Genomic DNA, 56056 nt, shown 5'->3' with positions numbered 1-56056 from the left:
AGGCCGCGGCCATCGACAACCCCGGCACGCCGAAGGAAGCCAGGTCCAGGTCATAACGCAACTGCCAGGAGCGCTCGTTGGGCGCATTGAAGTCCGACAGCTGCACCGCATTGGTGAGGAAGATCGCCCCGCGCGTCACGTAATCGAACGGCGTGTCGCCATCGACCTGCTGGTAACCGATGCTCAGCCGCTGCGCGCCGAAGCCGTAGCCGCCGAGCAGGCTCCAGGTGATGTTGTCGATGCGCCCGGAGAGCGCCTGCCCAGTATCGCGGGTGCGATAGAGGTTGAGGTTCAGCGACAGCTCCTGCCCGTCATCCAGCGGCTGGCTGAGAGTGCCGCCGAGGTAGTCCTGGCGCCAGCTGTCCTCGTAGCGCGAAGTGAACAGGCTCAGGCTCGCCGCCTTGGTCGGTGCATAGGCGACACCCGCCAGGTCGAACGCATTCCCCTGGCGGCCGTTGGAGTAGTTCACCACGAAGCCGCGATCATGGCTGGAGGCATTGCGGTCAGTGCTTTCGGTGAAGTGCCCGCCCACCAGCCGCAGCCCGGCGAACTCCTCGCTGGAGAGGAAAAAGCCGGTGGCCGTTTCCGGCAGCAGGCGGCTGTCGGAGGAGCTGAACACCGGCGTCTTCACCCGCTGCTCGCCCCACCACAGGGTCGTCGAGGAGACGCGCGCCTTCAGCGCCGCGCCGCCGCGGGCGAAGCTGTCCTTGGGCTGGCCATCGTTGTCCAGGCCGACCAGCCGCGCCTTGCCGGCGCGCCCGCCGCCGCTGTCCAGCAGCACGCCCTGGTAAAGGTGCGCGTCCAGCCCGAGCCCGACGCTGCCCTGGGTGAAGCCGGACTGCAGGCTGCCCATCAGCCCGTAGGCCCATTCCTGGGCATAACCGTTGCGCTCGCCTCTCGGCTTGTAGGCGTTGCGCGCACCGCTGTTACGGTCGCCGTGGCGGTACTCACGCTGGTCGAACACCGTGCGGTTGAGCAGGCTCCAGCGGCTGTCCTCGACGAAGCCGGCGGATTCCCCCTGCGCACCGGCTCCCAGTGCCGGGCTGGACAGCGCCAGCAGCACGGCAGAACTGCGCAGCCTCACAGGTACTTCAGCCAGGCGATGTCACGGCGGCGGGCCTTGAGACGGGCAAACCAGTGAACTGGCGGATACAGCGCGGCGATCAGCAGCAGCGCCCCCAGCCAGACGGCCCACACCGCATCGAAGCCGAAGTACTGCCCGTGGTTCAGGCCGAAAACAGCCACGGCGGCCAGGTAGAGCAGCTTCAGCACGTACAGGTGCAGCAGGTAGAAGAACATCGGCGCGGCGCCGAACACCGCCAGCCAGCGGGCCAGGGCGCCCTGCCCGCGGCGCTCGAAGAACACCAGCAGGAGCAGGCCGATGCCCAGGGTCAGGGCGAGGAACAGCAGCGACGGCGGGTACTTGGTGATGTTGAAGAAGCTCATCAGCAGTTGCAGGTCGCTGTCGCCGGCGCCCCAGGGCTTTTCGCCGTAACCGTTGTTCAGGCGCAGGACGATGAAGCCGCCCAGGGCGATGGCCGCGCCGAGCAGCAGGTTGCGCGTGCGCCGGCCGGCATCGGCGCCACGACCGAACCAGGGCCCGGCGGCGTAGCCCAGGGCGATCACGCCGATCCACGGCAGCAGCGGGTAGGACGTGCGCAGGCGCAGGGCCTCGCCCACCTCGATCCAGCCGCGATCATGCAGCACCGCCCAGGGTACATGGGCCCAATGGCCGGGCGCGAAATGCACGCCATCGAGCAGGTTGTGCCCAGCCACCAGTGCAACGCCCAGCACCACCAGCGCCGCGCGCGGCAGCCAGACCAGCGCGGAGAGCGCCAGCATGCTCAGGCCGATGGCCCAGATCACCTGCAGGTAGATGACTTGCGGCGGCAGTTGGAAGGTCCAGGCGAAATTCACCAGGGTGACTTCCAGTAGCACGAGGAACAGCCCGCGCTTGAACAGGAAGGCCGAGACCGCTGCGCGGCCCTGGTATTTCTCGCCATAGAGGAAGGCGGAAAGCCCGGTGAGGAAGACGAATACCGGCGCACACAGGTGCGCCAGGGTGCGGCTGAAGAACAGCGCCGGGTCGGTCTGGGTCACATCCATCGGGTCGCCCACCTGCATATGCAGGTAGAACGTCTCGCGGACATGGTCCAGCAACATGAACAGGATCACCAGCCCGCGCAGGGCATCGATGGAGTGCAGACGGGTGGCAGTGTTGGCGACAAGCGGAATGGCAGGTGTGGCGGCGGAAGTCATAGGGGGAATCGATGGCGAGTGAATTGTAATATTATTACATTCCACTCAAGCAACCTGCCAACCCTTTGCAACATGCGGACACGTCTGGACCGGGCCTTCACGGCCCTTCCGTCAATCCATGGCGCGCTGCATCGCCGTGGAAAGCTCCCCATTGCCCAACTGCTCCAGGCGCTCGGCGGCGCCCAGGCGGTCGCGCTCTTCCTTGTTCTGGCTGAGCTTGGACTTGCCGATGATCTCGGTGATCTCCACCTCGATACCGACGATATTCGCCAGCATGCCGCTGATGAATTCCGGGGCGGAGTCGCTCATCTTCCACGGCTTTGCCTCGCCGGCTTCATGGGTGCGAGTCAGGCGGCCGACCACACCGCGGACGAAGCGCTCCTCGTCCATCACCTTCAGGCGGCCACGCACATGCACCACCTGGTAGTTCCAGGTCGGCACCTGGCGGTGCGCCTCGTGCTTGCTCGGGTACCAGTTGGGCGAGACGTAGGCGTGCTCGCCACGGAAGATCACCAGCACCTCTTCCCCGTCGGCCTCCTGCCACACCGGGTTGTTCCGGGCAACGTGGGCGCGCAGCAGCGGCTTGGCGCCGGCGAGCTCCAGTTCGAACGGCAGGTGGTTGGCGTCCAGCAGCCCGTCGTGAGCGGTGACCAGGATGCCCAGGGGATGCTCGCGGATCAGCCGGTGCAGCTCGTCCGGGCGGTTTTCCTCGAAGTGTGTGGGTACGTACATGGAAGCCTCGAAAGCAGGAAGTGCGGTCATCATGCCGCCGCATTGGCACCCTATAAAGATCCATTACAACCCCTGGCTACAGAGCCAATCCCGGGTGACCGACGATTTGGTACACCGTATGCATTGCCCTGCTGGACGGCAACGGTGCCGCCACCCTACTCTAGCCCTTGGCCAGCATTCGCCCCGGATGGCAGACACAGGCTCCCACTTTCGATGACCGCACCCGAATTCCCCCGCCCCTCTCCCCGGCAGCACCGCGGGAGAATCGCGCCGCGCCAGCACGACGCCTATAAGGCCTACGTGATCCAGCATTACCGGCGCTTCCTGCTGGCGATCAACTTCATCGCCATGGCCGCCTACGACTCCTACGTGCTCGCCGATGCCCTGCTGATCCCGGACATGGCCCGCGAATCGCTGTTCCTGCGCACCGGCCTGAGCCTGGTCGGCCTGCTCAACATCTTCCTGGTGTTCCGCTTCAGCCGCAGCGTGCTGGTCATGGACATGCTGATGCCGGTGCACGACATCATTTCCACTATCGCCTGGTTCGAACTGCTCAAGCGCAGCGCCTCGCCCGACGTGCAATTCTTCCTCTACGCCTCGGTGGTCTTCGTGCTGCTGGGCAACCTCGGCGTGCGCTATTCCTTCAAGGGCATCGCGCTGGTTTCGGCGATCATCTCGGCGATCATTCTCTACAACGTCTGGCTGATCCACGACGGCGCCGCCAAGCCGCTGCTGATCTTCACCCTGGTCTACCTGCCGATCGCGCTGTTCAGCCTGTTCATCAGCTGGACCAACATCCAGGGCGTGCGCCAGGCCTTCCTCGCCGACCTGGAAGAACGGCGCCAGCGCAGCGAACTGGCCTCGCTCAACCTGCGCCTGCAGGAGCTGGCCGCCACCGACGGCCTCACCGGGGTCGGCAACCGTCGCGCACTGGACCTGCAGCTCAACGAGTGCTGGCATGGCATGCGCGCCCATGGCCGGCCCTTCGCCCTGCTGATGGCCGATATCGACTACTTCAAGCCCTACAACGACCACTACGGCCACCAGGCCGGCGACCGCTGCCTGTGTCAGGTCGCCGAGTGCCTGGTCAGCACCCTGCGCGGTGGCGGCGCCAACGTCTATCGTTATGGCGGCGAGGAGTTCGCCATCCTGCTCGAGGCGGGCAATGCCGAAGACCTGCGCTGCGTCGCCGAACGCCTGCGCGAACAGGTGGCGAGCCTGGGCATCGAGCACTGCTACCGGCCTGACCGCCTGCGCCATCTGACCATCAGCCTGGGCGCGGCGATGGCCAACGACAGCGGGCTGGACGAGCCGCGCGAACTGCTCGCCCGTTGCGACCGGCGCCTGTACCGCGCCAAGCAGGCCGGGCGCAACCGCGTGCAACTCGACGGCCAGGAAGGCGTCTGAGGAACGACACCCACCCCGGCGCGCGCCGCCGGCGTCGCCCTGCTCCGTCGCCGGGCGATGCCATAGCCACAGGGAACGACCCATCGAGGCCAGTGTGAAACGCGATATCCGCCTAGCCATCCTCCTGCTGTCGATCATCAGCCTCACTGTGGCCATCGCCACGGCCTGGGAGCTGTGGTCGGCCCGCGAGCGGACGCTGGAGGAGACCACCACGCACAACCTCAACCTGACCCAGGCGCTGGACACCTACGTCGAAGGCATCGTCACCCAGAGCTCCATGCTGCTGCTCGGCCTGGCCGAGCGCCTGGAACACGAAGGCCGCGACGCACCGCAGCTGCAGCGGCTCAACGAACTGGTGCAGCGCCAGCAGCACCTGCTCGCCCAGCTCAACGGCGTCGGCATCTACGACGCCCAGGGCAACTGGCTGATGACCTCCAACGGGCGTTTCCCGCCGGGCGCCAACAGCGCCGACCGCGCCTTCTTCATCCATCACCGCGACAACCCGTCCCTGGACGCCTACATCGGCGAGCCGATCCACAGCCGCGCCACCGGCGTCTGGGTGATCACCGTCAGCCGCCGCTACAACGACGCCCAGGGCAACTTCGCCGGGGTGATAGTCGCCACCCTCGGCGTGCAGGATTTCCTGCGCCTGTTCGGCAAGATCGACATCGGCCGCAGCGGCGCCATCGGCGTGGCCACCCGCAGTGGCCAGGTGCTGGTGCGCTACCCCTTCCGCGAGAGCGACATGGGCCGCGTGCTGTCGCGCTCGCCGATCTTCACCCAGTACCTGGAGAACGCCACGGTGGGCAGCGCCACCTTCCCCTCGTCGCTGGACGGCATCGAGCGCATCTACGCCTTCCGCAAGAACGAGCGCTACCCGCTGGTGACCTCGGTCGCCCTGGGCAAGGACGAAGCCCTCGCCGCCTGGCGCGCCGACGCCCTGCGCACGGTGGCCATCGCCTTCGGCCTGCTGATGGTCGTGGTGGTCATCGGCAGCCTGCTGATCCTCGCCATCCAGCGCCGCATCGGCACCGAACGCCTGCTGCGCGACGCCCGCGAGGAGCTGCTCAAGGCCAACCAGCAACTGGAAGTGCTCGCCTCGCGCGACCCGCTGACCGGGCTGGACAACCGCCGCAGCTTCGACGACCACCTGATTGCCGAGTTGCGCCGCGCCCACCGCGAACGCGCGCCACTGGGTCTGCTGCTGATCGACGTCGACCACTTCAAGCGCTTCAACGACACCTACGGCCACCCGGCCGGCGACGACTGCCTGCGGCGCATCGGCCGCGTGCTGGCCGACAGTGTGCGGCGCCCCGGCGACCTGGCGGCGCGCTATGGCGGCGAGGAGCTGGCCGTGATCCTGCCCAACACCGGCGCCGACGGCGCGCTGGCCGTGGCCCAGCAGTTCATGCAACGCCTGCAGCAGGCCAACCTGACCCACGCCGGCAGCCCGCTGGGCCGCATCACCGCGAGCATCGGCATCACCACCCTGCCCGGTGGCAGCGACAGCAGCCCGCAATCCCTCATCGAAGCCGCCGACCGCGCGCTGTACCGCGCCAAGGCCGGCGGGCGCAATCGCCTGGAGATCGCACCGCCCCCGCAGGAAAGCCGACAGTGACCTTCGCTTCAGACCTGCTCGAAGCCCTGCGCAGTGCTCGCCACATCGTGGTATTCACCGGCGCCGGAGTTTCCGCCGAGAGCGGCATCCCGACCTTCCGCGACGCTCTGACCGGACTCTGGGAACGCTTCGATGCCGCCTCCCTGGCCACCGCCCAGGCCTTTCGCGCCGACCCGGCGCTGGTCTGGGGCTGGTACGAATGGCGGCGCAGCGTGGTCCACCGCGCCCAGCCCAATCCCGCGCACCTGGCCATCGCCGAGCTGGCGGGCAAGGTGCCGAAACTCAGCCTGATCACGCAGAACGTCGACGATCTGCACGAGCGTGCCGGCAGCCAGAACGTCACCCACCTGCATGGCCAGCTGGAGCGCCCGCGCTGCTTCACCTGCCAGCGCGAGCCGGAGACGCCGCTGCCGATACCGGACGAACCCGAAGCCGGCCGCCGCGTCCCGCCGCCGGCCTGCGCCCATTGCGGCGGCCCGCTGCGCCCCGGCGTGGTGTGGTTCGGCGAGAGCCTGCCGATGGAAGCCCTCACCTACGCCTTCCAGGCCGCCGAACAGTGCGACCTGCTGATCTCCATCGGCACCTCCGGCGTGGTCTACCCAGCCGCGGAAATCCCCGAGATCGCCTGGCGCCGGCGCGCCACCGTCCTGCACATCAACCCCGCTCCCGCTCCGTTGCACGGCGAACGCGACTTCGCCATCGCCAGCGCCGCTGGCGTGGCCCTGCCAGCGCTGATCGAAGCGGCGTTTCCGGCAGCGTAGAACGGCGGATAACGCTTTGGGCGTTATCCGCCCTACGGCCAGGCTGGACTGCTCAACGCAGGGTGGCGTGGAGCGCAGCGATGCCCATCTCCCGCCACGCCGACAGCCTGGCTAGCGCTTCGCTCCGCACCATCCTAGGGTCGAGGTTCTCCACTTATCACGCAGCGCTGTGAAGGATTCGCGGACAAGGTCCGCTCCTACAGACCGAGCGTGCGGCGCAACTGCCTTTCCGGCTGGTTTGTGCCAGGGACTCCCCTCACCCCAACCCTCTCCCTGGGGGAGAGGGAGCCGTCCGTGCCGACTGACACCATGGTTTCGTCCTGCACCGAATAGTCCCCTCTCCCTCTGGGAGAGGGTTAGGGTGAGGGCCGCCCCACACGCAGAAACATCACATGGAAGCGAGCTTGCCCACGAACCGCTACACCGCCGGCATCTGCAAGGTCACGCAATGAATACCCCCGCCCCCGGCGGCAATCGGGTCGATGTTCAGCTGGACGATCTCGCGGTCCGGATACAGCTCGCCGAGCAACGCATGGCAATGCTCGTCCGCCGCCGCATCGCCGAACTTCGGCGCGATTACCGCGCCGTTCACCGGCAGGTAATTGATGTATCCGGCGGCGAAGTCGGGATTGTCGCGGTTGTAGGCGCTGGGCTTGGGCTTCAGCGGCGGTGGCAGCGTGTGCAGCTTCAGCCGGCGTCCGTCGGCGTCGGTGGCGGTCTTGAGGATCTCCAGGTGCCGCCGGGTCACCGCGTGGTCGTAGGACTGCGGGTCGTTGTCCAGGTTGACCAGCACCACGCCCGGTTCGACGAAGCGCGCATAGAAGTCGACGTGGGCGTCGGTGATGTCCTTGCCACGGATGCCCGGCAGCCAGATGACCTTGCGCAGCCCCAGCACGCGCTTGAGTTCGGCCTCGATACGCGAGCGGTCCCAACCCGGATTGCGGTTGCCGTTGACCCAGCAGCTTTCGGTGAAGATCGCCGTGCCGTGGCCATCCACCTCGATGCCACCGCCCTCGCCGCACAGCTCGCTGACGATGGCCTTCGCCTCCAGCTCCTCCGCCAGCGCGGCGGCCACCTGGCCATCGCGCTTGGCAGTCTGCTTGCCGCCCCAGCCGTTGAAGTTGAAGTCGGCCAGCGCCAGGCCGCCCGGCGAATCGTTGACCAGGAAGCAGCCGCCGTAGTCGCGCACCCAGATGTCATCCACCGGCAGCGGCAGGAAGTCGATGCTCTGCCCTCCGCAAGCGCGCTTGGCCTCGGCCTGCTGCTCCGGCCGGCAGAGCACCGTCACCGGCTGGAACTCGGCGATGGCGCGGGCCAGCCGCGCCACCGTGGCGTTCACGTCGGGCGCGATGTCTTCCCAGATGTCGGCGCTCGCCGCATAGGCGACGAACACCCGCTCCTGCTTGCGGTGCTCGTCGGGCATGTACCAGCGTTCGGCCGCCAGGGCCACGCGGCCCAGGCCGAGCCCGAGGCCCGTCGCCAGCGTCATGCCGGCGCCGAGCAGGTTCCTGCGTGTCATCATCCTCGCCTCCTCAGCCGCCGGTGCCGGTCTTGAAGCTGGTCCAGGTGCGCATCCGCGCGCGCATGTCGCGCTGGGGGATGTCCTTGCCGGGGAACAGTCGCGCGTAGGCCTGTTCATCAAGATAGATGTCCGGGTTGTTGCGCATGCTCGCCTCGACCATCGGCCGCGCCTTGGCGTTGGAGGTCGGGTAGCCGGTGGCGGTGCTGATCGCCGCCATCACCTCGGGGCGCATCAGGTAGTTGATCAGCGCGTAGGCGTACTCGGGGTGCGGCGCGTCTGCAGGGATAGCCATGGTGTCCATCCACACCGAAGTGCCTTCGCGCGGCACGCGGTATTCGAAGCGCTCGGGTTTCTTCGCTTCGTCGGCGGCACGCTGGGACTGGATCACGTCGCCGCTGTAGCCCAGCGACAGGCACAGGTCGCCGTTGACCAGCTGGGTCACCGGCTGCGACTGGAACTTGCGGATGTACGGGCGGATGCCGTTCAGCGTCGCCAGCGCGTCGGCCAGGTCCTGCGGCTTGCCGCTGCGCGGGTCGCGGCCCAGGTAGTTGAGCACCACGGCCAGCACCTCGTCCGGCGAGTCGATCATCGAGATGCCGCAGTCGGCGAAGCGCTTGGCCAGCTCCGGCTTGAACAGCATGTCCAGGCTGTTCACCGGCGCGCCGGGCATGCGCTGCTCGATCTTCGCCTGGTTGAAGGTCAGGCCGATGCTGCCCCAGGTGTAGGGCACCACGGCATGGCGCGAGTACGGGTATTGGGTCTGCAGGTTCTGCAGGCCCTCTTCGATCTCGCCCAGGTGTTCCAGCTTGCTCTCGTCGAGCTTCTGCAGGGCGCCGGCACGCATCAGCCGCTCGGCGACGGTGTTGCCGGGGAAGATCAGGTCGTAGCCACTGTGCCCGGCCATCATCTTGGCCTCCAGCGTCTCGCTGCTGTCCATCACGTCGTAGATGACGCGGATGCCGGTCTCCTGGGTGAAATTCGCCAGGGTGTCGGGGGCGAAGTAATCCGCCCAGTTGAACAGGCGCAGAACCTTCTCCTCCGCCACGGCCGGTTGCAGGGCGCACGCCAGGGAAAACCCCAGCGCGCCGATCAGCAGGTGCTTGTGCATGGTCAGACTCCTTGCCAGCGCGGATGCAGGTGGCGGCCGTCGAGGCCGAGCAGCGGGCCGTACATTTCCGGGCGGCGGTCGCGGTAGACGCCCCAGGTCAGGCGCTCTTCGCGGGCCAGGTCGAGGTCCAGCTCGCGCACCAGTACGGCGGCCTCATTACGCCCAGCCTCGGCCAGCAGCGCGCCCTTGTGGTCGGTGATGAAGGAAGAGCCGTAGAAGCGCATGCGCAGGGCGTCATCGCTGGGCGCCACTTCCTCGCCGATGCGGTTGGCCGCCAGCACCGGCAGCAGGTTGGCGGCGGCGTGACCGCGCTGGGCGGTCTGCCAGTGGTCGCGGGAATCCAGCTGCTCGGCGCCCGGTTCCGAGCCGATGGCGGTGGGGAACAGCAGCATTTCCGCGCCCTGCAACGCCAGGCAGCGAGCGGACTCGGGGAACCACTGGTCCCAGCAGATGCCCACGCCAAGGCGGCCGACTGCGGTGTCCCAGACGCGGAAGCCGGTATCACCGGGGCTGAAGTATTCCTTCTCCTGGTAGCCGATGGCGTTGGGGATATGGGTCTTGCGGTACACCCCGAGCAGGCGGCCGTCGGCGTCGGCCACGCTCAGCGAGTTGAAATAGGCGTTACCGGCACGCTCGAACCAGCTGATCGGCAGCACCACTTCCAGCTCCGCCGCCAACCGGGCGAAGCGTTGCAGGATGGAGCTGTCCTCGTAGGGCTGGGCCAGGGCGAGGTGGCGGTGGTCCTGCTCGATGCAGAAGTACGGCGTGGCGAACAGCTCGGGCAGGAGGATCAGCTTCGCCCCGGCGGCCGCCGCCGCGCGCACATGGCGCTCGGCTTCGGCGAGGTTGCGCGGCAGGTCCCAGCTGCAGGAGAACTGCAGGACCGCGACGGTCAGCTTGCCCATCACAGACCTCCCAGCGGCCAGGCCGGCTGCTGCTGGGTGATGCAGTGCACGCCGCCGCCGCCGTGGGCCAGGTTGTTGATGCGCACCGGCACCACTTCGCGGCCGGGGAAGGCGCGGGCCAGAACCGCGGCGGCTTCGTCGTCGGCGGCGATGCCGTAGGCCGGCATGATCACCGCGCCGTTGGCCAGGTAGAAGTTGGTGTAGGACGCGCAGAACACCTCGGCCTCCGGGTCCACCGCCGCGCTGGCTTCGAACAGCTCGATCAGCTCGAAGGAACGGCCCTGGGCATCGGTGGCCAGCTCCAGCGCACGGCGGTTTTCCCGCGCCACTTCGGCGTAGGTGCTGGAAGCGTCATGGGTCGCATCCACCAATAGCACGCCGGGACGGGCGAAGGCGCATACGCCGTCGACGTGGCCGTCGGTCATGTCGCCGGTGACGTACTGCGGGTCGCCCGGCAGCCAGATGGTCTTGGTCACGCCCAGCAGGCGGCTGAAGATTTCCTCCATCTCGCGCTTGCTGACGCCAGGGTTGCGGTTGGGGTTGAGCAGCACCGACTCAGTGGTGATCAGCGTACCCTCGCCGTCCACATGGATCGCCCCGCCCTCGTTGGCCAGCGGCGTGCCGAAGCAGTCCAGGCCCAGGTGGTTGAGGACGCGCCGTCCCAGGCCTTCATCCAGGGTATGCACCGACTTGCCACCCCAGGCGTTGAAGCGCCAGCTGACGCCGGCCACGCCGTGCTGCGGATGGCAGACGAAGGTCGGGCCGGAATCGCGGCACCAGCTGTCGTCGATCGGCAGCGGCACCAGCTCCACGTTCGGCCCGCAAAGCTCGGCGGCGCGGGCCATGGCGGACGGGTCCACCACCAGCTTCACCGGCTCGAAGCGGGCAATGGCATTGGCGACCCCGGCAAAGTCCTCCTGCACCTGCTCCAGGGTTACGCGCCAGCCACTCTCCCAAAGTGGGCGGTTGTGCGGGAAGGCCATCCAGGTCGCCGCGTGGTTGACCCATTCGGCGGGCATGCGCCAGCCGTTCTGCCTATCGTCGTTGCGATGCATATTCGAACCTTTGGTAAGGAATTTTTATCGGAAGGAAAGGGTTAAGCGGCGCCTGATAACCATGCTAGGCCTGTAAAAACGCGACAACAAACGATAGATTTTGCGTAAATCTGATTAGACAGACTTATCGATCATGCTCAAGCACTGGCCACCCCTGAATGCCCTGCGCGGCTTCGAAGCCGCCGCCCGCCTGGGCAGCTTCCACAAGGCTGCCGAAGAGCTGCACCTCACCCAGTCGGCCATCAGCCAGCAGATCCGCAGCCTGGAAAGCTTCATCGAGCAGCCGCTGTTCTACCGCTCCGGACGCAAGGTGGCGCTGACCGACGCCGGCGCCGATCTGCTCAGCACCACGCAATCGATGCTGCAGCAATTGGCCGTCGGCATCCGCCGCCTGGACCAGTACCGCAAGCCCAACCAGTTGGTGGTCAACACCACCCCGGCCTTCGCCCGCCACTGGCTGGTGCCGCGCCTGGGCGACTTCCACGCGCGCCACCCGCAGATCGACCTCTGGCTGCTGACCACCGACGAAACCCCGGACATGGCCACCCAGACCATCGACATCGCCGTGCGTGACGACCTCACCGCCCAGGCCGACTGCCGTTTCCGCGTGCTGCTGGAAGATCGCCTCTACCCGGCTTGCCATCCGTCCGTGCTGAAGCAGGCGGAGCCGACGCGCACCACCCTGCACGGCGAACGGGAAATGGACTGGGCGCACTGGCAAGTGCAAGGCGGCGCCGACGTCGGCCAGCGCAGCGAGGGGCTGAATTTCTCCGACCCCGGTCTGCTGCTGGACGCGGCCAGCCAGGGGCTGGGCGTGGCTCTGGTGAGCCAGCTGCTGGCCGGGGATGCGCGGCAGAATGGCCTGCTGACGCCACTCAGCGAACAGACCGTGCGCGGGCCGAACTGGTCGCTGCTGGTGCACCAGCAGAGCGAGCGCAATGCCCAGGCGGTGGGGTTCTGCGAGTGGCTATCCACCGCGCTGGAGCCTTACATGTAGGAGCGAGGGGGACGCCCAGTTCTTGCTCGCGAACAAGGCTAGCCGGCCACTCCACAACCTGGAGGCGGTTCGCGAGCAAGCTCGCTCCTACAGAAAGCCCATTCGCCGAGCTTTCAAGACCGTAGGGCGCATAACGCCTACGGCGTTATCCGCCAAACCGGCGGATAACCCGTTCCGGGTTATTCGCCCTACGAAACTGATGCCGTGGTTTCACCCAACACCGGGCAGTCCCCTCTCCCTCCGGGAGAGGGTTAGGGTGAGGGCCGCCCCCGCGCCGAATTTTCACTACCGTAGGGCGCATAACGCCAACAGCGTTATCAGCCAAACCGGCTGATAACCCGCTCCGAGTTATTCACCCGACGAAAGCCCGGCTGATCCGGCTTTTCCCTGCTTCAACTTCCCGCGCTCCTTCTTCCCTTCCAGCGCACTCTCCCCAGCTGCCTTCACCAACCGCTGGAAAGTCGGACACTGCGCGTGACTAGGCGCCGGACACGCCGCCGCATGCCGCAGCCCGCGGCTCATCGCCCGCAGGCGCCGGATGGTGGCGTCCAGCTCGTCGGCCTTGGCCGCGAGCATCTGCCGGTCGATGTTCGTGCCGCCGTCGCCGGCGAACATCGAGCGGATTTCCTCCAGGCTGAAACCCGCCGACTGCCCCAGGCTGATCAGCGCCAACTGGTCGAGAATCTGCGGTGCGAACTGACGGCGCGCACCAGGCTTGGCCAGCGAGACGATCAGTCCCTTTTCCTCGTAGAAACGCAGGGTCGATGCCGGTACGCCGGAGCGTCTGGCCACGTCAGCGATATCCATGGAGCACCTCTTGACTTCAAGTTCGCTTGAACTTGTAGGTTCACGCCAAAGCCCCTCGCGGTCAATCCGCTCGGCGCTTCGACCTTGCGTGACCCCACTGGAGAATCCCATGAAAAGCATCGCCATCGTCTACCACAGCGCCAGCGGCCGCACCGAGCGCATCGCCCGGACCATCGCCAGCGGCGCCAGCCTGGTACCGGGCTGCGACGTCCACCTGCTCAGGGCGCAGGAGCTGATCGAGCGCCCGCAAGCCCTGCTCGCCTACCACGGCCTGATCCTTGGCTCGCCCACTTACCTGGGCGGCGTCTCGGCGCCGCTAAAGGCCCTGATGGACGCCACCGGGCCGCTCTGGCGTCAGCAGAAGCTGCGCGGCCGCCTCGCCGCCGGCTTCACCGTCTCGGCGCTGCCGGCGGGCGACAAGCAATCCACGCTGATCTCGCTGTTCACCTTCTGCATGCAGCACGGGATGCTCTGGGCCGGCAATCCGATCCTCCCCGAACAGCACCTGGGCGTGCCCGTCGAGGACGCGGCCAACCGCCTGGGCTCCTGGTCCGGCCTGATGGCCCAAGCCGACAAGACCGCCGCGGACTTCTGTCCCGGCGACCTGAAGACCGCGCGGATGTTCGGCCAGCACTTCGCCGAAACCCTGAGCCACCTGCATCAGCCGCAGTTCGAAAGTGCACAGGAGACCCACGCATGATCGCCCGCCGCTACGCACCGCTACTGTTCGCGCTGATCCTGTCCGGCGTGATGACCTTGCTGATCTCCGGCCTCGCCACCTGGCGCGCCATCGGCACGACGCCAGCCTTCGCCCAACTCTGGCTGGGCGCGTGGCTCACCAGCTGGAGCATCGCTTTCCCGCTGGTGCTGGTCATCGCCCCACTCACCCGCCGCCTGGTCGAGAAGCTGGTCCGCGCGTAGGAGCGCGGCGGGCGTCGGCTCCTGCGAAACATCAGGGAACCTCGAACGTAGGATGGTGTGGAGCGCAGCGATACCCATCGCCCCGGAGCACCCGCAGCATGGGTATCGCTCCGCTCCACCCATCCTACAAAGCCATGCCCTTGCCCCGGTGCGGCGTGAGAACATCGCGGACAGAGTCCGCTCCTACGCACGCTATCGAACCCGTAGGAGCGGACTCCGTCCGCGATGGGCATCCGCCCGCAGCAGAGCTTCGGCGAGACCTGGAGGAGCCGCTGGCGAGGGCCTTACTGCCGGATTCCGTCGGTGAACCGGCAGAAGCCGTCGCGCACCGCGCCCTCGGTGGTGTACATGCCACCCAGGGTGACGAAGACGTAGCTGACCTTCGAACCCGAGCCCGACTTTTCCACCACGACGTTCAACGGTGCGTTCCGGCTGCTGAGGATCACGCCCTGGTAGGCGGAGATGGTGCCGCTCTTCTCGTCGGCGTTCTGGATGGTGAAACCTTCCTTCACCAGCGTCTTCTGCGCGCGGTCGAAGACCTTGGCGACCGGCATGTCCAGCTGGACGTTGGAGGTGAAGGTCTTGCCGGCAATGAAGCCCCCTTCGGTGTTGAAGTTGTCTTCGCACTGGTTGCCGGTCTTCTGGTGCGCACAACCCTGCAGCAGGGCGGCAGCGAGCAGAATCATCGTGACTCGTCGCATCATCGTTCCTTGATCTCGTGGGGCCGCCATCCCTGCGGGTCTACAGCGGCGAAGGGGTTTTATAAGCCGAGGCCGCCAGCCCTGGCCAGACTTTTCCTCACCTGATGAGACAGCCAGCACGCAGGAAATTCCCTCGCATTCGCTCAAGAACGCGCTTTCGTGCCGTTCGTCCCGGAATTTTCCTGCCAGCCGTTACATGCTCGCCTAGGCTTTGTCCGGCCCACCCCACAAGGAAAAGACATGTCGCAGCATTTCGATAACAGCCGTCGCGACCTGATGCGACTGGCTGCGGTAGCCCTGGCCGCCACGCAGTTGCCCGCCATAGCGCTGGCCGCCAGTGAAAAGAGCAGAACAGTGCCCGCACTGAAAGCCGGCGCCCATACGCAGTTCAAGGCGATCCGCCAGATCGATGCCGGCCTGCTCAGCGTCGGTTATGCCGAGGACGGCCCGGCGGATGGCCCGGTGGTGATCCTGCTGCACGGCTGGCCGTATGACATCTACAGCTTCGTCGACGTGGCACCGGCCCTGGCCGCCCAGGGCTTTCGAGTGATAGTTCCATGGTTGCGCGGCTACGGCAGCACGCGCTTTCTTTCCGAGCAGACGATGCGCAACGGCCAGCCCGCCGCCGTCGCCAGTGACATCATCGCGCTGATGGACGCCCTGAAGATCGAGCGGGCCGTGCTCGCCGGCTTCGACTGGGGCGCACGCACCGCCGACATCATCGCCGCCCTCTGGCCAGAGCGCTGCAAGGCGCTGGTGGCGGTCAGCGGCTACCTGATAGGCAATCAGGCCGCCGGCCGGCAGCCGCTGCCGCCGGAGGCCGAATTCCTCTGGTGGTACCAGTTCTACTTCGCCACCGAACGCGGTGCGGCGGGCTACGCGAAGAACACCCGCGACTTCACCCGGCTGATCTGGAGGCAGGCCTCGCCAAAGTGGAACTTCGACGAAGCCACCTTCGAACGCAGCGCCAGGGCCTTCGAGAATCCCGACCACGTGGCCATCACGCTCCACAACTACCGCTGGCGTCAGGACCTGGCGGAAGGTGAGGCTCGCTACGCCGAGCTCGAAAGGAAACTGGCCGGCGCCCCGCCCATCACGGTGCCCAGCATTACCCTGGAAGGCGACGCCAATGGCGCGTTCCACCCGCCACCCCAGGCCTACGCGGCGAAATTCACCGGCCGCTACGAGCACCGCACGCTCACCGGCGGCATCGGCCACAACCTGCCGCAGGAAGCGCCCCAGGCGTTCGCGCAGGCGGTGATCGACGTCAGCAGGTTCTGAACGAACTTTTTCGCGCCCATGAAAAAGCCCCGCCGAAGCGGGGCTTTTCAGTCAGCGATGTCGATTAGACAGCGCGAACTTGTTCAGCTTGCGGGCCTTTCTGGCCGGCAGTCACAACGAAGCTGACCTTCTGGCCTTCGTCGAGGGACTTGTAGCCGTTGCCTTCGATCTGACGGAAGTGAACGAATACGTCCGGGCCGCTTTCCGGGGTGATGAAGCCGAAGCCCTTCTCAGCGTTGAACCACTTGACGATGCCGTTTTGACGATCGGACATGATGTTGTCTCCTAAAAGAATGCTAAAGGCCGGCCGAAAGCCGACCGGCGATGAGCTGAATGCGTAGTGAAGAGGTGCCGAGGAGATGGAGCATCTTGTAGAAGAACATCAAGTCGCGGAACTCGTTACTGGGCAGGCAGCCCATGCAGAATACAAGGTTTGGCGCCGATTCATAGCTTTTTTTCACGACCAGTGGTGATTTTGACAAATGGTCGACCTATCCAGGCACGATCCGGCAAACCCGTGTAGGCTGGCCGGGCCGGTTTGGCGCCCAACGCAAAGGTGACTTCATGACTGATTCACAGCTGATTCGCGAACGTTCGGAGCTTGATGAAAAGATTGCCGCTTTCCTCTCCCAGGGCGGCGAAATCCAGGAGATTCCCGTTGGCCAGCTGGCAGTGAAGGTCGAGCGGAAGTCGCAATGGGCGAAGTCCGAGGGCAAGAAACCGGCCCCCTAGCCTTGCAAGGCCCGAAGAAAACCCCGCCATCGCGGGGTTTTTCGTTTCAGTGGCTGAGGTAATGGTTCGACAGCCAGTTCAGCGCCCTCCCCGGTCGCGTCAGCGCGTCGATGAAGCTCGGGCCCCAGTAGCGGATGTCGTTGGCCTCCAGCACCGCGTACATGTCGCGGTGGCGCGCCTGACGTTCCCTGAGCGGCATGCGCAGGGCCTGGAGCATGGCATCGGCCAGCGCATCGCGGTCGTGGGGGTTGATGATCAGCGCGCCGCCCAGCTCGGCGGCGGCGCCGGCGAACTGGGAGAGGATCAGCACGCCAGGATCGTCCGGGTCCTGGGCGGCGACGAATTCCTTGGCCACCAGGTTCATGCCATCGCGCAGCGGCGTCACCAGGCCGATCCGCGCATGGCGCATGACCATGGCGATGTCGGCGCGCTGGTGGTTGCGCGCCACGTAGCGCAGCGGTACCCAGGACACTGCGCCGAAACGTCCGTTGATATGCCCGACCCGCGCGCTGACCGCAGCGTCGATATCGGCGTACTCGGGAATGTCCTGGCGGCTGCCCGGTGAGATCTGCAGACAGGTCACGCGGTTGTGCCAGTCCGTGTTGCGTTCCAGGAAGCGCTCGTAGCCATCCAGCCGGTTGACGATGCCCTTGGAGTAGTCGAGACGATCGACCCCGACCATCAGTGCGCGGCCGCCCAGGCTTTCCCGCAGGTCCTCGGCGGCCTGGCTCTGCGAGGCTTCCTCGGCGAGCTGGCGGAAGCCGGCGGCATCCACCCCCACCGGGAATACGCCGACGCGGAAGTGCTGGTCCTCCAGGTGATAACGCCGGCCATCGGGCGTCGCCGCGCCGACCACGCGGGTCAGGTAGCGGGCGAAGTTGCTGGCGTCGTTCTCGGTCTGGAAGCCGATGAGGTTGTATTCGGTGAGCGCGCGGATCAGTTCGTCGTGGTGCGGCAGCGCGGTGATGAGGTCGGCCGGCGGCATCGGGATGTGCAGGAAGAAGCCGATGCGGTTGGCGTGCCCACGCTGCCTCAGGGCGGCGGCCAGGGGGATCAGGTGGTAGTCGTGGACCCAGAGCACGTCGTCGTCTTCCAGTAGCGGGCTCAGGCGCTCGGCGAAGAATTCGTTGACCCGCTGGTAGCCGCCGAACTCGGCCTCGTTGAACTCGGCAAGGTCGACCCGGTAATGCAGGATCGGCCAGAGCACGCGGTTGGCGAAGCCGTTGTAGTACTCGTCGAAATCCTGCGGGGGCAGGTCGGTGAGGATGTACTGCAGGTTGTCGCGCTGCACCCTGGTCGGCGGCCCCGGCTCCTCGGCCTTCGCGCCGCTCCAGCCGAACCAGAGGCCCTCGCGATTGCGCATGGCGGCGTCCACCGCCACCGCCAGACCGCCCGGTGCCGGGCCGTTCTCGTCGGGGATCGCGACCCGGTTGGAAATCACCACGAGGCGCGACATAGGCCTTCCTCCCAACCGATGGACAGGCGCATGGCGGAGTTGATCAGCCCGGCCATGGAATAGGTCTGCGGGATGTTGCCCCACAGTTCGTAGGTGTGCGGGTGCAGGTCCTCGGACAGCAGCCCGTAGCGGTTGCGCGCGGCGACCAGTTGTTCGAACAGCTCGCGCGCCTCGTCGGTGCGGCCGATGGCGGCCAGGGCGTCGAGGTACCAGAACTTGACCACCAGGAAGGCAGTTTCCGGCACGCCGAAATCGTCCGCCGCGGCGTAGCGCAGCATCTGCCCGTTGACGTTGAGTTCACGGCCGATGCAGTCGACGGTGGCGATGAAGCGCGGATCGTCCGCCTCGATGATGCCCAGCTCGTTCATCAGCAACACGCTGGCATCGAGGTCGTCGTGGCCGAAGGCGCCGGTGAAGCACTGCTTCTTCTCGCTCCAGGCTTCGGCGAGGATGTGGGCGCGCAGATTGGCCGCCTTCTCCGTCCAGCCGCTGGCCTCTTCGCTGCGGCCCAGGCGCTTGGCGATGCGCGCCACGCGATCACAGGCCACCCAGCAGAGCAGCGCGGAGTGCGTGTGGACGCGCTGGCGGCCGCGGTACTCCCAGATGCCGGCGTCCGGCTCGAAGGCGGCGTGCAGCGCCCGGCCGGCGAGACTCTCCAGCAGTTGCAGCATGCCTTCGCTGCTGGGGTTGGGCAGGCGTTCGTCGACGAAGCTCTGCAGCACCGCCAGCGCCACCGAGCCGAACACATCGTGCTGGTTCTGCTCCACGGCCTGGTTGCCGACCCGCACCGGGGCATGATTGAGAAAGCCGGCGAGGTCCGGCTCGATGCGTTCGGTGAGGTCCTGATTGGGGATGATGCCGTACAGCGGCTTGAGTTCGGCGCCGCCGCTGGCCACGGTGGTGATGAAGTCGATGTAGCCCTCCATGGTCCGCGTGGCGCCCAGGCGATTGAGGGCGAGGATCACGAAGTAGGCGTCGCGCAGCCAGCAGTAGCGGTAGTCCCAGTTGCGCTGGGAGTCCGGCGCCTCGGGGATCGAAGTGGTAACGGCGGCGATGACCGCGCCGGTGTCCTCGAAGTTGCACAGCTTGAGGGTGATCGCCGAACGGATCACCACCTGCTGCCATTCGAAGCAGATGGCCAGGCCGCGCACCCAATCGTGCCAATGGTTCTGGGTGCGTTTGAGATAATCGCGGACCACTTCGTCCGGCGCGTTGCCCAGCGGCTCGTCTAGGCCAAGCACCAGGCTCACCGGATGGCGCAGGGCAAACGGCGTCTCGTGCTGGATGTAGGCCAGCGGCGCGTCGGTGGTCAGCCGCAGTGGCTCGTCGCCCTCCAGGTAGCGGATGTGGCTGGAGCCACTGGCACCCTGGCTGGGCTTGCCATAGCCATGGGTGGGACGCACGCGCAGGGTGATCTTCGGTACGCCTGCGATGGGTTCGATCAGCCGACACAGCTGCGCCGGACGATACAGGTGGCCGTGTTGCAGGAAGCGCGGAGCGAAGTCGGTGATGCGCACCGCCGCGCCCTTGTCGTCGCGCAGCACGGTGGTGATGATCGCCGTGTTGCGCTGGTAATCCGAGCTGCTGCTGACCTGGTTCTCCAGCACCACGTCGGCGAAGCCCTTCTCGTCGTCGCCGGCCAGCAGGCGGGAGAACACCGGATCACTGTCGAAATTGGGGTAGCACCACCAGACCAGTCGTGCCTGCGGGTCGACCAGGGCGGCCACCCGGCAGTTGCCGATCAGGCCCAGTTCCAGAGCACCTTCGTGCCGATTCGTCATCGATGGTTTCCTCCTGCTGCTTGCATGAGTGCGCCACGGACCTGCCCCGCGTCGCTGAATACCGCGCTGGCGCCGGGCAAGGCGCGCCCGACCGACAGGCCGAGGCCGCCCAGGGCAGGCATCAGCGCGATGGCAGGCTCATCGGTGACGTCGTCACCGATGTACAGCGGCAGGCGCCCGGCGAAGCCCGGCACGGCCAGCAGCCGCTGGATCGCCTGGGCCTTGTCGACGCCCGCGCTGACGACTTCGTAGACCTGCTTGCCACTGAGCAGGCGCAGCCCGGCGCCTTCGGGCGCCTGCAGCAGTGCCTGCAGTTCGGCGCGCAGCCCGGCGGCCAGAGAGGGCGCGGAGCGGTAGTGCAGCGCGTAGCTGCTGCCCTTGTCCTCGGCAAGGATTCCGACCTGCCGGTTCGCCAGGGCGTTCAGTTGCACCCGCACACAGGCGGGCAGGTCTTTGGTGGTGCGGCGCAAGGGGCTGTCGCCGGTTTCGCGCCAGTGGGCGCCGTGGCCGCCGCTGGCGGCGAGGCGCAAGGGTTGCAATAGCCGGTCGAGTTCTTCGACCGGGCGGCCGCTGATGAGGGCCAGGGCACCGTCGAGTCTGCGATGCAGTTGCGTGAGCGCATCGAGCAACCCGCGCGGTACGACCACTGCGTCGGGCGATTCGGCGATGTCCAGGAGGGTTCCGTCGACATCCAGGAACAGGGCGGTCTGCTGAGGTCGGCTGAGCCAGAGGTTCAGCAGCGCCGTGGCTGAGGCCTCGCTGGGCGGGACCATGGCGGTGTCGACAGGTCCCCGTGGTGCGGGACGTGACATATGCCATTTCTCCATGTTCAGGGCGTGCCGCATGGCCGTGGGTAGCCGGTGCGGACGTGAAAGGGAGCTCAAGGACCCTAACATGTGAGACCCCGATGGTCGACCGCGGGTTTCATCGAAGATCTCTTCAAAGCCGCAGGCCAGAGCGGGCGGGAGCTGAGAAAAAGTACTCGGCTGGATGCCGATAAGATTTTCCTGACAGCAGAACTGGAATCCTCCGCATCACAGGAAGGACGCCGTTCCTGAGAATGCGCCTGGCCAATCTCCCACGGGAAAAACCATGTCTCCGCTCTCCGCACTGGTGCTCCAAGCCTCCGGCCTGCACCGTTCCACCGCCATTACCGCCCTGCACCACCTGGGCTACAGCATGCTTTCGGAGGTTTCCAGCAACGCCTTCGCGCTGGACCGGTTGCGCAATCAGGGCGGCGTCCACCTGCTGATCTGCGATGCGCGCCTGGACCCAGTGGCGCGCCTGGAGTTTCTCCAGACCGTGGCACGCGAGCGCCTGGCCCAGGGCGTCGTGGTCAGCGGGGAGATGGCGCCGGGCACCTGGAGCGCCCTCTCCCATCTGCTGCAGATCCAGGGCATGCGGGTGTTCTGGCTGGGCAACGACGCTGCGACCCTGGAGCGACTGCGGGCCCTGCTCAGCGATTTCCAGCCGGCGAGCCTGCTGCCGGGGCCTGCCCAGGGAAACGATGCCGATGAGGCCGCAGAAGGCGCCAGCCTGCCCGCCGCAGGGAAGCTGCGTGCCTTCCTGCAGCCCAAGGTGCAGGTGAGCACCGCCCAGATCTACGGCTTCGAGGTACTCGCGCGCTGGCAGCAGGAAGATGGCAGCGTGCTGCTGCCGCAGGACTTCCTCCCGGCCCTGCGTCGCTCGGGCAAGCTCGACGGCATGCTGTTCGAGCTGATGGCCCAGGCGGTGGAGGCACTGCAGGCCCAGGGCAGCAGCGAGCTGAAACTGTCGTTCAACCTCGAGGCCGAGCAGATCGCCCAGACCGATTTCGCCGCCAGCGTCGAGCGCACCCTGCGCGCACTGGAGATCGAGCCGCAGCGCATCACCTTCGAACTGACCGAATCCTCGCCGCTGCACGCGCCCACCCTGAGCCTGGAGAACGTGCTGCGTCTACGCCTGCTCGGTTGCGGCCTGGCGATCGACGATTTCGGCTGCGGCCACTCCACCCTGCAACGACTGATGCAGCTGCCGTTCACCGAGATGAAGCTTGATCGCCACCTGCTCGCCAACGTCAACGCCGGCGACCCGCGTCGTCTGGTCGTGCTGCGCAATGCCCTGATGCTCGGCCGCGAACTGGGCCTGAAGGTCATTGCCGAAGGCGTGGAAAACGCCGCCCAGCTGCGCCAGTTGCAGCAACTGGAGTGCGACTGCGCCCAGGGCTATCTGTTCGGCAAGCCGATGGACGCCAGCCAGATCGGCACCTACCTGCGCGGTGCTCCGCTGCGTCTGCAGAAACTGGAAGCGGTCCCGGCGATTCGTCCGGCGCAATGACGGACAGAAAAGAAAACGGCTGTCGCGGACTTCCTGTCCGCAACAGCCGTTTGGATTGTCCTCAGCAAAGGACGTAGGAGGCGCACTGACGCGCCGCCTGGGCGGCCAGCCGGGCCGCCCTAGCCCGTCGTACCGGGCACCAGTCCGGGAATCGCCTCGATCAGCGCATCGATGGCCAGACGTACCTTGCGCGGCAACTGGCTGGTCTGCAGCCAGGTCGCGTAGACGTCGTAGGGGAATCCCGACTGCTGCGCCAGCAGCTCCTCCAGCTCGCCGGCGTGGATGGCGTCGCCCACCAGCCAGGAGGGCAGCCAGGCGATGCCCAGGCCCTGCTTTGCCGCATCGGCAATGGCCGCCAGGTCGTCGAAGCGCAGCCGCGAATTCGGCGCGAACTCCGTCGGCGGCTGTCCTTCGCGCGGGAACAGCCAGGGGTTGATCCTTCCGGAGCGGTGGTAGACCAGCAGCCGATGCCCCGCCAGCTCGTCGATGCCTGGCGGTCGCCCCTGCTCCTCCAGATACGCTGGCGCGGCACACAGCATCATGCGTTGCCGGCCGATGCGGCGGGCGATGACGCCGGCCCTGGGTTCCGGTTCGCCGGTGCGGATGGCCAGGTCGATCTGCTCTTCCGCCAGGTCGGTCAGGCGATCGCTGAAGCGCAGGTCCAGCTCCAGGTGCGTGAAGCGCTGCGCCAGTTGCAGCAACACCGGGGCCACGCAGTGACGGCCGAAATGCACCGGCATCGCCACCCGCAATCGCCCCCGCGGCTCGGCCACCTCACCGGCGGCAAGGATGTCCGCCGCCTCGGCGTCGGCCAGCAGCGCGCGGCAGCGTTCGTAGTAGATCCGCCCGGCCTCGGTCAGGCTCTGTCGGCGCGTGCTGCGCACCAGCAGCTGGGCGCCCAGGCGCTCTTCGAGGAAACGCACGTGCTTGCCGACCATGGGCGCGGACATTTCCAGGTCCTGGGCAGCCGCCGCGAACGATCCGAGGTCCACCGCGCGGACGAACACGGCCATGCTGGTCAGACGATCCATTCGAAACTCCTGATTTCGACTCAATGCCTCTATACGCCATTTATCCGCGAAATCCCATCGAAGATAGTGGGTTTACATCGAATCACTTTCTTTTTGGAGTATCCCATGGAAACAATCACCAGCCGCGCCGTGCGCTTTCACCAGATCGGCGGTCCCGAAGTCCTGCGCATCGAACCGGTGGACGTCCGCGCCCCCGGCCCGGAGGAAGTCCGCATCCGGGTCAAGGCCCTGGGCTTGAACCGCGCCGAGGCGTTGTTGCGCACTGACCGCTACATCGAAAGCCCGCGATTCCCTTCCGGCCTCGGACTGGAAGCGACCGGCTTGATCGAAGCCGTGGGCAGCCAGGTGCGCGGGTTTGCCGTGGGGGACGCGGTGAGCGTGCTGCCGCCGACTTCCATGGGCCAGCATCCGACCCATGCCGAGCACCTGGTCGTACCGCAGGCGCGGCTGGTGAAGAATCCGCCCGGGCAGTCCTGGGACGCAGCCGCAGCCACCTGGATGCAGTACCTGACGGCCTATGGCGCCCTGATCCAGGTGGCCGGCCTGCGCGCGGGGGATTTCGTGGTGATCACCGCGGCGTCGAGCAGCGTCGGCCTTGCCGCCATCCAGATCGCCCGGCGGGTCGGCGCACTGCCGATCGCCGTGACACGCACTGCGGCCAAGCGCGAAGCGCTGCTGCTGGCCGGTGCTGCCGAGGTGATCGCCAGCGAAGAAGAGAACCTGCGGGCACGCCTGCTGGACATCACCGGCAAGACCGGCGCGCGGGTGGTGTTCGACCCGGTGGGCGGGCCGATCTTCGAACCGCTGACCGCGGCCATGGCCGAGGGCGGCGTGCTCATCGAATACGGCGGGCTGAGCCCGGAGGCGACACCCTTCCCGCTGTTCGAGGTGCTCAGCCGCTCGCTGGTGCTGCGCGGCTACCGGGTCTACGAGGTACTGGAGGACCCGGTTCGCCTGCAGCAAGCCCAGGACTTCATTTTCGCCGGGCTTGCCGACGGCTCGCTGCGTCCGCTGATCGCCCGCCGCTTCGCCTTCGACGACGTGGTCGAAGCTTACCGCTACCTGGAGTCGAACCAGCAGATGGGCAAGGTCGTTGTTACCCTCTAAGGCCCTGACAGGCCCGGCGCCCCGCAGGCTCCGGGCAGTTGCCATCAGCCTTCGAAAGTCACCGGGCGCAACGGCGCGGTGTTGACCTTGAGCTCGAACACATCCGGCCGCGCATAGTGGCCGCAGACGTCGAAGTCGAGATTGCCCTGGTCAAGCTGGCCCATGTCGAGGTCGGCGTAGAGCTCGGTCTCGCAGTCGAACACCGGCCCGGCCAGCACCTCGCCCAGCGGGCTGACGATCATGCTGCCGCCGCGCATCACGTAGTCATCCTCCTGATGGCTGAGGCCGAACGCCTCGCGATGCTGTTGCGGGTACTCACCCAGGCGGATCGCCTGGCAGGCCGACAGCACGAAGACGCGGCCTTCCAGGGCGATGTGCTGCATGGAGCTGGCCCAGCTCGGGCGATCGTCCGCCGTTGGTGCGCAGTACAGTTGCACGCCTTGCGCATACATGGCCTGGCGCAGTGCCGGCATGTAGTTCTCCCAGCAGATCACGCTGCCCAGCACGCCGAACGCGGTCTGCACCGGCTCGAGGGTCGACCCATCGCCGAAGCCCCAGATCAGCCGCTCCTGCCCGGTGGGCATCAGCTTGCGGTGGTAGCCGGCGATACCCTTGCCGGGCACCAGGGTGACCGCCGTGCAATAGAGGGTGCGACCAAAGCGCTCGATGATGCCGACCACGGTGGTCACACCGGTCTGCTCGACGCTTTCGGCCAGCACCGCCAGCTCCGGGCCGTCCAGCGCCACGGCGCCCTCGACGTAGCGCTGGTAGAGCTCGCGGCCGGCGGCGCTACGGTTGCCCACCACGCTGCCGAACGCCGCGCCCTTGGGGTAGCCGCCGATGTAGGCCTCGGGGAATACCGCCAGCCTGGCGCCCTGCTCCGCCACCCGGCGCAGAATGCCGGCGGCCTTCTCGACGCTGGCCATGGGTTCGTAGGGAACGGCGGCGGCCTGGATGATTGCTACACGGGTCATGGGAACTCCTGAATTTCCTGGATTGAAGGCCTAGAAGCGGCTGATGTCGTTGTCACGGGTTTCCGGCAGGGTCTTCCAGAGCACCACCAGGCACACCAGGGAAACCGCCGCCAGGTAGGCCGCCGGCAGGTTCGCATCGCCGGTCTGGCGGATCAGCGCGGCAGCGATGAAGGGACCGGGGCCGGCAAGGATTGCCAGGGCCAGGTTGTGGCCCAGGGCCGCACCGGTGGAGCGGATCGAGGCCGGGAAGACTTCCACCAGCAGCACCACGTCCATCACCGCGGTAATCGCCACCAGCACGCCCATGACGGTCAGCCCGGCAAGGATCGCCACCGGGTTGCCGGTGTTGAGCAGCAGGAAGATCGGATAGGCCAGCAGCGTCAGTGCGGCGGCCGCGCTCAGCAACAGCTTGCGCCGGCCGATGCTGTCGCTCAGGCGACCGATCAGCGGGTTGACGATGACGTAGACCACCAGCGCGATGCTGCACAGCCACAGCGCGCTGCTGCGCGGCAGGCCAACGGTGCTGACCAGGTGGTTGTTGGCGTAGGTGATGAAGTAGTAGAGCGACACGCCGAACAGCGCGGAGAAGGCGAAAGTGGTGACGAAGGCGCGGCGGCGCACGGCCCTGCTCGGCGCCTGGGCCTTGAGCCCATCGCGCTGGCGCACCATTTCCTCGTACACCGGCGTGTCGCCCAGCTTGCGGCGGATGAACACGGCGATGCCGGTCATCACGATGGACGCCACGAACGGCAGGCGCCAGCCCCAGGCCGCCAGCTGCGCGTCGTCCAGCGCCGAGGAAATGCTCGCCGCGGTGAAGGTACCGAACAGGAAAGCCAGCCCGGCAGTGCCGGTGATCACGCTGGCGGCGGTGGCGCGGCGGTTCGATGGCGCGCTCTCGACGATGTAGATGCCGGCGCTGGACCATTCGCCGCCGACCATCATGCCCTGGATGAAGCGCATGGCGATCAGCAGGATCGGTGCGGCGATGCCGATCGCCTCATAGGAGGGCAGCAGGCCGATGATGGTGGTGCACACGCCCATGCCGAACACCGTGATGATCAGCACCGCGCGGCGGCCGAAGCGATCACCGATGGGCCCGAGGATCAGCGCGCCGAAGGGCCGCGAGAGAAAGCCCACGGCGAACACCGCCAGCGAGGAAAGCAGCGACACACCCGGTGCGCTGGAGGGGAAGAAGAGCATGCCGATCACCGCGGCGAAATAGCCGTAGATGGCGAAGTCGAACCACTCCATGAAGTTGCCGATACCCACCGCGACCGCCCGCTTGCGGATGTCCGACTGCCCGCCCCTGGTATGGATACTGCTTGCACTCAAGCCTTGCGAAATCGCGTCCACAGGATTCTCCATCCCTTGTTATGGTTGTGTGGACGCCAGACTAGGAATCCCCGCGGTCGCAGGGCAAACGATTAGGAAATATGAGCCGGATTAACGTACGTAATATCGCGAGGATCGACCTCAACCTGCTGCTCACCTTCCACTGCCTGATGACCGAGCGCAGCGCCACCCGCGCCTCGGCCGTGCTGCACGTGACCCAGGGCGCAGTGAGCGCGGCGTTGCGCCGGCTGCGCGAGCATTTCGCCGACGAGCTGTTCATCCGCACCGCCTCCGGCATGCAACCCACGCGCAAGGCCATGGAGCTGGCGCCGAAGATCGCCGAGACGCTCACCTCGATTTCCGGCGTGCTGGGCAGCGAGCCGGACTTCTCCGCCCATGAGTCGAGCTACGTGTTCAATATCGGCCTCTCCGACGACATCGAGGCCTGCCTCGCGCCGCGCATCGTCAACGCGGCGGCCGCGCAGGGACTGGGCGTGAGCTTCGCCTTCCACCAGAGCAACAGCTCGCTGTGGAAGCAGTCCCTGCAGGACCCGGACATGGACCTGGTGATCTGCAGCGAGCCCAAGGACTTCAACACCAGCTACTCGTCCCAGGTGCTGTTCTCCTCGTCCTATTCCTGCCTGTTCCACCCACGCGGCCGCGCCCCGGAACAGCCGATCGACCTGCAGGACTACTTCGCAGCGAACCATGTGCGGGTGTCCTACGATGGCCGCCGCGGCTTCATCGACGACATGTTCGAAGCGGCCGGCTACGCCCGGCGCGTCACCGCCTCCTTCACCCACTTCAGCGGCGCGCTGACGACGCTGATGAGCAGCGACGTGATCGCCACCATCCCGACCTTCGCCGCCGAGAGCTACGCGGCGATGACCGATCTTTGCGTCAGCCCGGTGCCCTTCCCGGTGCCGTCGTTCCGCTGCTTCATGGTCTGGGATATCGCCCGCCACAACAAAGCGCACCACGAGTGGCTGCGCCAGTTCATCGGCGAGCTGGGGCAGAAGCTGGGCTGAGGCGCCGGCCGGCACGCGACGGCGGTCCCGACCGCTGCCGCGCAGAGACCGGCAATCGGCTCAGCGGACGCTGTCGATCAGGTGGCACAGCGCGGTCTTCAGCTTCATCGGTCGCACCGGCTTGTGCATCAGCGTGTGCCCCAGCTCGCGCACCTGCTGTTTCAGCTCGTTGCTGTAGTTGGCGGTGATCATCAGCGCCGGCAGCGGTGTGCCACGGCGGGCGTTGATCGAAGCGACGGCATCGATGCCGTTCAGCCCATCGTCCAGGTGATAGTCGACGATCAGCAGGTCGGACTCGGCGTGGAAGTTGTCCACCTGCCGCGCCAGGTCCTCCTCCGACAGCGCCGTCACCACCCGGCAGCCCCAGGTTTCCAGCAGCGTGCGCATGCCGGCGCAGATCGCCGCGTCGTTATCCAGCACCCAGACGCGGGAGCCGCGCAGGCGCTCCAGCAGGTCATCAGTGGTGCGTTCCGGCTCTGGTGCAGTGCGCGCCACGCGGCGCGCCAGGGGGACCTCGATGGCGAAGCGCGAGCCCTTGCCCGGCACCGACTCCACCTGGATGCGATGGCCGAGCATGCGCGCGATCTTCTCGACGATGGCCAGGCCCAGGCCCAGCCCGCGATCCTGGTGGAAGCGCTGCACATCGCCGCGCTTGAACTCCTGGAATATCTCGCCGAGCTTGTCGGCAGCGATGCCCACGCCAGAGTCCCAGACCTCGATCCACAGGCTGTGGCGACGCCGCCGGCAGCCCAGCAGCACGCGGCCCGAAGGCGTGTAGCGGATGGCGTTGGTCAGCAGGTTGCGGAGGATTCGTGCGAGCAGCTGGATATCGCTGCGCACCTGGGCGCCACAGGGTACGAAGTCCAGCGCCAGGCCCTCGCTGGCCGCCACCTGGCGGTACTCGGCGGCGAGGTTGCCGAGCAGCTCGCTGACCTCGAAGGCGGCAATGTCCGGCTTGATCACCCCGGCGTCCAGCTTGGAGATGTCCACCAGGGTTCCCAGCAGGGTCTCGACGTCCTCCAGTGACTGACTGATGTTGCGCACCAGCGCTTCGCCGCTGCGCTCCTGCAGCGCGCTGGTGAACAGCCGCGCGGCGTTCAGCGGCTGCAGCAGGTCGTGGCTGACGGCGGCGAGGAACTTGGTCTTCGACAGGTTGGCCTGCTCCGCCTCGCGCTTGGCTTCGCGCAGGCGCCCTTCCACCTGGCTGCGCTCGTCGATCTCGCGCTTGAGCTGGTCGTTCAGGCTGGTCAGCTCGGCAGTACGTGCGCGCACCCGCTGCTCGAGGTTCTGGTAGGCCTGGTGCAGCGCCTCGGCGGTGCGCCGGCGTTCGGTGATGTCGCGGATCAGCACGAACAGCCCGCTCACCGTGCCATCGGCCTGGCGGTTGGGCACGTAGGAGCGCTGCATGTAGCGCTCCTGGCCGGCAAGGTTGGTCTCGGCGATCTCGAAGGTGACGCTTTCGCCCGACAGTGCGCGCTCGAAGTACGGCTCCAGGCGCTGGCAGTGCTCGGCGCTGTGCACCTCGCGCAGGTTGCGCCCGAGCATCGAGCCGCTGGGCCAGCGGTACCATTCCTCGTAGACCTTGTTGGTGAAGTCGTAGTCCAGGTCGGCGGTCAGGTAGGCGATCAGCGCCGGCACCTGGTCGGTGATCAGGCGGATCCAGCGCTCGCTTTCGCGCAGCGCCTCGGCATGCCGGTAGCGCTCGGTGATGTCGGTGAAGGTGTTGACGAAACCGCCGGTGGGCAGCGCGTGGGTGCGGATTTCCAGCATGCGCCCGTCGAACAGGCGCTGCTCGATCACCCCTTCCGCCTCGCCCTTGCGCGGGCGGCTGCGCGGGGTCAGCAGCGGCAGTTCGCTGTCCGCCATGACCTCGGCGAAGGGTCGGTGCGCCTCGATCGGCGCCAGTCCGCAGAGTTCCAGGAAGCGCCGGTTCCACAGCTCCAGCGCACCATCGGCGCCGACCATCGCCACGCCCTGGGACAGGTTGTCCACGGCGCGCTGCAACAGGTGCGACTTCTGCGCCACCGCCTGTTCGCGGCGGGCCATCTCGTTCTGCTTGATCTCGGTAATGTCGCTGTAGAGCACCACCAGGCCGCCGTCGCGGGTCGGCCGCTCGGTGACGCGTACCCAGCGGTCGTTGCGCAGGCGATAGAGGGTGTGTTCGTCGTCACTGCTGCGCTGCTCCTCGACGATCAGTCCGCTGCTCTGCGCCAGCCGCCGGACTTCACTGAGCCGCGTGCCCGCGCCGACGCGGGCGCGGGTCTGCGCCCAGAAGGCGCGGAAGCGTTCGTTGTAGAGGACGATGCGCTGCTGTGGGTCGAACAGCACGAAGGCGTCGGAGATACTTTCGACGGCGTCGAGCAGGTGCTGGTGCGCGGTCTCGGCGCGCAGGCGGGCGTCGCTGAGCAGCTGGTTGCTGGATTTCAGCTCGACCATCGCCTCGCTCAGCGCATCGGTGCGCTCGCGCACCTGTTCGGCCAGCACCACCGAATGCTGGAAGGCGCCGTAGGCGTTGTCGCCGCGGGAGGTGGCCGACTCGACCCGCTCGATCAGCGCCGCGTTGATCCGCTGCAGCTTGTGGTTGTCGCGCTCCAGCTCGTCGATGCGCGCGCGCAGCTCAGCGTCCGGCGTTGCCCCGAGGACGGCCAATGGCGACACCGGTGAAGGTCTGGTTGATATGCATGCCATTGAATTGTTCCCCGTAGGTGTTGAAGCCGATCACCTGCTGGCTGCGGAGAAACTCGGCGGTGGGTTCGGTATCGCCGGCCACTTCCAGCTCCAGGCGCCGCAGGAAGCAGTCGCAGCCGATGGTCAGCAATGGCGGGCCGAGGCGTTCGTGCAGGCGCTGGAACTGCGCCTGCAGCCCCGGCAGCAGCGGGCCGGTACTCATGGCGGTGAGGACGATGCCGTTCTCCACCGCGCAATAGAAGGTCAGGCTGAGGTCATCGTTGATCTGCTGGATCGAGCGCACGTAGTACTGGTCACGCACGCGCACCGCCAGCGGATGGGCCGGGAACAGCGAAAAATCCAGCTGCTCCAGCGGCACCCCGACCAGCCGGGCGAATTCCAGCGCCGCCGGCTCGGCGTTGAGTTCCAGCACGCGACGGCTGTCGCTGTCGGCGCGGGTGACCACCAGCTTCTCTTCGCTGGGCAGCACGTGGTGGGTGGTGAACACCTCGAAATCCAGCCAGGTATTGAACAGCACCACCACCGCCGCGCCGGTATGGAACTGGCCCTGGTAATACACGTGGGTGTGGGTCAGGTGGTTGTCGTCGCCGGCCGATCCGCCGAAATGCGGAATGGCGCCCAGCGCGGCGCTGAGCGCGGCGAGTACCACTTCCTCGCGGCTGGAGAGGCCGTCCAGCAGGGTCAGGGCGAAACTGTGGTCCTTGATCGGCGCCAGCCCGGCGCTGCGGCAGTCGGCCACCAGGGATTCGACCATCTGCTGGGCGTCGATCAGGCTGAAACGCTCCATCTCGTCCACCAGCGCGCAGGAGATGGCGAAACTGCGCAGGTCGAAACCCACGGCGGTGACGCAGCCACGCCCGTAACCCTGCGGCGTGATTTCCCCGGCGGTGGTGCAGCCGGCCAGGTCGATGCCGCCGAAGTACTGCTCCAGCGCGGCGGCCAGCGCCGGCAGGTCGTACTCGGCGGAACAGAAGAACAGCACGAAGCCCAGGTTCGGATGGATCAGCTGGCGCGCCAGGTCCTGGGCCACCGCCTCGACGTCGCGGGCGCTGGACATGCCGCGAACGACCCCTTGTGTTTCGTGCATGGCGTACGCCCGGTGGAAACTATCGACGCTGGCATTCTACGAAGCGCTCGCAGGGCGCCCCATGCTACTTGGGTCGCGGCGGGTCTATCCGAAAGTAGCGGAGCCGGTTTGTCGCAGGTTGGGCAGTTCGCGAGCAAGCTCGCTCCTACAGCCTTTATCCCCGCCGCCGCTGCCACTACGGCGGATAACGCTGGCGCGTTATGCGCCCTACGGTCGAGCACCCGGGTAGTGCGGCTTGTCGTAGGAGCGGACCTTGTCCGCGAAATCCTCCGCGGCGGAAGCGGGAGTCGCAGGAAGATTGAGTTGCACGCCGCCCGACGGCGATTCGCGGACAACGCCCGCTCCCACAAGAACCCTCCACCCCGCCTACGAAATCCACCCGGCATCCGGTAGGCTGTGGAGGCGTCCCACCCAGAGCCCTGAAACATGCCCGCCCTCACCTGCCCCCACCTGATCGGCCAGCACGTCGAACTCCTGCCGCTGCGCGCGGAACATGCGCAGGCCCTGCTGGAGGCAGCTTCCGATGGCGAATTGTGGAACCTGAAAGTCACGGTGGTACCCGGCCCGGATACGGTTGCGGGTTATATCGCCAAGGCGGAAAAGGGCCTGGAGGAAGGCAGCGTCCTGCCCTTCGCCATCCTCGACCGACGTACGGGGAAGATCGTCGGCAGCACCCGTTTCTGGAAGGTCGACCGCGCCAACCGCAAGCTGGAGATCGGCCACACCTGGCTGGCCCTGTCGGCGCAACGCACGCCGATCAACAGCGAGGCCAAGCTCCTGCTGCTGACCTACGCCTTCGAGGAACTCGACTGCGTGCGCGTGCAATTCACCACCGATGAGCTGAACGAAAAATCCCGCGCCGCCATCCTGCGCCTGGGCGCGGTGCAGGAAGGCATCGTCCGCCATGAGCGCATCATGCCGGACGGGCGCAAGCGCAACTCGGTGCGCTTCAGCATCATCGACAGCGAATGGCCGGAGGTGAAGGCGCGGCTGCTGCAACGGCTCAGCCGCGCCTGATGCCTGATCTCATTGAGGGGCAGGTCAGCCCTGGTAGAACACCTCGTCGCTGTACGGGTACCACCAGGAATGGATCTGCGGCTGGTGGTCGATGATCACCATCTTCGAGCGGCGGAACGCATCCAGGCCCTGGCGGCCCAGTTCGCGGCCCATGCCGGACATCTTCCAGCCGCCGAACGGCAGCGCATCGTTGTCGATCAGCGGGTTGTTCACCCAGACCATCCCCGCTTCCAGGCGGTCCGCCGCTTCCATGGCTTCGGCCAGGTCAGTGGAGAACAGCGAGGCGCCCAGGCCGAAGGGTGAGTCGTTGGCCAGCCGCACCGCCTCGTCGAAATCCTTCACCTTGCAGATCGCCGCCACCGGACCGAAGCATTCCTCATGGAAGATCGCCATGGCCGGGGTGACGTCGGTGAGGATGGTCGGCTCGTAGTACCAGCCCACCGGGAATTGCGGCGGAATGCGCCCGCCGCACACCAGCGTGGCGCCCTTGGCGATGGCGTCGTCCACCAGGCGGATGACCTTGGCACGGGCCGCCTCGCTGACCATCGGGCCGATCTCGGAGCGCTCCAGCCCGTGACCGATGCGCAGCGCGCGGGTGCGTTCGGCGAAGCGCGCAACGAATTCGTCGTGCACCTCATCGACCACATAGAAGCGCTCGGCCGAGGTGCAGATCTGCCCGCTCAGGTGGAAGGCGGCGGTCACCGCGCCGGCCGCCGCCACTTCCAGCGGCGCGTGGCGGGAAATGATCATCGGGTCGCTACCACCGGCCTCGATCACCGCCGGCTTCATCCGCTCGGCACAGGCCACCGCCACTGCCTTGCCAGCAGCCACGCTGCCGGTGAAGGCCACGGCGTGGGTGCGCTCGGACTGCACCAGGCGCTGGGCGGTGCTGGCATCGCCCGGCACGCAGCTGACCATACCCGCAGGCAGTACCTTGAAGTGCTGCATGAATTTCAGCGTGCACAGCGTGGTGCTTTCCGCCGGCTTGACGATGCAGGCGTTGCCGGCGGCCAGCGAGGCGGCCAGGGTCCAGCACATCAGCAGGATGGGGAAGTTGAACGGCATGATGTGCACGCTGACGCCGTAAGGCTCGTAGCGCACATGCTGGAACGAGCCGAGCTGCGTGGTGCCGGCCACCTTGCCGGCCTCGTCGCGGGCCATCTCGGCGTAGTAGCGGAAGATCGGCGCGCAGTTGGCCAGCTCGCCCATGGCTTCGGGGAACGGCTTGCCCATTTCCAGGGTCATCAGCCGCGCCACTTCGCACTGGGTGGCCTGGTCGGTCTCGATGGTGTTGGCCAACTGGTGCAGGATCGCCGCGCGGGACTTCGCGTCCACCCGCTTCCACTCGCGCTGGGCGGCGTTGGCCGCGTCGATGACAGCGTCCACGTCTTCTGCATCGCACAGGGCGATGCGCCCGACCTGGGTCAGATCAGCGGGATTGATGATGTCTCGCAGGCGCTGCGTCGCTACGCCCTGGTAATCCGGGCCGATGAAACGCAGGGGCAGATCAACGTGAAAGTCGGTCATGTAAGGCTCCGCAGGGATTCGGAAGAGGCCAGGCGCTGGGCGATCACGTCGCTCTCCAGTGGCTGGCGCCAGTTCGGCAGGTTCGTGTCGAGCAGCGCCGCCAAGGGCCGCAGTTGCTCGTTGTCGAGCGCGCGCTGGAACAGCCGCAGCACGCGCGGCAGATGCCGGAGGTAACCGTGCTTGCCGTCGCGCCTGGCCAGGCGCACGAAGATGCCGAGCACCTTGGCGTGGCGCTGCGCGGCCAGTACCTGGAAGTCGGCAAGAAAACGCCGGCCGTCCACTTCCGGGCGCTGGCTGAGGTAATGGGTGAGCAGGGTCACCCGCAGGGTTTCGGGAATGTCGCGGCGCGCGTCTTCGAGCAGGGACATGAGGTCGTAGGCCGGCGCACCGAACAGCGCGTCCTGGAAGTCCAGCAGCCCGCACGCCGCCACACCTGCCCGGCCCTCCAGCAGCATCAGGTTGTCGACGTGGTAGTCGCGCAGCACCAGCACTTCGCGGCGCAGGGAGACATCGCGCCAGAGCGCGGCGAACTCCGCCAGGTAGCGTTCGCGCAACTGTGCGGCTGCCTGCTCGCCCACCAGCAACGGCGCGTACCAGTCGATGAACAGCGCTGCCTCCTCAGCCAGCTTCTGCCCGTCATAGGCCGGCACGCCTTCGGCCGCTTGCGGGCCGGCGCGATGCAGGCGCACCAGGGCATCCACGGCGAGGCGGTACAGCTCCGTCTCGTCATGCCCGGCCGCGAGCAGCCGGGTGTAGGTGGCGTCGCCGAAGTCCTCGATAAGCGCCAGGCCCAGCTCGCGGTCGGCGGCCAGCACGCTGGGGGCCGACAGCCCGCCGTCGCGCAGCAGCTGCGCGACCCGCAGGTACGGTGCCAGCGGCTCGGCGCCGGGGGGCGAGTCCATCAGCAGCAGGCCCTTGCCATCGACGCGGAAGTAGCGCCGCGCCGAGGCGTCGGCCGGCAACGCCGTGAGGGTCGCGTCGGCCAGGCCGCTGCCGGCGAGAAAGGTCTCGCGGGCGGCGGCGCGGGTGGTATCGCAGGACAGGTTCATGGCATCACCGGATCATGTAGACCTTCTTGATGGTCTCGTGCACGGTGCACACGCCCTTCCAGTCCTTGGGGAAGAAGGCGGCGGTGTCCGGCTCGATCTCGATCACCTCGCCGGACTCGTGCACGTAGGTGCAGCGGCCTTCGAGGAAGTGGCAGAACTCGTCGCTGGTGACGTGGCAGAACCACTTGCCCGGCGTGCAGTGCCAGATGCCGCATTCGGACTGGCCTTCAGGCCCCTTGTGCAGGACCACGCCGCTGACATGGGATTCGCCTTCGAGCATGGTCGGGATCACGCCCCAGTCCTTGAGTTCGGTGACTTGCAGGGGGCGGTAGATAACGGGGGTCTTCATCGTTCACTCCTGGAATTTCGAATCATCTGGGCGAGTCACCGTTTCCGGCTTCGCCGATGGCATTGGGTGGAATTCGGCTGCGGATAACGCCGGTGGCGTTATTCGCCCTACGGGTGTGAGCTCACACCATGGCGGCCGGGCTCCTGTAGGGCGAATAACCGCTTGCGGTTATCCGCCATTGCGTTCGGGTTCGAGTTCGGGTTCAGGCCAGCATGTAGAGGTTGCGCAGGGTGCTGTGCACCGTGCACTCGCCAGTCCAGCCAGCCGGGAACAGCACCAGGGTGTCGGGCTCGACCTCGATCACTTCGCCGTCGTCCGAGCGGTAGGTGGCGTGGCCGGCGACGAAATGGCACAGCTCGTCGCGCGGGATCGACAGCCGCCAGCGGCCCGGCGTACAGACCCACAGGCCGGTCTCGGGGCTGTTGTTCGGGCCCTTGAACAGCAGGCGGCCGCTGGAGTGCGAGACGCCTTCCAGCGCGTCGGACTGCACGCCCCAGTCCGCCAGGTCGTCGTAGTCGCGGGCGCCGCGGATGTGCGGCGCCGAAGAGGTGCCGTTGAACTCAGGCATGGTTCACCGCCTTGCCCTGGATCAGCTGGTCGAGGATGTGCGCGGCATCTTCCGGGCCCTTGCGCGAACGCATGTAGTCGCTGGTGCGGGCCAGGCGGCCCTGCATCAGCTCGTCACCGAGCAGTTGGGCGATGTTGCGCGCCAGGTCCGCCTCGCTCCAGTCGTAGCGGTCCATGCGCAGGCCGTGGCCGCTTTCCTGGGCGCGCATGGCGTTGTCGTGGCCGTCCCAGACGTAGGGCATGACGATGGCCGGCTTACCGAAGAACAGGCACTCGGTGAAGCTGTTATTGCCGCCGTGGTGGATCACCCCGTCGACCTGGGCGATCACCGAGGGCTGCGGGTACCAGTTGGAGACGATCACGTTGTCCGGCAGGTTGTCGTACTTCTCCACGTGCTCGCCGACGTTGAACAGCGCGCGGTACGGCAGCTTGCCGATGGCGGTGACCAGGCGCTTGAGCAGATCGACATCGCCAGAGCCCAGGCTGCCGAAGCTGACATAGAGCAGCGGTTTGTCGTTGTGCGCCTTGAACTGCGGAATCTCGTAGGGCTTGTCGCTGCGCACGCAGCCCTGCAGGTAGTGGAACTGCCGCGCCGGCAGGGGATGGCGGCGCTCGAACTTCACCGGGTCCGGGTACAGCAGCAGGTTCATGTAGGGCGACTCTTCGAAGAAGGTGCCCAGCGGGTACGGCCGCTCGCCGCACTCGGCGAGGAAGTCGTTGAAGTCGGCGTGGATCGGCGCGATCACTTCCTCGAAGCGCTTCTGGAAGCGTGCGTGGCCGTCCTTGTCGTCCACGCTCATGCCCGACAGGTAAGGCGGGATGTCCGGGTCGTGCACTTCGTTTTCCGAGCAGGAGATGATTCGCACCCAGGGCTTGCCGTAGTGCTTGATGGCCGGGAAGAGGATCACGTTGTCCACGCAGATCAGGTCCGGTTTGATCCGTTCGAGGATCGCCGGCAGCTCCTTCTGCGCCCACTTGGAGGTGGAGACGATGGCCTCCCAGCACTCCTTCACGTAGTTGTCGAGCTGGTCGATCGGCGCCTTGCGGAAGTTGGGGATATGGCCGTTGATGAAGTCCGACCAGTAGCGCGCCATCTCCTCGGCCGGCATCGGCTCGGACATGTTCACGTAGTGCTCCTCGAAGCCGTAGGCCGAATACACCCCGGTCATCCCCGGGTCGGTGAGGAACACCGCCTTGTGGCCCAGCGCCTCGCAGGCCTGGGCAATGCCGACGGAGTTGAGGGCCGGGCCGTAGGCGGCCTCGGGGAAGAAGGCGATGACCTTGCGTTCACTACTCATGGTGCTCTCCCATTAGTCTTGTTCTTAGGCGATCAGTGAGTCAGCACGCGGCCATGCCGCGCATCCCAGCCCAGGCGCACCGGCATGCCGGCGGCAAGGCGCAAGAAGTCGTAGTCCGAAGACGGCACGCGGACAATCAGCGGCTTGCTGGAAAGCGCCGTGTTCACGTGCAGGTTGGTATCCAGGCCGTGGTAGGCGACTTCCGCCACCTGGCCCTGGATCTGGTTATCGGTGGCCGGCGTGGCGTCGGTGAGCACGCGCAGCCGCTCGGGACGCAGCGCCAGGGTGACGCTCTCCGGGCTGGACTCGGCGGTGGTCTCGATGCTCAGCACCTGGCCGCCGGCCTGCAGACGGTTGGTGCCCACGCGCTGGCCCTCGATCAGGTTGCTGACGCCGATGAAGTCGGCGACGAAGCGGCTGCCCGGGTTCTCGTACAGCTCGCTGGGGCTGCCGCACTGGCAGACCTTGCCGTCGCGCAGCACGGCCATGCGGTCGGACATGACCAGGGCTTCTTCCTGGTCGTGGGTGACCATGATGAAAGTGATGCCGCTCTCGTGCTGCAGGCGCTTGAGTTCCAGCTGCATCTTTTCGCGCAGCTTCTTGTCCAGCGCACCGAGGGGTTCGTCCAGCAGCAGCACGCGCGGGCGCTTGACCAGTGCGCGGGCCAGGGCGACGCGCTGGCGCTGGCCGCCGGAGAGCTGGTCCGGCCGGCGGTTGGCCAGCGGGCCGAGCTGCGCGGTTTCCAACACCGCGTCGACGCGCTGGCGGATTTCAGCGGCGGGCAGCTTCTCCATCTCCAGGCCGTAGGCGATGTTGCCGCGCACGGTCATGTTGGGGAACAGCGCATAGGACTGGAACATCAGGTTCAGCGGGCGCTTGTTCGGCGGCAGCGGCGAGATGTCCTGGCCGTTGAGATAGATGGCGCCGGAGGTCGGCGTTTCGAAACCGGCGATCATCCGCATCAGGGTGGTCTTGCCGCAGCCCGACGGGCCGAGCAGCGCGAAGAACTCGTTCTCGCGGATGCTCAGCGACACCTGGTCCACCGCCGTCAGGCCCTCGCCATAGGATTTGCTCACCTGCTCCAGCACGAGCAGGTCGGATGACTTAGTCATGGGCTTTGGGCACCTTGTTCAGACGTTGGGAGGCGAACAGCGCGGTGAAGCTGACCAGCATCACCAGGGTGGCGAGGGCGTTGATTTCCGGGGTCACGCCGAAGCGGATCATCGAGTAGATCTGCATCGGCAGCGTGGTGGAGGCGCTGCCGGAGCCGGAGTTGAAGAAGGCGATGATGAATTCGTCCACCGACAGGGTGAACGCCAGCAAGCCGCCGGCCAGCACGCCGGGGAAGATCGCCGGCAGCAGCACGCGGCGCGCGGTGGTGAACCAGCCGGCGCCCAGGTCGATGCTGGCTTCGAGGATCGAGTAGTCGAAGTGTTTGAGTCGCGTACGCACCACCGCGCAGACGAAGGCGATGTTGAACACCACGTGGCTGAGGATGATCGAGTGCAGCCCCAGGCTCATCTTCAGCAGGTTGAAGAAGCTCAGCAGCGCGATGGCCAGGACGATGTCGGGGATGATCATCGGCGCCATCAGCAGGGTGTCGGCAAGGTTGCTGCCCTTCTTGCCGCTGTTGCGCGAGCGCATCTCCACGCCGAGGGCGAGCAGCGTGCCGAGCACGCAGGCGATGAAGGTGGAAGTCAACGCGACGATCAGGGTGTTCAGCGCCGCATGCTGGATCGAAGCGTTGGCCAGCAGCTTGGCGTACCACTTCAGCGAGGCGCCACCCCAGGCGGTGGGCAGACCGCTGGCGTTGAACGACAGCAGGATCAGCACCAGGATCGGTACATAGAGGAAGGCGTACACCAGCCACAGGTGCGCGCCGAGGGCGATACCGGACGCGTTACGCAGAGAGCTACGCATGGCGTTCGCCCTCCGCGCCCTGGGCCCGGCGCGAGACCATGGCCTGGATGAACAGCAGCAACAGCATGATACCGATCAGGAAGAAACTCAGCGCCGCGCCGAACGGCCAGTCGCGCGCGGTGAGGAACTGCGCGTAGATCAGGTTGCCGACCATCTGCACCTGCTTGCCGCCCAGCAGGTCGGCGGTGATGAAGTTGCCGATCGACAGCACGAAGACGAACACCGCGCCGGCGGCCACGCCCGGCACCGAGAGCGGCAGGATCACCCGGCGGAAGGTGGTCCAGCCGGACGCGCCGAGGTCCCGCGAGGCTTCCCAGAGTTCATTGTCGATGCGCGACAGCGAGCTGTAGATGGCAAGGATGACGAAGGGGATGTAGTTGTAGACCAGCCCAAGCACCACGGTGGAATCGGTGTAAAGCATGCTGATCGGCTCGCCGCTGTAGCCCAGCAGGCTGAACAGGCGGTTGAGCAGGCCCTCGCGGTTGAGCAGGACGATCCAGGCGTAGGTGCGGATCAGGTAGTTGCTCCAGAACGGCAGCATCACCAGGAACAGGAACACCGCCTGCCGGCGTGGCGTGCTGCGGGTGATGGCGTAGGCCGCCGGATAACCGATGAGCACCGCGAACAGCGTGGCCAGGCCGGCGATCTTCGCCGAGCGCAGGAGGATGTCGAGGTACAGCGGGTCCACCGCGCGGCGGTAGTTTTCCCAGGTGAACACGTAGTCGATGCCGCCGTAGGCACCGCGCTCGAGGAAGCTGTAGACCAGCACCAGCAGGCACGGCAGCAGCAGGAACAGGGCCAGCCAGCCCAGACCGGGCGCGAGCAGCCAGGCCGACAATTTGCGGTCGGCGGATAAAGCGGTCATGCGTAGTTCCCCCAACCCCACGCCAGGCGGGGTGCTTCAGGGTGATTCCGGAGAGGGTTGCGGGGCGCCCTCGCGACGCCCCATCGGCCTTACTGGGCCGCCATGATTTCCGTGACGGCGCGGGTATACGCCTTCTGCGTGGAACCGCCGACGTCACGCAGCTGTTGCTGCTTCACCAGTTCGGCCGGCGTGGTGGTGAGGTTCGGGTACTTGGCCAGCAGGTCCGGCTTCAGGGTCGCCATCGCCGCCTGGTTGGGCACCTTGTAGAGGATGTTCTCGGCAACCCAGGCGTGGTTCGCCGGCTCCAGCATGTAGTTGATGAAGCGGTAGGCGGCGTCGGGGTTCTTCGAGCTCTTCAGCACGACCATGGTGTCCACCCAGAGGTCGGAACCCTCCTTGGGCACGACGAACTTGATCGACTCGTTGGCCTGGGTGCCGTAGTTGCACCAGCCGTCCCAGGCGTGGGCCATCAGCGCCTCGCCGGAGGCCAGCTTGGAGTAGAAGGTGGTGTCGTCGAAGGACAGCAGGCGCTTCTTGGTGGCTATCAGCTGGTCGCGCACTGCGTTGATCTGGTCCGGGTTGCCGTCGTTCACCGACCAGCCGTTGGCGAGGAAGCCCGCGCCCAGCAGCCAGCGGTCGGTGGCCAGCATGGTGGTCTTGCCCTTCAGGGCGTCGGAAGGCTTGAGCAGGTCGCTCCAGCTCGAAGGCGCCGGGCTGACCTTGTCCGAGCGGTAGCAGATGCCGGTGGTGCCCCAGGTGTAAGGCACGGAGAAGTGGTTGCCGACGTCGTATTCCAGCTTCTGCGCTTCGGGGTAGAGGTTCTTCAGGTTCGGCACCTTGGCCGGATCGATCTCGGCCAGCAGGCCCTGCTTGTGCAGGATCTCGGCAAACGGCGAGGACACGAAGACCACGTCATAGCCTTCGCCGCCGGAGGCCATGAGCTTGCCCATGATCTCTTCGTTGGTGGCGTGGAGGGATTTGTCGGCTTCGAGCCCGGTGGCCTTCTGGAACTTCTCCAGGTTGTCCGGGGCCATGTAGCCATCCCAGATGGAGATCACCAGATCCTTGGCGCTGGCCGTGGTGGCGGACAGCGTGAGCGCGAGGGTGGCCCCCGCGTAGAGCATGGTCTTCAGCTTCATCTTGCGCACCTGACGATGGTTGTTTTTGTGTGTCAACGGCAGCGGAACGAAAAGCGTACTACATGTCTTTTTTTCAAAAAAAAAACCGAACCACTGGCGAAGTCAACCATTTCTTGCATTCTTGTTGGACCACCCACGCTGTGGCATAAGGGGCTCGCCCCGTGCCACGGGCCCGCTGGAGAGCATCGGCTTGAGCAACGTCACTGAGAAAAAACCGCGTACCAACCACCTGGAACTCGCCCGGCGCGTCATCGAGCACGCCCAGGACAGCGGGCTGGGCGCAGGCGACGCACTCTCCGAACAACAGCTGGCGCGCACTTTCGGCGTATCGCGCACGCTGATCCGCGCCGGGCTGGACCTGCTGCTGGAGCAGCAATTGGTGGCCCACGAACCGGGCAAGGGCTATCACCTGACCGCCGACCCTTCCGCCCAGGTGCTCGGCCCTGCCCTGCCCCAGGCGGAGGAGGAAGCACTGGCTGCCTCAGTGCTGCGCGACCGCATGGCCGGCCGGCTGGGCAACAGCCTCAGTGCGAGCGAACTGATGCGCCGCTACGACATCGGCCGCGCCGCCGCGCAGAAGGTGCTCGCGCAGCTCAGCGAAGACCAGGTACTGGAGCGCGGCGCCGGACAGAGCTGGTCGTTCCGCCCGTTGCTGAACAACCTCGCGGCACTGGAAGACAGCCTGCGCTACCGCCTGATCCTGGAGCCGGAAGCGCTGCTCGCGCCCGGCTTCGAACCCGACCTGGCGCGCCTCGCCCTGCTGCGCGGCGCCATGGAGGAACTGCTCGGCGCGCCCATCGAGCGCTTCGACGTGGCGCAGTTCCGCGAGCTGGACATCGGCTTCCACGAGCTGATCGCCCAGGGCTGCGGCAACCGCTTCATCGGCGATGCCCTGCTGCAGCACCAGCGTCTGCGTCGCCTGCCCAACCTGCTGCCGATGGTCAGCGTGCACCGCCTGCAGGAAGCCTTGCGCGAGCACCTGCGGATCATCGAGCAGGTCGAGCGCGGCCAGCTGGAAGTCGCCGCCGACCTGATGCGCCTGCACCTGCGGCTGTCCTTCGCACAGCGTCCGCAGACCGCCAACCGCGGGATTCCGCAGTCGTTCGCCATGGGCCGTCGCTGATTATTTTTACACCACGGTGTTTTTTTTAACGAAAAAATGCAGTATCAGTTTCACGCAGTGCCCGTGAGCTACACCCGGATGTGCCCATGTCGCAAAGAATGCCGCAAAGAACAAGAACCATCGCCTTCTTCCCCGAGGCCAGCTTCGGCGCCGCGCTGAACTGCATCGGCATCGCCCAGGCCCTGCGCGAACTCGGCGCGCGCCCGGTGTTCATCTGCCATGCGCATTTCCAGGGCATCTTCGCCGAGTACGGATTCGCCGAGTACCCGCTGCAACTGGACTCTCCGCTGTCCGCCGCCGACCACCAGCACTACTGGGAGCGCTTCATCGAGCGCAACGTGCCGTACTTCGACCAGCCGCCCCTGGCGCAGATCGACAGCTACGTGGCGCCGGCCTGGGAAGCCATCATCGACACCGCCATCGAGTCGGAAAAACCGCTGCAGCAGCTGCTCGCCCGGCTCAAGCCCGATGCCATCGTGCTGGACAACGTGGTCAGCTTCCCGGCCATCGCCGCCGCCGGCTGCCCCTGGGTGCGCATGGTCTCCTGCGCAGAAACCGAGCTGCCCGACGCCGCCGTGCCGCCCTACCTCTCCGGCGCCAGCAGCAGCGATGCGCAGGCCTCCGCGAGCTACCGCGAGCACTACCTGCAGGCGACGAAGCCGGCACATGAGCGCTTCGCCCGTTTTCTCGCCGAGTGCGGCCACCCCGCCCTGCCCGCCGGCCAGTTCCTCGAGGACTCGCCCTGGCTCAACCTGCTGCTGTCGCCGACTCCGGTGCGCTACGAGCGCGAGCAACCGCTGCCGGCCGAACGCTTCCTGTACCTGGACGGCTGCGTGCGCAGCGAGGCGCCCTACATCCCACCGCAGTTCCCCCGGCATGACGACGCACCACTCATCTACGTGAGCTTCGGCAGCCTGGGAGCCGCCGATGTGGCGATGATGAAGCAGCTGATCGACGCCGTGGCGCAACTACCCTACCGCTTCCTGATCAACGTCGGCGCCTACCGCGAGCACTACGACACGGTGCCGGACAACGTCTACCTCGACAGCTGGTACCCGCAGCCGGCGGTGCTGCGCGAATGCCAGCTGTTCATCCACCACGGCGGCAACAACAGCTTCTGCGAGGCCCTGTATTTCGGCCTGCCGTCAGTGATCATCCCCTACTGCTGGGACGGCCACGACAACGCCCGGCGCGCCGACGAAGTGGGCGTGGCGCGCTACCTGCCGCGCTTCGAGAAGCCGCTGGCAGCGCTGCCTACAGCACTCGCCGAACTGCTCGCCGACCAGGCCATGGCACAACGCCTGAGCGCCGTGCGCGAACAGATGCAGGCGTCGCGCGGCACCGAAGCCGCAGCGCGGGCGATCCTGGGCATCTGCACCAACTAGGCGTTGAACCCTGCACCAAGGCTGTCAGACGCAAAGGTAATGCTTGATCAGAGCACGCCGCATGCGGCCCTGCCCTTATTACAGAGAATTCTTCAAATTTTATCGGAAACTAAGCAGAGAACTGTCCGAAGAAATAAGAAGCCCAACCCATAACTTAATAAGCTCCATATTCTCCGCAAGAAGCCCCACCATTAAAATTCAGAAACAATTTAATACAAAATTTTAAACTCAATATAAATCAACTGATTGCCACGAATTTTAGGCTAAGTGCGCAAAAAGTTGCGCAGTACAAGTGTCGTACGCTACTCCCGTTGAAGACATTCGTTAGCCGGTCAGACGCCGGCTCATTCAATTCCTGCCTGGGAGCGGCATATGCGGCAAAGGGATCTGAAACTTACGTTCTCCATTTTTTCCAGCCGGGTGGAATTCGAGGTTATCCAGTTTGAACTCGAAGAAACTCTTAACGAGCCATTTTGCCTCACCATTGAGCTGGCCAGCCGCCAGAGCCAGATCGACTTCAGCGAGATTCTCGACCGTCCGGCCCTGCTGACCGTCTGGCAAGGCACCAGCGCGGTGCGCCACGTTCATGGCGTGGTTTCCAGCTTTACCCAAGGCACCACCGGCTTCGTCCGCACCCGCTACCGGGCGGTGATCGAGCCACAGGCCGCACGCCTGAAACTCAGCTCCGACTGGCGCGTGTACCAGAACAAGAGCGTGCCGGAGATTGTCCAGGCCTCGCTCGCCGAACACGGCATCCTGCACTACGAACCCAACCTGCACCTTGAACACCTGCCGCGCGAGTACTGCGTTCAGGCTGGCGATACCGACGCCTATTTTTTGGAGCGCTTGCTACGCGAGGAAGGCATCGTCAGCTGGTACACCTTCGACGAGCAGACCCACCTCCTGCACCACAGCGACAAACTCTATGTGCAGCCACGCATTCCCGGCGGCCCGGTGCAGTTCAACGCACAACCTGCTGGCGACAACCCCGAGCCGGTCATCTACCGCTTCAGCTACACCGAAAACGTCCGCACGGCCCAACAGACTCAACGCGACTACACCTTCAAGCGGCCCACCTCCACCCAGGAGCAGAACAGCCGCGGCGACGACCTCCACAACCAGGGTGAGAATTACGAGCGTTATGACTACCCCGGCCGCTACAAGGCCAGCGCCGCCGGCAAGCCGTTCACGCGCAATCGCCTACAGGGCCACCGCCGGGACGCCCAGATCGCAGTGATCGAAGGCGACGACCCCCGCCTGCTACCGGGCCACTCCTTCCAGCTCATCGGCCACCCACGCGACGACTTCAACACCTGGTGGCGCCCCGTGCGCATCATCCACAAGGGCGTGCAGCACACCAGCCAGGAAGACGAAGCCGCCTACTCGGACCAGGGCGTCACCTACGACTACACCGCCGAGGTAGTGGCCGAAGACGTCGAATGGCGCGCCGCGCCACTGCCCAAGCCTCGCATCGACGGGCCGCAGATCGCCACGGTGGTGGGGCCCGAGGGCGAGGAAATCTTCACGGACGAATGGTCCAGGGTGAAGATCCAGTTCCCCTGGGACCGCCTCGGCCAGAACGACGAGTTCAGCTCCTGCTGGGTGCGTGTCGCGCAGAACTGGGCCGGCGCCAACTGGGGCCATATGGCCATTCCGCGCATCGGCCAGGAGGTAATCGTCAGCGCACTGGACGGCGATTGTGACCAGCCGATCATCACCGGAAGAACCTACCGCGCCACCAACCCGGTCCCCTACGCCCTGCCCGACCACAAGATTCTCAGCACCATCAAGAGCAAAGAGTACAAGGGCAACCGCGCCAGCGAGCTGCGCATCGACGACACCACCGCGCAGATCAGCGCCGCCCTGATGAGCGACCACGGCGACACCCATCTGCACATTGGTTATCTCACCCATCCACGCCCTGACGGTGGAGCTCCGCGCGGTGAAGGCTTCGAGTTGCGCACCGACGAGCACGGTGCACTACGAGCGGCCAAAGGTCTGCTGCTGAGCACCGAGGAACAGCTCAAGGCCAGTGGCGGGCACCTGGATCGCGGCGTGGTGGTGCAGGTGCTTGAAGCGGCCCTGCATCTGGCGAAAAACCTCGGCGACTATGCCGGCGAACACCAGGGCATCGGCCATGACGCCGAGCCGCAGAAGGCCCTCACTGAAGCCGTTACCAGCCTCGGCCATGGCGCCAACGACGAAGCCGGCAAAGGCATCGGCGGCAAGCCGGCCATCGCCTTGAGCGGCCCCGCCGGTATCGCCGCCGGCTCTCCGCTGTCGATTACCCTCGCTGCCGGCGAACACATCGATAGCGTCGCCCAGCAGAACCAGCAGCTCACCGCCGGACAGAAACTGGTGCTCAACGCCGGCACCGAGCTGGGGCTGTTCGCCCAGAGCGGTGAAATGCGCCACATCGCCCACCAGGGGCAACTGCTGTTGCAGGCCCAGCACAACGACATCCGCCTGCAGGCCGAGCAGAGTGTCGAAGTCAGTGCCAGCCAGCAGCACGTCATGGTCTCGGCCAAAGAGCACATCACCCTGATGTGCGGTGGTGCCTACCTCACCCTCAAGGGCGGCAACATCGAACTGGGTATGCCCGGCAACTTCATCGTCAAGGCCGCCAAGCACAGCCATCTGGCACCGACCAGCCTGGAAGCTGAACTGCCAGCCTTCGATGTGGGCGATACGCAACGGCGCTTCGTCCTGAAACAGATGGATGGGGAAACCCCCATGCCCAACGTGCCCTACAGCATCACCCTGGGCAACGGCGAAGTCGTCGAAGGCATGACCGATGCCCAGGGCGCAACCCAGGTCCTGCAGAAGGACGCCATGAGCATCGCCAAGGTGAACATGAAGCACTCGAAACTGCCGGTGGCCGCCGTCGCGGCGGCAGGCGTCGCGGCACTCGTCGGCAAGGTGCTGGAGGGCCCCGCCCCCGACGCCGGCCGGGCACTTACCCCCGGAGAAATCGCCCTGGCGCAAAGCGTATTTGCAAGCTCCATCGACTACTCGCAGGTACGCCTGCGGGATGAGGACTATCTGCCCTGGCAGGGCAAGAACTACGTCATGGCACCCAATGGGCATATCTACTTCGGCGAGAACTTGCGTGGCGTGGCGGACTGGAGCCTTGAGAGTCTTGATAACCAGGGGCTGTTCATTCACGAGATGACCCATGTCTGGCAACACCAGCACGGCGTCAACGTCCTGCTGGTAGGCGCGTATCAACAGGCAAAACAATTCCTGGTGGGCAATCAGTACGCTTACCAATTGGAGTTCGGGAAGACACTCAAGGACTACAACATCGAACAACAGGGAGACATCGTGAGGGATTATTTCTGGGCCAAAAGCCAGGGTGACACCAACGGCGCCATCAAACTTCAGGCGACTCTAGGTAATTTCCCGGCGGGGTATTAACCATGTGTATTCGATACTTCCTGCTGCTTGTTGCCGCTTTGACAATACCTGCCGCTCATGCCACGTCCCGGCTCCCGCCAAAACTGCCTCTGCAGATTGAGGGGAAACATATAGTGGTCAATCTGCGTCCGCTGATTGACGAAACCAACAACGTGGAGATCACTCGCGTATTTCTCTGCCGCCGAAGCGGTAGTCGATGCTACCAGCACATCTGGGAAATCAATCTGCCCAAAGGGTGGATCGAGCCTCGCCTCGAATTGCTGGCGCAATACCCAGGCTCCACTGTCGTTACACGATTGCCCAACGGCCTTCAGGCGGGGGGCAGCTACAACTTGGGGATTTTCTTCAATGAGCGCAGCCGCTGGAACAAGCAGACAGTCTCCAGCACCTACCTTGAGTTTTGCCTGGAAGGTAACACCGAAAGTTGGCAACTACTCGACAACGCCACTTGTCTGGCGAGACGGAACGCTGAAGCGCAACAAGGAACGATGCCATGAGCAACGCTTTGAGCATCGATCCCCGATGCTGGCTGCCACTGCTTGCTACCTTGGCTTTTCCTGCAGCACAGGCCACGCCCAAGTTGCCCCCGGAAATTCCGATACTGATTCAGGGGACGCATCTCGTAGCCGATTTGCAGCCGTTACTGGCTGATACGCGCAACTCGGAAATCACTCGCGTATTTCTCTGCCGACGAACCGGAAGCCATTGCTACCGGACTCTTTGGGACGTCGAGTTTCCCAAGGGATGGCAAGAGCCCAAGCTCGAAATTCTCGGAAAATATTCGGGCAGCTCGGTCAATGCGTGGGTTCCCGAGGCATTGCAGCCAGGTGGCAGTTACGTCCTGGACATCTCTTTCAACGAGCGCAGCCGTTGGCACAAGCAGACGGTTTCAAACACGAGTGCAGCGTTTTGCCTGGAAGGTAGCGCCGACGCGTGGAAGCTTCTTGGTGCTGCCGCCTGTTTGGCAAGACAAAACGCCGAAGACCAACAAGGAGCAACACCATGAACGACGCCGTTCAGGCACGGACCATCTGCTCGGCCGAAGCCATCACCCTGCCCAAGGGCGGCGATGTACACCTGATTCCACCGCCGCCCAAACCCTGCATCACCATCGTCGTGCATGGTGTCAACGACCTCGCCGGCTGTTACGAGCGCCTGGAGCGTGGCCTGTGCCAGGGCTTGAATGAGCGGCTCGACATTCCCGCCACCCTGCCGAACGGGCAAGGCAACCCCGGTTACCTCATCCCGGCCAGCTACAGTGTGCCGTCCGATGACCAGGGCAAGGCCGAGAACCCTGACGCCGTCTACTACCGGCGCAAATTCAGTGCCGGCAGCGACGGCAAGTCCACCCGCAGTGTGGTCGTGCCCTTCTACTGGGGCTTTCGAGAAGAAGAAGAACACATCCAGAAAACCAAGCCCCACGGCGAATGGCTGGACCGCAACCGCAACCGCCTGGACAAGGCCGGCACCAAGGAAGGTGGACAGTTCGCCAATGCCACCACCAACCTGCCGGACATGTGGGGCAAGGGCTTCAACGGCAAACTGTTCGGCATCATTTCGCTGAACGCGATCGGCGGCACCATGACCCACCCGCTGTTCTCCGCCGCCGGGCGCAAGTACATGATCCTTGCCGCCAAGCGCCTGGCCATGCTGATCAAGATCATCCGCAAGCGCTACCCCAACGACACCATCAACGTCGTTGGCCATAGTCAGGGCACCCTGCTGTCTCTGCTCGCTCACGCCTTCCTCAAGGACGATGGCGTAGCCCCGGCGGACGGCGTGGTGATGCTCAACTCGCCCTACAGCCTGTTCGAGCCCTTCACCGAAAAACTCCAGGGGTTCAATACCCAGCAAACCACCCAGGCTCGGCTGACCACGCTGACCGGCATCCTCGACTACATCTGCGCCAGGCCCAACATGAATCCCGCGCTGTCCAGCATCGCGCTGAAGAACTGCCAGGGCTACGGCGCTATCGGTGGCGCCGGCTGGACAGGCAGCCAAGGCAGTACCGCCAGCATCGGTGCAGAGAAGGTCAGCTTCGATGAGCGCGACAACCGCGGCTGCGCCTACCTGTACTTCACCCCGCAGGACCAGATCGTCGGGCTAGCCAACGTACAAGGCATCGGCTGGCGCGGAGTCGGCGATCAGGTAAAAGGCCTTCCCGCCAGAACCAGCTTGCCGCAACGCTTCTATCAGCGAATTTTCACCTTGCGCAAGCGCAATGGGGAGAAAGAAAAGATCGGTCTGCACACCCCGCCTTATGTTTATCCCTTGCTCCAATCCGGTGAGGCAACCTGGGAGGACACCCTCCTTCCGTTTTCACAGAAGCTGCCTGTCGCACGTGCCGGCCTGTCAGCGGGTGAAACCGTGATGCTCACTGCACCTTTGCTGCCAATACCGGCAGAAGCCAATTTCGACAATATCGGCACCGTGACCGCCCCTGGGGCAGGCTCTGCCAGCGGCGTCTACCAGGTGCTCGACACCCTCGACCCCATCGATGCGGCCATCGGTGTCGCCAATGGCGGGTGGAAGGAGAAAAGCACCCGCAACGCCGTCTCGCAGTCGATCGACCTGCCGCTGGCCTACAAGTACGGCCGCGACCCGAGCAGCGTCGAGCGCGCGCTCAATGAGGGCAAGGACATCGCCCAGCAGACCCACGTCTTCTCCGCCCGCGACCTGGGCAACGGCATGGTGCTGGTCACCCGCGCGGAGACGCCCTACGAAGCACGTCTGCGCCTGCAGACTGCCGCAGGTCACCAGGAGCCCAACTCCTTCCACTCCGCCATTCCCAATAACCCGGAACACAGCCGCCAGGTGCTGGCCTATGACCTGGCCATCGGTGCTGGCGACAGTGTGGATGATGCCGTGTTCTATCAGTACCTGTGCCGGGTGGCGGATTGGAGGTTGGATTGGGAAGTCAAAGATGGTGGATTTAATGGCCAGTCAGATACTGAGGTAGATACTCCCAACAATGAGATGACAGCACTCTATCGGGCGGACGTCGCAAACCATGATTTGATCGATGCCACGGTGACTTATCACAAGAGTGGCGAGTTCCCGCAGATGGTGAGCAATACCTTGCCCTCCCTAGTGGCGACACAGACTATTGGAGATCGTCGCAATGACGTCCCTGTACGTTCTGGAGGTGCAATCTGATGCGCCCGCTGCTTTCAACTCTGATTATTACTGGCTTGGCATTGAACAGTCCGTGGCTGCCTGCAGCTGAATCATCCTTGTCCTCACTGCGCTGTTTTGCTAGCCCGGCGACTTCCGCCACCGCTTTCGCTTCGGCCAAGGAGGCCAGTATGTCCAATAACCCGCATCACGCCCCCACCTCTTCACCGCGACTGGAAACACTGGATGTGCTCAGCATCGGAGTGAGCTTGGATGTCTTTCGACAAGGGCAGGTCTGGCAAGCCCTACAGCAACAGAACGCCGCACAAACGGAGTCTTTGCATATAGGCAGCATCCTACCCATGGACCCGAAGAAGTATCCGGTGGCCGCAGATGACAAGGATGTGGCTTACGACAAGCGCAAAGCCGATGCACTGGAGTTGGGTCTGAAGAATTTCCTTGAAAAGTGGCCAATACCCACACTGACAGTAGTGCGTGGCTGGAATCCCAATACACCGAATCTTCGTTTTACCCCTGAAGAAACGCAAAAGAGCCTTTCGATAAAAGTCAATGACCTTCGAGCGCCGGCAGGCTTGCATTGGCACCGTATTCGTAATCTTCAAGATGGTATTGTTTGCAATGACACCCCTGAGGGAGTAGTGGAATCACTATTTCAGTTATTTGAGCGCAACCCTGACCTGCCAGCAGTACTGATTTATGTGAATGAAGGTTTCAACATGGCAGCGTCATTATCTAGCCGGGACGTGAAATTGAAATCTTTGGGCGGTGGTTCAGGTCCGCGCATCCCCGGTACGCTCACAGATTCAATGATCGCCCTTATCGTCGGCCGCCCCGAACGCGTCGACTGGCTGCGTTATTACGCCCCTTACACCAAGGTCAACGATAACAAGATCGACCCCGAGTTCCGCGGCTGGGGCTGGCGCAAGCCGCCGGTGGAGTTCCAGCCCTCGACCTTCATTCCGCAGCCCTGGACCGAGCGCGCCTTCGAGCAGTGGGATGCCATGCCGGTGCTGGCCAAGCTGCACCGCCCGGTGACCGTTTCGTTGACCCGCCCCGACAGCGGCGAACGCCTCAAGCGCGATGCGCTGACTGCACAACTGGCCAGCGGCTGGAAGCAAGCCACCGGCTCGCTGACGCCCCAACCCGCCCGGCTGTTCTACGACGGCGGCCTCAACGCCACGCCGCTGGCCGAACTCACTCCGGCCCTTAGCCTGGCCCACAGCTCGCTGGGCCTGCTCGACTCCCGGGAAAGCTACGACCTCACCCAGCGCCTGGGCGACACCGGCGCCGCCTCGCCCTTCGTCGGCATCGCCCTGGCGACCATGGCCAGCCACCTCAACGGCGATACCAGCGTGGTCATGCCGCTGCGCCGCAAGGACCAAGCCACGATCATCGCCATCACCTCGCCCACCCCCGGCAAAAAGCCCTCCTACGACCCATTCACCGTCAACCTGATGCCGCAGAACGCTGGCAGCGACACTTCCACCCCGGCATCCACGCCGGCAGTAGCCTCTCCCCTCAAGGTCGGAGCGCAACCAACCGCCGGCAAGGATTACGCCCTGGAAGAGTTCCTGGCGGATATGAAGCCCAAAGCTGATTGGATGGATGACCTTTAAGGTGATCATTCGAACCATTGGCAAGCGGCGGTTATTGGCGGCCTGTATGGTCGCCAGCATCTTGCCGTTCAGTTCCTGGCTCTGCGCCGCCGAGACGCCCTTGTCGACCATGCGCTGTTTCACCACTCCAGCTACACCCATCAGCGCATATGCCTCGTCCAGGCAGGCCAGCATGTCCAACACGCACCAAGCCCCAACCACTTCGCCACACCTAGAAACATTGGATGTACTCAGCATTGGTGTGAGTCTGGATGTCTTTCGTCAAGGGCAGATTTGGCAGACCTTACAGCAACAGAACACTGCACAGACTGAGGCCCTGCATGTAGGCAGCATTCTGCCAATGGACCCGAAGAAGTACCCGGTCACCGCTGATGATAAGGACATGGCGTACGACAAGCGCAAGGCTGATGCACTGGAGTTAGGGCTAAAAAACTTCCTAGAGAAGTGGCCGATACCGACTTTGACGGTAGTGCGAGGATGGAACTCTGAATTACCAAACCTCCGATTCTCTCCAGAGAGAACAAAACGAAGCTTATCGGTAAAGGTTAATGATCTACGGGCTCCGGCAGGGCTGCATTGGCACCGGATTCGTAACATACAAGATGGCATCGTTTGCAATGACACCCCGGAAGGGGTGTTGGAGTCCCTGTTTCAACTATTCGAGCGAAACCCCGATCTTCCCGCCGTTTTGGTTTATGCCAGTGAGGGATTCAATATGGCCTTGTCACTAATGGCGAAAGGAACCAAGCCTATCGGTGTGGGTACAGGTCCGCGGCAACCGGGCGAACTTACAGACTCAATGGTCGCCCTGATCGTGGGCCGCCCCGAACGCGTCGAGTGGCTGCGTTATTACGCCCCCTACACCAAGGTCAACGAGAACAAGATCGACCCCGAGTTCCGTGGTTGGGGCTGGCGCAAGCCGCCGGTGGAGTTCCAGCCCTCGACCTTCATTCCGCAGCCCTGGACCGAGCGCGCCTTCGAGCAGTGGGATGCCATGCCGGTGCTGGCCAAGCTGCACCGCCCGGTGACCGTTTCGTTGACCCGCCCCGACAACGGCGAGCGCCTCAAGCGCGATGCGCTGAATGCGCAACTGGCCAGCGGCTGGAAGCAGGCCACCGGATCGCTGACGCCCCAACCCGCCCGGCTGTTCTACGACGGCGGCCTCAATGCCACGCCGCTGGCCGAACTCACTCCGGCCCTGAGCCTGGCCCACAGTTCGCTGGACCTGCTCGACTCAAGAGAAAGCTACGACCTCACCCAGCGCCTGGGCGACACCGGCGCCGCCTCGCCCTTCGTCGGCATCGCCCTGGCGACCATGGCCAGCTACCTCAACGGCGATACCAGCGCAGTCATGCCCCTGCGCCGCAAAGACCAGGCCACGATCATCGCCATCACCGCCCCCACTCCCGGCAAAAAGCCCTCCTACGACCCTTTCACCGTCAACCTGATGCCGCAGAACGCCGACAGCGACTTCGCCCATTCTTCGGCAGCCTTCGCGGTCAGGGCTAAGCAATGAGCAGCAGGCATGGGCAGCCTACGGGGCAATTCAAGTGGCGAAACCGATGACTTCCCCAGGCAGTCTGCTTGCAGGCTGGGGCCTCGCCCTGGCGCTTTGCCTGTTTCAGGCAATGGTCTGGCTGGCGACGATGTCGGGCACAGACCTGGCATCAGGAGTGGTCATACCGATCTTTCTTCTCTGGCTGGCTTTACCGGCAACTGGCGCGGCCTTGCTGAGCCGTAACAGACCGCAGCAGTTGAAAGGCTTCCTCACAGGCATGGCGGTGATCTGGTCATGTCTGATCGGCATCGCCCTGCTCCTGGCCCTGCTGCTGGGCACCGCCTTGGGGGGACTGGGAGCTCGGTAGATCGAGCAGTTCATTTTCAGACGAGTTGGAGAGTTTGCGATGCAAGAAATCATTCGGCTGGGCGACAGCACAAGCCATGGCGGCACTGTGATTCAGGCGTTCGGCCAGACCAATCTCAATGGCAAGCCCATGGCCGGCGTCGGTCACCAGGTGGTGTGCCCGCTGTGCAAAGGCGTCTTTCCGATTGCGCAAGGGAGCGCTCTGCTGGATGTCGACGGAATCGCTGTCGCCCTGCATGGAATGAAGACGGCCTGCGGCGCCAGCTTGATCGCCAGTGCACCTGAAGGCGACGCACAAAGTTGAATAGGCCAGGCCCCCCTGCGGGGCAGCGTCCGCCCAGGATGCAACCCGCTGGCACCCGCCTCCAGCGAATAAACCTCGCCTTGCAACGCCTCGGTTGGACTTGCCTGGATGAGGACTGGCGCGGTGCGGGGGCCTTGTATCGATTCACATGCTCGCAAGGGCATGTCTTCCAGCATAAATGGGCAGCGGTCGCGGACGGCAGGGTTTCACTTTGCCCCGCTTGCCTGTCGCTGGAACGCGATCAGGCGCTTTTCGCCGCGGCCAAAGCGGCTGATGTGGAATGCCTGGAGGAAGGTTGGCTGGGCTCCAAAGCGTTGCACCGTTTCCGCTGCCCCGCCGGGCATGAATGGCTGCGTCCCGGGTCAACCGCGGTTGCTGTGTACTGCCATTGTGTCGAGTGCCGCAGGCAGTTGAGGAACAAGAAGCTGTTGTCCTCCGATGGACTGGAGCGTTTGCAGGGTGTGGCTCGGAAAAAGGGCGGGGAGTGCTTGGCGACCGAGTACCTGGGCAGCGCAAGGCAATACCGGTTTCGCTGCGATCAGGGCCATGAATGGGAAGCTCAGGGCAGTATGGTTCTGAGTAGAACCTGGTGCCCGGAGTGCGCACGAACGCGCATGTCGATCCGACAAAAACATCCGCAAGGTATTGCTCGCCTGCAACAGTTGGCCAGGCAGCGCGGTGGGGAATGCCTGAGCGAACGCTACACCCTGGTGGACGACCGTTACCGATTCCGCTGCGCCGAAGACCACGAGTGGGAGACCACTGCCACCATCGTTCGGCTGGGAAGCTGGTGCCCGGAATGTGCGCGCTTGAGAGCAGTCAGAAACAACCTGCACAGGGCCGGGATGGCCAGATACCAGAAACTGGCGGAAATCAAAGGCGGCATCTGCCTAAGCCAGGAGTACACGGGCGTGACAAGCCAGTATCGGTTTCGCTGCTCGGCAGGTCATGAGTGGGAGGTATCTGGTGTGCATGCACTCACGGGGAACTGGTGCCCACAGTGCTCCAAGGCGCAGCGTCTGGAGAAAGTTGTAGAGGAAGCGCGCCGCTTGGCGGCGGGAAAAGGAGGTCTGTGCCTGACTCAAGCCTACCCAGGCTACCGAAAGCCCTGGCATTGGCTTTGTCATCAAGGCCATTCGTGGTCCTGCGGATTGCAGAGTGTCCGCCAGGGCAGCTGGTGTTCCGAATGCTTTCACAAGTCCAGACTGTCCAACCGCAAATCCCCAAAGCGTGCGCGCTATGCAGTCGCCAAAAGTAAATGACTCAATGGCCCAACGGGCGCCTGATGACTGAAGAGTGCGACATCCTTGAACTGCCTCGCTTTGGCACCGCCAAATCACTCCGCAATGGTTCTCTGCAAAAGACCAATCGCCGCTTAAGCTGGGCTCCACACAACCTGGAGCCCGGCATGACCGCCTTCGATGACCAGCCGACCCTGCGCGGCGACACCCTGCAATTGCGCCCGCTGCGCGCCGATGATTTCGACGGGCTGTACGCCGCCGCCAACTCCCCGGAAACCTGGGCCGGCCACCCGGCCACCGAGCGCTATCGCCGTGAGGTGTTCGAGCCCTACTTCCAGTTTCTCGTGCAGGCCGGCGGCTGCCTGCTGATCCTCGACCGGCATACCGGCGAAGCCATCGGCTGCTCGCGCTACTACCCGGTGCCGGACCTGCCGGCCGACATCGGCATCGGCTTCACCTTCATCAACCACCGCTACTGGGGCGGCGCCACCAACCGCGAGCTGAAGACGCTGATGCTCGGCCACGCTTTCCAGCATTTCGTAAGCGCGTGAAAATCGGCGTCCTGGGTGCCTGACCCCGCAGTTGAGACTATTGCGTCCGCAACTTTTCTTGCGGACGCAAGCATGACCACCGA

The 56056-nt window shown here is 65.3% G+C and carries 50 protein-coding genes and 1 pseudogene (1 of these 51 cut by a window edge); 24 read left to right on the top strand and 27 right to left on the bottom strand.

The annotated features are described in order from the left end of the window. The 3 genes from HNP46_RS29380 to HNP46_RS29370 all read right to left on the bottom strand — a co-directional run. On the bottom strand, positions 1-1084 hold the 5' portion of the coding sequence (locus HNP46_RS29380) for an OprD family porin (protein ID WP_311771851.1). 251 nt of this gene lie to the left of the window's left edge; 1084 of the gene's 1335 nt are visible here — the first part of the coding sequence; the start codon lies at positions 1082-1084; its stop codon lies beyond the left edge, outside the window. After that, the gene (locus HNP46_RS29375; RefSeq protein ID WP_184596173.1) at positions 1081-2259 is read right to left on the bottom strand and encodes a DUF1624 domain-containing protein; all 1179 of its coding nucleotides are present in this window, start codon (positions 2257-2259) and stop codon (positions 1081-1083) included. Before HNP46_RS29375 ends, HNP46_RS29380 begins: the two co-directional genes overlap by 4 nt. A 111-nt stretch (positions 2260-2370) precedes the next feature. Next, a complete protein-coding gene (locus tag HNP46_RS29370) occupies positions 2371-2991 on the bottom strand; it encodes an FMN-binding negative transcriptional regulator (protein ID WP_184596171.1) in 621 nt (206 codons plus the stop codon). 213 nt (positions 2992-3204) lie between these two features. Between HNP46_RS29370 and HNP46_RS29365 the strand changes: the two genes are divergently transcribed. The 3 genes from HNP46_RS29365 to HNP46_RS29355 all read left to right on the top strand — a co-directional run bounded on the left by HNP46_RS29365 (position 3205) and on the right by HNP46_RS29355 (position 6777). Further along, the gene (locus tag HNP46_RS29365; RefSeq protein WP_184596169.1) at positions 3205-4398 is read left to right on the top strand and encodes a GGDEF domain-containing protein; all 1194 of its coding nucleotides are present in this window, start codon (positions 3205-3207) and stop codon (positions 4396-4398) included. Positions 4399-4492: 94 nt separating this feature from the next. Continuing rightward, on the top strand, positions 4493-6016 hold the full coding sequence (locus tag HNP46_RS29360; RefSeq protein WP_184596161.1) for a sensor domain-containing diguanylate cyclase: 1524 nt from the start codon (positions 4493-4495) through the stop codon (positions 6014-6016). Then, complete coding sequence (locus tag HNP46_RS29355) at positions 6013-6777, top strand: SIR2 family NAD-dependent protein deacylase (protein ID WP_184596159.1); 765 nt, start codon at positions 6013-6015, stop codon at positions 6775-6777. Before HNP46_RS29360 ends, HNP46_RS29355 begins: the two co-directional genes overlap by 4 nt. A 418-nt stretch (positions 6778-7195) precedes the next feature. On the opposite strand, the gene HNP46_RS29350 is transcribed toward HNP46_RS29355, so the two are convergent. From HNP46_RS29350 to HNP46_RS29335, 4 genes are read right to left on the bottom strand one after another with little or no spacing between them, the layout of a single operon-like run. After that, on the bottom strand, positions 7196-8299 hold the full coding sequence (locus HNP46_RS29350) for an agmatine deiminase family protein (protein ID WP_184596158.1): 1104 nt from the start codon (positions 8297-8299) through the stop codon (positions 7196-7198). Between the two features lie 10 nt (positions 8300-8309). After that, the gene (locus HNP46_RS29345) at positions 8310-9407 is read right to left on the bottom strand and encodes an extracellular solute-binding protein (RefSeq protein ID WP_184596156.1); all 1098 of its coding nucleotides are present in this window, start codon (positions 9405-9407) and stop codon (positions 8310-8312) included. Between the two features lie 2 nt (positions 9408-9409). Beyond that, positions 9410-10312, bottom strand: a complete 903-nt coding sequence (gene aguB / locus HNP46_RS29340) for an N-carbamoylputrescine amidase (protein WP_184596154.1) — start codon at positions 10310-10312, stop codon at positions 9410-9412. Further along, positions 10312-11367: an agmatine deiminase family protein gene (locus tag HNP46_RS29335; RefSeq protein ID WP_184596152.1), complete on the bottom strand. Its 1056-nt coding sequence runs from the start codon at positions 11365-11367 to the stop codon at positions 10312-10314. The genes aguB and HNP46_RS29335 overlap by 1 nt, the downstream gene beginning before the upstream one ends. Positions 11368-11500: 133 nt before the next feature. Here HNP46_RS29335 and HNP46_RS29330 point away from each other — a divergent pair, with 133 nt between their 5' ends. Continuing rightward, entirely contained in the window at positions 11501-12364 is an 864-nt protein-coding gene (locus HNP46_RS29330) for a LysR substrate-binding domain-containing protein (RefSeq protein WP_184596150.1), read from the top strand. Positions 12365-12712: 348 nt separating this feature from the next. Here HNP46_RS29330 and HNP46_RS29325 read toward each other — a convergent pair whose 3' ends face one another. Next, a complete protein-coding gene (locus HNP46_RS29325; protein WP_184596148.1) occupies positions 12713-13171 on the bottom strand; it encodes a helix-turn-helix domain-containing protein in 459 nt (152 codons plus the stop codon). Positions 13172-13280: 109 nt separating this feature from the next. Between HNP46_RS29325 and HNP46_RS29320 the strand changes: the two genes are divergently transcribed. Both HNP46_RS29320 and HNP46_RS29315 read left to right on the top strand, forming a co-directional pair. Continuing rightward, positions 13281-13871 carry a flavodoxin family protein gene (locus tag HNP46_RS29320; protein WP_184596146.1) on the top strand — a complete coding sequence of 197 codons (591 nt, stop codon included), beginning with the start codon at positions 13281-13283 and terminating at the stop codon, positions 13869-13871. Then, on the top strand, positions 13868-14092 hold the full coding sequence (locus HNP46_RS29315) for a DUF2798 domain-containing protein (RefSeq protein ID WP_184596144.1): 225 nt from the start codon (positions 13868-13870) through the stop codon (positions 14090-14092). Before HNP46_RS29320 ends, HNP46_RS29315 begins: the two co-directional genes overlap by 4 nt. Before the next feature lie 284 nt (positions 14093-14376). On the opposite strand, the gene HNP46_RS29310 is transcribed toward HNP46_RS29315, so the two are convergent. Continuing rightward, a complete protein-coding gene (locus HNP46_RS29310; protein WP_081520563.1) occupies positions 14377-14778 on the bottom strand; it encodes a hypothetical protein in 402 nt (133 codons plus the stop codon). Between the two features lie 255 nt (positions 14779-15033). On the opposite strand from HNP46_RS29310, the gene HNP46_RS29305 reads away from it, so the two are divergent. Beyond that, positions 15034-16074, top strand: a complete 1041-nt coding sequence (locus HNP46_RS29305) for an alpha/beta fold hydrolase (protein WP_184596140.1) — start codon at positions 15034-15036, stop codon at positions 16072-16074. Between the two features lie 64 nt (positions 16075-16138). Here the strand turns inward: HNP46_RS29305 and HNP46_RS29300 are convergent, their stop codons facing one another. Next, the gene (locus HNP46_RS29300) at positions 16139-16348 is read right to left on the bottom strand and encodes a cold-shock protein (RefSeq protein WP_017518411.1); all 210 of its coding nucleotides are present in this window, start codon (positions 16346-16348) and stop codon (positions 16139-16141) included. A gap of 290 nt (positions 16349-16638) precedes the next feature. Between HNP46_RS29300 and HNP46_RS29295 the strand changes: the two genes are divergently transcribed. Further along, complete coding sequence (locus tag HNP46_RS29295) at positions 16639-16806, top strand: hypothetical protein (RefSeq protein ID WP_184596138.1); 168 nt, start codon at positions 16639-16641, stop codon at positions 16804-16806. Between the two features lie 46 nt (positions 16807-16852). Here the strand turns inward: HNP46_RS29295 and otsA are convergent, their stop codons facing one another. The 3 genes from otsA to otsB are packed head-to-tail and all read right to left on the bottom strand — an operon-like array spanning position 16853 to position 20855. Beyond that, complete coding sequence (gene otsA, locus HNP46_RS29290) at positions 16853-18262, bottom strand: alpha,alpha-trehalose-phosphate synthase (UDP-forming) (protein WP_184596136.1); 1410 nt, start codon at positions 18260-18262, stop codon at positions 16853-16855. After that, positions 18244-20043 (bottom strand): glycoside hydrolase family 15 protein, encoded by a 1800-nt coding sequence (locus tag HNP46_RS29285; RefSeq protein ID WP_184596134.1) that lies wholly within the window; start codon positions 20041-20043, stop codon positions 18244-18246. Before HNP46_RS29285 ends, otsA begins: the two co-directional genes overlap by 19 nt. Continuing rightward, complete coding sequence (gene otsB / locus HNP46_RS29280) at positions 20040-20855, bottom strand: trehalose-phosphatase (RefSeq protein ID WP_260403301.1); 816 nt, start codon at positions 20853-20855, stop codon at positions 20040-20042. The genes HNP46_RS29285 and otsB overlap by 4 nt, the downstream gene beginning before the upstream one ends. Positions 20856-21135: 280 nt before the next feature. Here otsB and HNP46_RS29275 point away from each other — a divergent pair, with 280 nt between their 5' ends. Beyond that, positions 21136-22359, top strand: a complete 1224-nt coding sequence (locus HNP46_RS29275) for an EAL domain-containing protein (RefSeq protein WP_184596133.1) — start codon at positions 21136-21138, stop codon at positions 22357-22359. A gap of 119 nt (positions 22360-22478) precedes the next feature. On the opposite strand, the gene HNP46_RS29270 is transcribed toward HNP46_RS29275, so the two are convergent. After that, positions 22479-23390 (bottom strand): LysR family transcriptional regulator, encoded by a 912-nt coding sequence (locus tag HNP46_RS29270; RefSeq protein ID WP_184596131.1) that lies wholly within the window; start codon positions 23388-23390, stop codon positions 22479-22481. 105 nt (positions 23391-23495) lie between these two features. Here HNP46_RS29270 and HNP46_RS29265 point away from each other — a divergent pair, with 105 nt between their 5' ends. Next, complete coding sequence (locus HNP46_RS29265) at positions 23496-24497, top strand: zinc-dependent alcohol dehydrogenase family protein (RefSeq protein WP_184596129.1); 1002 nt, start codon at positions 23496-23498, stop codon at positions 24495-24497. Positions 24498-24541: 44 nt separating this feature from the next. On the opposite strand, the gene HNP46_RS29260 is transcribed toward HNP46_RS29265, so the two are convergent. Both HNP46_RS29260 and HNP46_RS29255 read right to left on the bottom strand, forming a co-directional pair. Further along, on the bottom strand, positions 24542-25471 hold the full coding sequence (locus tag HNP46_RS29260) for a carbon-nitrogen hydrolase family protein (RefSeq protein ID WP_184596128.1): 930 nt from the start codon (positions 25469-25471) through the stop codon (positions 24542-24544). A 30-nt stretch (positions 25472-25501) separates the two neighbouring features. Further along, positions 25502-26824 carry an MFS transporter gene (locus tag HNP46_RS29255; RefSeq protein WP_184596126.1) on the bottom strand — a complete coding sequence of 441 codons (1323 nt, stop codon included), beginning with the start codon at positions 26822-26824 and terminating at the stop codon, positions 25502-25504. Positions 26825-26904: 80 nt separating this feature from the next. Here HNP46_RS29255 and HNP46_RS29250 point away from each other — a divergent pair, with 80 nt between their 5' ends. Then, a complete protein-coding gene (locus HNP46_RS29250; RefSeq protein WP_184596124.1) occupies positions 26905-27831 on the top strand; it encodes a LysR family transcriptional regulator in 927 nt (308 codons plus the stop codon). A 60-nt stretch (positions 27832-27891) separates the two neighbouring features. Here the strand turns inward: HNP46_RS29250 and nahK are convergent, their stop codons facing one another. Further along, positions 27892-30519, bottom strand: a complete 2628-nt coding sequence (gene nahK, locus HNP46_RS29245; protein ID WP_184596122.1) for a hybrid sensor histidine kinase/response regulator NahK/ErcS' — start codon at positions 30517-30519, stop codon at positions 27892-27894. Continuing rightward, the gene (gene nosP / locus HNP46_RS29240) at positions 30449-31606 is read right to left on the bottom strand and encodes a nitric oxide-sensing protein NosP (protein ID WP_184596119.1); all 1158 of its coding nucleotides are present in this window, start codon (positions 31604-31606) and stop codon (positions 30449-30451) included. Before nosP ends, nahK begins: the two co-directional genes overlap by 71 nt. Before the next feature lie 426 nt (positions 31607-32032). Between nosP and HNP46_RS29235 the strand changes: the two genes are divergently transcribed. Then, a complete protein-coding gene (locus HNP46_RS29235) occupies positions 32033-32623 on the top strand; it encodes a GNAT family N-acetyltransferase (RefSeq protein ID WP_184596117.1) in 591 nt (196 codons plus the stop codon). A 24-nt stretch (positions 32624-32647) separates the two neighbouring features. On the opposite strand, the gene HNP46_RS29230 is transcribed toward HNP46_RS29235, so the two are convergent. The 9 genes from HNP46_RS29230 to HNP46_RS29190 all read right to left on the bottom strand — a co-directional run bounded on the left by HNP46_RS29230 (position 32648) and on the right by HNP46_RS29190 (position 41337). Beyond that, positions 32648-34150, bottom strand: a complete 1503-nt coding sequence (locus HNP46_RS29230; RefSeq protein WP_184596115.1) for an aldehyde dehydrogenase family protein — start codon at positions 34148-34150, stop codon at positions 32648-32650. After that, positions 34147-35199 (bottom strand): aminoglycoside phosphotransferase family protein, encoded by a 1053-nt coding sequence (locus HNP46_RS29225; RefSeq protein ID WP_184596113.1) that lies wholly within the window; start codon positions 35197-35199, stop codon positions 34147-34149. Before HNP46_RS29225 ends, HNP46_RS29230 begins: the two co-directional genes overlap by 4 nt. Before the next feature lie 4 nt (positions 35200-35203). Next, positions 35204-35548 carry a cupin domain-containing protein gene (locus HNP46_RS29220; RefSeq protein ID WP_081518261.1) on the bottom strand — a complete coding sequence of 115 codons (345 nt, stop codon included), beginning with the start codon at positions 35546-35548 and terminating at the stop codon, positions 35204-35206. A gap of 202 nt (positions 35549-35750) precedes the next feature. Then, positions 35751-36116, bottom strand: a complete 366-nt coding sequence (locus HNP46_RS29215; protein WP_184596112.1) for a cupin domain-containing protein — start codon at positions 36114-36116, stop codon at positions 35751-35753. Next, a complete protein-coding gene (locus HNP46_RS29210) occupies positions 36109-37413 on the bottom strand; it encodes a nucleotide disphospho-sugar-binding domain-containing protein (protein WP_184596110.1) in 1305 nt (434 codons plus the stop codon). The genes HNP46_RS29215 and HNP46_RS29210 overlap by 8 nt, the downstream gene beginning before the upstream one ends. Positions 37414-37445: 32 nt before the next feature. Continuing rightward, positions 37446-38525, bottom strand: a complete 1080-nt coding sequence (locus HNP46_RS29205) for an ABC transporter ATP-binding protein (RefSeq protein WP_184596108.1) — start codon at positions 38523-38525, stop codon at positions 37446-37448. Beyond that, positions 38518-39333, bottom strand: coding sequence for an ABC transporter permease (locus tag HNP46_RS29200; RefSeq protein WP_184596106.1), 816 nt, complete (start codon positions 39331-39333; stop codon positions 38518-38520). Before HNP46_RS29200 ends, HNP46_RS29205 begins: the two co-directional genes overlap by 8 nt. Continuing rightward, positions 39326-40198 (bottom strand): ABC transporter permease, encoded by an 873-nt coding sequence (locus tag HNP46_RS29195; RefSeq protein ID WP_184596104.1) that lies wholly within the window; start codon positions 40196-40198, stop codon positions 39326-39328. Before HNP46_RS29195 ends, HNP46_RS29200 begins: the two co-directional genes overlap by 8 nt. A gap of 89 nt (positions 40199-40287) precedes the next feature. Beyond that, the gene (locus HNP46_RS29190; protein WP_017519222.1) at positions 40288-41337 is read right to left on the bottom strand and encodes a polyamine ABC transporter substrate-binding protein; all 1050 of its coding nucleotides are present in this window, start codon (positions 41335-41337) and stop codon (positions 40288-40290) included. Positions 41338-41527: 190 nt separating this feature from the next. Between HNP46_RS29190 and HNP46_RS29185 the strand changes: the two genes are divergently transcribed. From HNP46_RS29185 to HNP46_RS29130, 12 genes and pseudogenes are all read left to right on the top strand, one after another. Further along, positions 41528-42460: a GntR family transcriptional regulator gene (locus tag HNP46_RS29185; protein ID WP_184596102.1), complete on the top strand. Its 933-nt coding sequence runs from the start codon at positions 41528-41530 to the stop codon at positions 42458-42460. Positions 42461-42546: 86 nt separating this feature from the next. Continuing rightward, positions 42547-43845, top strand: coding sequence for a glycosyltransferase (locus HNP46_RS29180; protein WP_260403299.1), 1299 nt, complete (start codon positions 42547-42549; stop codon positions 43843-43845). 372 nt (positions 43846-44217) lie between these two features. Beyond that, positions 44218-47262 (top strand): type VI secretion system Vgr family protein, encoded by a 3045-nt coding sequence (locus HNP46_RS29175; protein WP_184596100.1) that lies wholly within the window; start codon positions 44218-44220, stop codon positions 47260-47262. A 113-nt stretch (positions 47263-47375) separates the two neighbouring features. Continuing rightward, positions 47376-47759, top strand: coding sequence for a hypothetical protein (locus tag HNP46_RS29170; RefSeq protein WP_260403298.1), 384 nt, complete (start codon positions 47376-47378; stop codon positions 47757-47759). Continuing rightward, positions 47756-48268, top strand: a complete 513-nt coding sequence (locus HNP46_RS29165) for a hypothetical protein (RefSeq protein ID WP_184596090.1) — start codon at positions 47756-47758, stop codon at positions 48266-48268. The genes HNP46_RS29170 and HNP46_RS29165 overlap by 4 nt, the downstream gene beginning before the upstream one ends. Then, complete coding sequence (locus HNP46_RS29160) at positions 48265-50418, top strand: T6SS effector phospholipase Tle3 domain-containing protein (protein ID WP_184596089.1); 2154 nt, start codon at positions 48265-48267, stop codon at positions 50416-50418. Before HNP46_RS29165 ends, HNP46_RS29160 begins: the two co-directional genes overlap by 4 nt. Next, a complete protein-coding gene (locus HNP46_RS29155; RefSeq protein ID WP_311771850.1) occupies positions 50418-52013 on the top strand; it encodes a type VI lipase adapter Tla3 domain-containing protein in 1596 nt (531 codons plus the stop codon). The genes HNP46_RS29160 and HNP46_RS29155 overlap by 1 nt, the downstream gene beginning before the upstream one ends. 46 nt (positions 52014-52059) lie before the next feature. After that, a pseudogene (locus HNP46_RS29150) lies at positions 52060-53484 on the top strand (type VI lipase adapter Tla3 domain-containing protein); the annotation flags it as partial. A gap of 91 nt (positions 53485-53575) precedes the next feature. Then, positions 53576-53878, top strand: a complete 303-nt coding sequence (locus HNP46_RS29145) for a hypothetical protein (protein ID WP_184596084.1) — start codon at positions 53576-53578, stop codon at positions 53876-53878. Between the two features lie 39 nt (positions 53879-53917). Further along, the gene (locus HNP46_RS29140) at positions 53918-54181 is read left to right on the top strand and encodes a PAAR domain-containing protein (RefSeq protein WP_184596082.1); all 264 of its coding nucleotides are present in this window, start codon (positions 53918-53920) and stop codon (positions 54179-54181) included. 614 nt (positions 54182-54795) lie between these two features. Continuing rightward, positions 54796-55443 carry a hypothetical protein gene (locus tag HNP46_RS29135; RefSeq protein WP_184596081.1) on the top strand — a complete coding sequence of 216 codons (648 nt, stop codon included), beginning with the start codon at positions 54796-54798 and terminating at the stop codon, positions 55441-55443. A gap of 146 nt (positions 55444-55589) precedes the next feature. Then, a complete protein-coding gene (locus tag HNP46_RS29130) occupies positions 55590-55973 on the top strand; it encodes a GNAT family N-acetyltransferase (RefSeq protein ID WP_184596079.1) in 384 nt (127 codons plus the stop codon). Positions 55974-56056 lie beyond the last annotated feature (83 nt).

Origin of the sequence: Pseudomonas nitroreducens (assembly GCF_014204515.1) — a bacterium.
Classification (GTDB): domain Bacteria; phylum Pseudomonadota; class Gammaproteobacteria; order Pseudomonadales; family Pseudomonadaceae; genus Pseudomonas; species Pseudomonas nitritireducens_A.
This window is presented reverse-complemented; position numbering and strand designations above follow the sequence as displayed.

What these genes read in the sequence shown, in the direction of transcription:
- HNP46_RS29345 (WP_184596156.1), bottom strand. Translation starts at nt 9,407, where the DNA reads ATGCACAAGCACCTGCTGATCGGCGCGCTGGGGTTTTCCCTGGCGTGC.
- HNP46_RS29270 (WP_184596131.1), bottom strand. Translation starts at nt 23,390, where the DNA reads ATGGATCGTCTGACCAGCATGGCCGTGTTCGTCCGCGCGGTGGACCTC.
- HNP46_RS29370 (WP_184596171.1), bottom strand. Translation starts at nt 2,991, where the DNA reads ATGTACGTACCCACACACTTCGAGGAAAACCGCCCGGACGAGCTGCAC.
- HNP46_RS29180 (WP_260403299.1), top strand. Translation starts at nt 42,547, where the DNA reads ATGTCGCAAAGAATGCCGCAAAGAACAAGAACCATCGCCTTCTTCCCC.
- HNP46_RS29225 (WP_184596113.1), bottom strand. Translation starts at nt 35,199, where the DNA reads ATGAACCTGTCCTGCGATACCACCCGCGCCGCCGCCCGCGAGACCTTT.
- HNP46_RS29165 (WP_184596090.1), top strand. Translation starts at nt 47,756, where the DNA reads ATGAGCAACGCTTTGAGCATCGATCCCCGATGCTGGCTGCCACTGCTT.
- nahK (WP_184596122.1), bottom strand. Translation starts at nt 30,519, where the DNA reads ATGGCATGCATATCAACCAGACCTTCACCGGTGTCGCCATTGGCCGTC.
- HNP46_RS29275 (WP_184596133.1), top strand. Translation starts at nt 21,136, where the DNA reads ATGTCTCCGCTCTCCGCACTGGTGCTCCAAGCCTCCGGCCTGCACCGT.
- HNP46_RS29350 (WP_184596158.1), bottom strand. Translation starts at nt 8,299, where the DNA reads ATGATGACACGCAGGAACCTGCTCGGCGCCGGCATGACGCTGGCGACG.
- HNP46_RS29135 (WP_184596081.1), top strand. Translation starts at nt 54,796, where the DNA reads ATGTCGATCCGACAAAAACATCCGCAAGGTATTGCTCGCCTGCAACAG.
- HNP46_RS29365 (WP_184596169.1), top strand. Translation starts at nt 3,205, where the DNA reads ATGACCGCACCCGAATTCCCCCGCCCCTCTCCCCGGCAGCACCGCGGG.
- otsB (WP_260403301.1), bottom strand. Translation starts at nt 20,855, where the DNA reads ATGTCACGTCCCGCACCACGGGGACCTGTCGACACCGCCATGGTCCCG.
- otsA (WP_184596136.1), bottom strand. Translation starts at nt 18,262, where the DNA reads ATGTCGCGCCTCGTGGTGATTTCCAACCGGGTCGCGATCCCCGACGAG.
- HNP46_RS29220 (WP_081518261.1), bottom strand. Translation starts at nt 35,548, where the DNA reads ATGAAGACCCCCGTTATCTACCGCCCCCTGCAAGTCACCGAACTCAAG.
- HNP46_RS29155 (WP_311771850.1), top strand. Translation starts at nt 50,418, where the DNA reads ATGCGCCCGCTGCTTTCAACTCTGATTATTACTGGCTTGGCATTGAAC.
- aguB (WP_184596154.1), bottom strand. Translation starts at nt 10,312, where the DNA reads ATGGGCAAGCTGACCGTCGCGGTCCTGCAGTTCTCCTGCAGCTGGGAC.
- HNP46_RS29265 (WP_184596129.1), top strand. Translation starts at nt 23,496, where the DNA reads ATGGAAACAATCACCAGCCGCGCCGTGCGCTTTCACCAGATCGGCGGT.
- HNP46_RS29205 (WP_184596108.1), bottom strand. Translation starts at nt 38,525, where the DNA reads ATGACTAAGTCATCCGACCTGCTCGTGCTGGAGCAGGTGAGCAAATCC.
- HNP46_RS29285 (WP_184596134.1), bottom strand. Translation starts at nt 20,043, where the DNA reads ATGACGAATCGGCACGAAGGTGCTCTGGAACTGGGCCTGATCGGCAAC.
- HNP46_RS29210 (WP_184596110.1), bottom strand. Translation starts at nt 37,413, where the DNA reads ATGAGTAGTGAACGCAAGGTCATCGCCTTCTTCCCCGAGGCCGCCTAC.
- HNP46_RS29140 (WP_184596082.1), top strand. Translation starts at nt 53,918, where the DNA reads ATGCAAGAAATCATTCGGCTGGGCGACAGCACAAGCCATGGCGGCACT.
- HNP46_RS29305 (WP_184596140.1), top strand. Translation starts at nt 15,034, where the DNA reads ATGTCGCAGCATTTCGATAACAGCCGTCGCGACCTGATGCGACTGGCT.
- HNP46_RS29195 (WP_184596104.1), bottom strand. Translation starts at nt 40,198, where the DNA reads ATGACCGCTTTATCCGCCGACCGCAAATTGTCGGCCTGGCTGCTCGCG.
- HNP46_RS29320 (WP_184596146.1), top strand. Translation starts at nt 13,281, where the DNA reads ATGAAAAGCATCGCCATCGTCTACCACAGCGCCAGCGGCCGCACCGAG.
- HNP46_RS29145 (WP_184596084.1), top strand. Translation starts at nt 53,576, where the DNA reads ATGACTTCCCCAGGCAGTCTGCTTGCAGGCTGGGGCCTCGCCCTGGCG.
- HNP46_RS29130 (WP_184596079.1), top strand. Translation starts at nt 55,590, where the DNA reads ATGACCGCCTTCGATGACCAGCCGACCCTGCGCGGCGACACCCTGCAA.
- HNP46_RS29160 (WP_184596089.1), top strand. Translation starts at nt 48,265, where the DNA reads ATGAACGACGCCGTTCAGGCACGGACCATCTGCTCGGCCGAAGCCATC.
- HNP46_RS29300 (WP_017518411.1), bottom strand. Translation starts at nt 16,348, where the DNA reads ATGTCCGATCGTCAAAACGGCATCGTCAAGTGGTTCAACGCTGAGAAG.
- HNP46_RS29235 (WP_184596117.1), top strand. Translation starts at nt 32,033, where the DNA reads ATGCCCGCCCTCACCTGCCCCCACCTGATCGGCCAGCACGTCGAACTC.
- HNP46_RS29215 (WP_184596112.1), bottom strand. Translation starts at nt 36,116, where the DNA reads ATGCCTGAGTTCAACGGCACCTCTTCGGCGCCGCACATCCGCGGCGCC.
- HNP46_RS29250 (WP_184596124.1), top strand. Translation starts at nt 26,905, where the DNA reads ATGAGCCGGATTAACGTACGTAATATCGCGAGGATCGACCTCAACCTG.
- HNP46_RS29295 (WP_184596138.1), top strand. Translation starts at nt 16,639, where the DNA reads ATGACTGATTCACAGCTGATTCGCGAACGTTCGGAGCTTGATGAAAAG.
- HNP46_RS29375 (WP_184596173.1), bottom strand. Translation starts at nt 2,259, where the DNA reads ATGACTTCCGCCGCCACACCTGCCATTCCGCTTGTCGCCAACACTGCC.
- HNP46_RS29175 (WP_184596100.1), top strand. Translation starts at nt 44,218, where the DNA reads ATGCGGCAAAGGGATCTGAAACTTACGTTCTCCATTTTTTCCAGCCGG.
- HNP46_RS29335 (WP_184596152.1), bottom strand. Translation starts at nt 11,367, where the DNA reads ATGCATCGCAACGACGATAGGCAGAACGGCTGGCGCATGCCCGCCGAA.
- HNP46_RS29330 (WP_184596150.1), top strand. Translation starts at nt 11,501, where the DNA reads ATGCTCAAGCACTGGCCACCCCTGAATGCCCTGCGCGGCTTCGAAGCC.
- HNP46_RS29230 (WP_184596115.1), bottom strand. Translation starts at nt 34,150, where the DNA reads ATGACCGACTTTCACGTTGATCTGCCCCTGCGTTTCATCGGCCCGGAT.
- HNP46_RS29190 (WP_017519222.1), bottom strand. Translation starts at nt 41,337, where the DNA reads ATGAAGCTGAAGACCATGCTCTACGCGGGGGCCACCCTCGCGCTCACG.
- HNP46_RS29325 (WP_184596148.1), bottom strand. Translation starts at nt 13,171, where the DNA reads ATGGATATCGCTGACGTGGCCAGACGCTCCGGCGTACCGGCATCGACC.
- HNP46_RS29200 (WP_184596106.1), bottom strand. Translation starts at nt 39,333, where the DNA reads ATGCGTAGCTCTCTGCGTAACGCGTCCGGTATCGCCCTCGGCGCGCAC.
- nosP (WP_184596119.1), bottom strand. Translation starts at nt 31,606, where the DNA reads ATGCACGAAACACAAGGGGTCGTTCGCGGCATGTCCAGCGCCCGCGAC.
- HNP46_RS29260 (WP_184596128.1), bottom strand. Translation starts at nt 25,471, where the DNA reads ATGACCCGTGTAGCAATCATCCAGGCCGCCGCCGTTCCCTACGAACCC.
- HNP46_RS29315 (WP_184596144.1), top strand. Translation starts at nt 13,868, where the DNA reads ATGATCGCCCGCCGCTACGCACCGCTACTGTTCGCGCTGATCCTGTCC.
- HNP46_RS29310 (WP_081520563.1), bottom strand. Translation starts at nt 14,778, where the DNA reads ATGATTCTGCTCGCTGCCGCCCTGCTGCAGGGTTGTGCGCACCAGAAG.